Origin of the sequence: Marinobacter sp. (genome assembly GCF_052091845.1) — a bacterium.
In the GTDB taxonomy this organism is placed as follows: domain Bacteria; phylum Pseudomonadota; class Gammaproteobacteria; order Pseudomonadales; family Oleiphilaceae; genus Marinobacter.
Genome location: NZ_JBQDCO010000029.1, coordinates 1 through 46718 on the forward strand (window position 1 = coordinate 1; position 46718 = coordinate 46718).

The 46718-nt window shown below is 53.6% G+C and carries 50 protein-coding genes and 1 pseudogene; 26 read left to right on the forward strand and 25 right to left on the reverse strand.

Annotation, left to right across the window (positions count from 1 at the left end):
- The first annotated feature begins 198 nt into the window (after positions 1 to 198).
- Positions 199 to 1770, forward strand: a pseudogene (locus tag ACTHYN_RS10515) (transposase).
- Between the two features lie 187 nt (positions 1771 to 1957).
- Here the strand turns inward: ACTHYN_RS10515 and vapC are convergent.
- Positions 1958 to 2359, reverse strand: a complete 402-nt coding sequence (gene vapC, locus ACTHYN_RS10520) for a type II toxin-antitoxin system VapC family toxin (RefSeq protein ID WP_441812405.1) — start codon at positions 2357 to 2359, stop codon at positions 1958 to 1960.
- Positions 2356 to 2550, reverse strand: coding sequence for a type II toxin-antitoxin system VapB family antitoxin (locus tag ACTHYN_RS10525; RefSeq protein WP_441812406.1), 195 nt, complete (start codon positions 2548 to 2550; stop codon positions 2356 to 2358). The genes vapC and ACTHYN_RS10525 overlap by 4 nt, the downstream gene beginning before the upstream one ends.
- 219 nt (positions 2551 to 2769) lie before the next feature.
- Here ACTHYN_RS10525 and ACTHYN_RS10530 point away from each other — a divergent pair, with 219 nt between their 5' ends.
- Both ACTHYN_RS10530 and ACTHYN_RS10535 read left to right on the forward strand, forming a co-directional pair.
- Entirely contained in the window at positions 2770 to 3090 is a 321-nt protein-coding gene (locus tag ACTHYN_RS10530) for a hypothetical protein (protein ID WP_441812407.1), read from the forward strand.
- A 1-nt stretch (position 3091) separates the two neighbouring features.
- Complete coding sequence (locus tag ACTHYN_RS10535) at positions 3092 to 3589, forward strand: hypothetical protein (RefSeq protein WP_441812408.1); 498 nt, start codon at positions 3092 to 3094, stop codon at positions 3587 to 3589.
- 80 nt (positions 3590 to 3669) lie between these two features.
- On the opposite strand, the gene ACTHYN_RS10540 is transcribed toward ACTHYN_RS10535, so the two are convergent.
- The 4 genes from ACTHYN_RS10540 to ACTHYN_RS10555 form a co-directional block, all read right to left on the reverse strand.
- A complete protein-coding gene (locus ACTHYN_RS10540; protein ID WP_441812409.1) occupies positions 3670 to 3942 on the reverse strand; it encodes a Txe/YoeB family addiction module toxin in 273 nt (90 codons plus the stop codon).
- The gene (locus ACTHYN_RS10545) at positions 3923 to 4195 is read right to left on the reverse strand and encodes a type II toxin-antitoxin system Phd/YefM family antitoxin (RefSeq protein ID WP_441812410.1); all 273 of its coding nucleotides are present in this window, start codon (positions 4193 to 4195) and stop codon (positions 3923 to 3925) included. The genes ACTHYN_RS10540 and ACTHYN_RS10545 overlap by 20 nt, the downstream gene beginning before the upstream one ends.
- Positions 4196 to 4320: 125 nt before the next feature.
- Positions 4321 to 4638, reverse strand: coding sequence for a CcdB family protein (locus ACTHYN_RS10550; RefSeq protein WP_441812411.1), 318 nt, complete (start codon positions 4636 to 4638; stop codon positions 4321 to 4323).
- The gene (locus ACTHYN_RS10555) at positions 4638 to 4883 is read right to left on the reverse strand and encodes a type II toxin-antitoxin system CcdA family antitoxin (RefSeq protein ID WP_441812412.1); all 246 of its coding nucleotides are present in this window, start codon (positions 4881 to 4883) and stop codon (positions 4638 to 4640) included. The genes ACTHYN_RS10550 and ACTHYN_RS10555 overlap by 1 nt, the downstream gene beginning before the upstream one ends.
- Positions 4884 to 5218: 335 nt before the next feature.
- Here ACTHYN_RS10555 and ACTHYN_RS10560 point away from each other — a divergent pair, with 335 nt between their 5' ends.
- From ACTHYN_RS10560 to ACTHYN_RS10570, 3 genes are all read left to right on the forward strand, one after another.
- Entirely contained in the window at positions 5219 to 5827 is a 609-nt protein-coding gene (locus tag ACTHYN_RS10560; protein WP_441812413.1) for a GNAT family N-acetyltransferase, read from the forward strand.
- Positions 5828 to 5890: 63 nt separating this feature from the next.
- The gene (locus ACTHYN_RS10565; protein WP_441812414.1) at positions 5891 to 6538 is read left to right on the forward strand and encodes a glutathione S-transferase; all 648 of its coding nucleotides are present in this window, start codon (positions 5891 to 5893) and stop codon (positions 6536 to 6538) included.
- Positions 6539 to 6731: 193 nt separating this feature from the next.
- On the forward strand, positions 6732 to 7652 hold the full coding sequence (locus tag ACTHYN_RS10570) for a lysophospholipid acyltransferase family protein (RefSeq protein WP_441812415.1): 921 nt from the start codon (positions 6732 to 6734) through the stop codon (positions 7650 to 7652).
- Here ACTHYN_RS10570 and ACTHYN_RS10575 read toward each other — a convergent pair.
- Positions 7646 to 8044 carry a hypothetical protein gene (locus ACTHYN_RS10575; RefSeq protein ID WP_441812454.1) on the reverse strand — a complete coding sequence of 133 codons (399 nt, stop codon included), beginning with the start codon at positions 8042 to 8044 and terminating at the stop codon, positions 7646 to 7648. The genes ACTHYN_RS10570 and ACTHYN_RS10575 overlap by 7 nt on opposite strands.
- On the opposite strand from ACTHYN_RS10575, the gene ACTHYN_RS10580 reads away from it, so the two are divergent.
- Both ACTHYN_RS10580 and ACTHYN_RS10585 read left to right on the forward strand, forming a co-directional pair.
- A complete protein-coding gene (locus ACTHYN_RS10580) occupies positions 8028 to 8501 on the forward strand; it encodes an HdeD family acid-resistance protein (RefSeq protein ID WP_441812416.1) in 474 nt (157 codons plus the stop codon). The genes ACTHYN_RS10575 and ACTHYN_RS10580 overlap by 17 nt on opposite strands.
- A gap of 109 nt (positions 8502 to 8610) precedes the next feature.
- Positions 8611 to 9882, forward strand: coding sequence for a serine hydrolase domain-containing protein (locus ACTHYN_RS10585; RefSeq protein ID WP_441812417.1), 1272 nt, complete (start codon positions 8611 to 8613; stop codon positions 9880 to 9882).
- 116 nt (positions 9883 to 9998) lie between these two features.
- On the opposite strand, the gene ACTHYN_RS10590 is transcribed toward ACTHYN_RS10585, so the two are convergent.
- The 3 genes from ACTHYN_RS10590 to ACTHYN_RS10600 all read right to left on the reverse strand — a co-directional run bounded on the left by ACTHYN_RS10590 (position 9999) and on the right by ACTHYN_RS10600 (position 13300).
- Positions 9999 to 10448 (reverse strand): MgtC/SapB family protein, encoded by a 450-nt coding sequence (locus ACTHYN_RS10590; protein ID WP_441812418.1) that lies wholly within the window; start codon positions 10446 to 10448, stop codon positions 9999 to 10001.
- A gap of 48 nt (positions 10449 to 10496) precedes the next feature.
- Entirely contained in the window at positions 10497 to 11669 is a 1173-nt protein-coding gene (locus ACTHYN_RS10595; RefSeq protein ID WP_441812419.1) for an AI-2E family transporter, read from the reverse strand.
- A gap of 101 nt (positions 11670 to 11770) precedes the next feature.
- Positions 11771 to 13300 carry a ShlB/FhaC/HecB family hemolysin secretion/activation protein gene (locus ACTHYN_RS10600; protein ID WP_441812420.1) on the reverse strand — a complete coding sequence of 510 codons (1530 nt, stop codon included), beginning with the start codon at positions 13298 to 13300 and terminating at the stop codon, positions 11771 to 11773.
- A 126-nt stretch (positions 13301 to 13426) separates the two neighbouring features.
- On the opposite strand from ACTHYN_RS10600, the gene ACTHYN_RS10605 reads away from it, so the two are divergent.
- The 6 genes from ACTHYN_RS10605 (at position 13427) to ahpC (ending at position 20838) form a co-directional block, all read left to right on the forward strand.
- Positions 13427 to 14374 carry a FecR domain-containing protein gene (locus ACTHYN_RS10605; protein WP_441812421.1) on the forward strand — a complete coding sequence of 316 codons (948 nt, stop codon included), beginning with the start codon at positions 13427 to 13429 and terminating at the stop codon, positions 14372 to 14374.
- A gap of 5 nt (positions 14375 to 14379) precedes the next feature.
- On the forward strand, positions 14380 to 17154 hold the full coding sequence (locus ACTHYN_RS10610) for an EAL domain-containing protein (protein WP_441812422.1): 2775 nt from the start codon (positions 14380 to 14382) through the stop codon (positions 17152 to 17154).
- A 134-nt stretch (positions 17155 to 17288) separates the two neighbouring features.
- Positions 17289 to 18299 carry a DctP family TRAP transporter solute-binding subunit gene (locus ACTHYN_RS10615; RefSeq protein WP_441812423.1) on the forward strand — a complete coding sequence of 337 codons (1011 nt, stop codon included), beginning with the start codon at positions 17289 to 17291 and terminating at the stop codon, positions 18297 to 18299.
- Between the two features lie 61 nt (positions 18300 to 18360).
- On the forward strand, positions 18361 to 18855 hold the full coding sequence (locus ACTHYN_RS10620) for a TRAP transporter small permease (RefSeq protein WP_441812424.1): 495 nt from the start codon (positions 18361 to 18363) through the stop codon (positions 18853 to 18855).
- Positions 18845 to 20149 carry a TRAP transporter large permease gene (locus ACTHYN_RS10625; RefSeq protein WP_441812425.1) on the forward strand — a complete coding sequence of 435 codons (1305 nt, stop codon included), beginning with the start codon at positions 18845 to 18847 and terminating at the stop codon, positions 20147 to 20149. Before ACTHYN_RS10620 ends, ACTHYN_RS10625 begins: the two co-directional genes overlap by 11 nt.
- 125 nt (positions 20150 to 20274) lie before the next feature.
- Positions 20275 to 20838, forward strand: coding sequence for an alkyl hydroperoxide reductase subunit C (ahpC, locus tag ACTHYN_RS10630; protein WP_441812426.1), 564 nt, complete (start codon positions 20275 to 20277; stop codon positions 20836 to 20838).
- A gap of 81 nt (positions 20839 to 20919) precedes the next feature.
- Here ahpC and ACTHYN_RS10635 read toward each other — a convergent pair whose 3' ends face one another.
- The gene (locus ACTHYN_RS10635) at positions 20920 to 21651 is read right to left on the reverse strand and encodes a DUF3581 domain-containing protein (RefSeq protein WP_441812427.1); all 732 of its coding nucleotides are present in this window, start codon (positions 21649 to 21651) and stop codon (positions 20920 to 20922) included.
- A gap of 253 nt (positions 21652 to 21904) precedes the next feature.
- Between ACTHYN_RS10635 and ahpF the strand changes: the two genes are divergently transcribed.
- Positions 21905 to 23470: an alkyl hydroperoxide reductase subunit F gene (gene ahpF / locus ACTHYN_RS10640; protein WP_441812428.1), complete on the forward strand. Its 1566-nt coding sequence runs from the start codon at positions 21905 to 21907 to the stop codon at positions 23468 to 23470.
- A gap of 92 nt (positions 23471 to 23562) precedes the next feature.
- On the opposite strand, the gene ACTHYN_RS10645 is transcribed toward ahpF, so the two are convergent.
- Together ACTHYN_RS10645 and ACTHYN_RS10650 are read right to left on the reverse strand one after the other, a co-directional pair.
- Complete coding sequence (locus ACTHYN_RS10645) at positions 23563 to 24231, reverse strand: transglutaminase-like domain-containing protein (protein WP_441812429.1); 669 nt, start codon at positions 24229 to 24231, stop codon at positions 23563 to 23565.
- Positions 24232 to 24323: 92 nt separating this feature from the next.
- Positions 24324 to 25058 carry a TrmH family RNA methyltransferase gene (locus ACTHYN_RS10650; RefSeq protein WP_441812430.1) on the reverse strand — a complete coding sequence of 245 codons (735 nt, stop codon included), beginning with the start codon at positions 25056 to 25058 and terminating at the stop codon, positions 24324 to 24326.
- Between the two features lie 169 nt (positions 25059 to 25227).
- Here ACTHYN_RS10650 and rlmE point away from each other — a divergent pair, with 169 nt between their 5' ends.
- Positions 25228 to 25848, forward strand: a complete 621-nt coding sequence (gene rlmE / locus ACTHYN_RS10655; protein ID WP_441812431.1) for a 23S rRNA (uridine(2552)-2'-O)-methyltransferase RlmE — start codon at positions 25228 to 25230, stop codon at positions 25846 to 25848.
- A gap of 73 nt (positions 25849 to 25921) precedes the next feature.
- Here rlmE and ACTHYN_RS10660 read toward each other — a convergent pair whose 3' ends face one another.
- The 3 genes from ACTHYN_RS10660 to ACTHYN_RS10670 form a co-directional block, all read right to left on the reverse strand.
- The gene (locus ACTHYN_RS10660; RefSeq protein ID WP_441812432.1) at positions 25922 to 27079 is read right to left on the reverse strand and encodes an iron-containing alcohol dehydrogenase; all 1158 of its coding nucleotides are present in this window, start codon (positions 27077 to 27079) and stop codon (positions 25922 to 25924) included.
- Between the two features lie 104 nt (positions 27080 to 27183).
- Positions 27184 to 27765, reverse strand: a complete 582-nt coding sequence (locus tag ACTHYN_RS10665; RefSeq protein ID WP_441812433.1) for a TetR/AcrR family transcriptional regulator — start codon at positions 27763 to 27765, stop codon at positions 27184 to 27186.
- 46 nt (positions 27766 to 27811) lie between these two features.
- Positions 27812 to 28864 (reverse strand): histone deacetylase family protein, encoded by a 1053-nt coding sequence (locus ACTHYN_RS10670; RefSeq protein WP_441812434.1) that lies wholly within the window; start codon positions 28862 to 28864, stop codon positions 27812 to 27814.
- A gap of 156 nt (positions 28865 to 29020) precedes the next feature.
- On the opposite strand from ACTHYN_RS10670, the gene ACTHYN_RS10675 reads away from it, so the two are divergent.
- From ACTHYN_RS10675 to ACTHYN_RS10685, 3 genes are all read left to right on the forward strand, one after another.
- Positions 29021 to 29311: an encapsulin-associated ferritin-like protein gene (locus tag ACTHYN_RS10675; protein ID WP_441812435.1), complete on the forward strand. Its 291-nt coding sequence runs from the start codon at positions 29021 to 29023 to the stop codon at positions 29309 to 29311.
- A 15-nt stretch (positions 29312 to 29326) separates the two neighbouring features.
- Entirely contained in the window at positions 29327 to 30040 is a 714-nt protein-coding gene (locus ACTHYN_RS10680; protein WP_441812436.1) for an SGNH/GDSL hydrolase family protein, read from the forward strand.
- Positions 30041 to 30148: 108 nt separating this feature from the next.
- Positions 30149 to 31675: a flavin-containing monooxygenase gene (locus ACTHYN_RS10685; protein ID WP_441812437.1), complete on the forward strand. Its 1527-nt coding sequence runs from the start codon at positions 30149 to 30151 to the stop codon at positions 31673 to 31675.
- Between the two features lie 39 nt (positions 31676 to 31714).
- On the opposite strand, the gene ACTHYN_RS10690 is transcribed toward ACTHYN_RS10685, so the two are convergent.
- Positions 31715 to 32782, reverse strand: coding sequence for a transporter substrate-binding domain-containing protein (locus ACTHYN_RS10690; RefSeq protein WP_441812438.1), 1068 nt, complete (start codon positions 32780 to 32782; stop codon positions 31715 to 31717).
- A 249-nt stretch (positions 32783 to 33031) separates the two neighbouring features.
- Between ACTHYN_RS10690 and ACTHYN_RS10695 the strand changes: the two genes are divergently transcribed.
- The 3 genes from ACTHYN_RS10695 to ACTHYN_RS10705 all read left to right on the forward strand — a co-directional run bounded on the left by ACTHYN_RS10695 (position 33032) and on the right by ACTHYN_RS10705 (position 35308).
- On the forward strand, positions 33032 to 33427 hold the full coding sequence (locus tag ACTHYN_RS10695; RefSeq protein ID WP_441812439.1) for a DUF302 domain-containing protein: 396 nt from the start codon (positions 33032 to 33034) through the stop codon (positions 33425 to 33427).
- A 101-nt stretch (positions 33428 to 33528) separates the two neighbouring features.
- Positions 33529 to 33708, forward strand: coding sequence for a hypothetical protein (locus ACTHYN_RS10700; RefSeq protein ID WP_441812440.1), 180 nt, complete (start codon positions 33529 to 33531; stop codon positions 33706 to 33708).
- 268 nt (positions 33709 to 33976) lie between these two features.
- Positions 33977 to 35308, forward strand: a complete 1332-nt coding sequence (locus ACTHYN_RS10705) for a DEAD/DEAH box helicase (RefSeq protein ID WP_441812441.1) — start codon at positions 33977 to 33979, stop codon at positions 35306 to 35308.
- 118 nt (positions 35309 to 35426) lie between these two features.
- Here the strand turns inward: ACTHYN_RS10705 and ACTHYN_RS10710 are convergent, their stop codons facing one another.
- Together ACTHYN_RS10710 and ACTHYN_RS10715 are read right to left on the reverse strand one after the other, a co-directional pair.
- Positions 35427 to 36140, reverse strand: a complete 714-nt coding sequence (locus tag ACTHYN_RS10710) for an OmpW/AlkL family protein (RefSeq protein ID WP_441812442.1) — start codon at positions 36138 to 36140, stop codon at positions 35427 to 35429.
- Between the two features lie 157 nt (positions 36141 to 36297).
- A complete protein-coding gene (locus tag ACTHYN_RS10715; RefSeq protein ID WP_441812443.1) occupies positions 36298 to 36768 on the reverse strand; it encodes a winged helix-turn-helix transcriptional regulator in 471 nt (156 codons plus the stop codon).
- A gap of 96 nt (positions 36769 to 36864) precedes the next feature.
- On the opposite strand from ACTHYN_RS10715, the gene ACTHYN_RS10720 reads away from it, so the two are divergent.
- Complete coding sequence (locus ACTHYN_RS10720) at positions 36865 to 37977, forward strand: NADH:flavin oxidoreductase (RefSeq protein ID WP_441812444.1); 1113 nt, start codon at positions 36865 to 36867, stop codon at positions 37975 to 37977.
- Positions 37978 to 38065: 88 nt separating this feature from the next.
- Here ACTHYN_RS10720 and pntB read toward each other — a convergent pair whose 3' ends face one another.
- Complete coding sequence (pntB, locus tag ACTHYN_RS10725; protein WP_441812445.1) at positions 38066 to 39463, reverse strand: Re/Si-specific NAD(P)(+) transhydrogenase subunit beta; 1398 nt, start codon at positions 39461 to 39463, stop codon at positions 38066 to 38068.
- A 12-nt stretch (positions 39464 to 39475) separates the two neighbouring features.
- Positions 39476 to 41053 (reverse strand): Re/Si-specific NAD(P)(+) transhydrogenase subunit alpha, encoded by a 1578-nt coding sequence (locus ACTHYN_RS10730; RefSeq protein WP_441812446.1) that lies wholly within the window; start codon positions 41051 to 41053, stop codon positions 39476 to 39478.
- 156 nt (positions 41054 to 41209) lie between these two features.
- On the opposite strand from ACTHYN_RS10730, the gene ACTHYN_RS10735 reads away from it, so the two are divergent.
- The gene (locus tag ACTHYN_RS10735; protein WP_441812447.1) at positions 41210 to 41833 is read left to right on the forward strand and encodes a MarC family protein; all 624 of its coding nucleotides are present in this window, start codon (positions 41210 to 41212) and stop codon (positions 41831 to 41833) included.
- Between the two features lie 29 nt (positions 41834 to 41862).
- Positions 41863 to 42468, forward strand: coding sequence for a gamma-glutamylcyclotransferase (locus ACTHYN_RS10740; protein WP_441812448.1), 606 nt, complete (start codon positions 41863 to 41865; stop codon positions 42466 to 42468).
- Here ACTHYN_RS10740 and ACTHYN_RS10745 read toward each other — a convergent pair.
- Complete coding sequence (locus ACTHYN_RS10745; protein WP_441812449.1) at positions 42452 to 43369, reverse strand: DMT family transporter; 918 nt, start codon at positions 43367 to 43369, stop codon at positions 42452 to 42454. The genes ACTHYN_RS10740 and ACTHYN_RS10745 overlap by 17 nt on opposite strands.
- A gap of 123 nt (positions 43370 to 43492) precedes the next feature.
- Between ACTHYN_RS10745 and ACTHYN_RS10750 the strand changes: the two genes are divergently transcribed.
- Complete coding sequence (locus ACTHYN_RS10750; protein ID WP_441812450.1) at positions 43493 to 44446, forward strand: LysR family transcriptional regulator; 954 nt, start codon at positions 43493 to 43495, stop codon at positions 44444 to 44446.
- 2 nt (positions 44447 to 44448) lie between these two features.
- On the opposite strand, the gene ACTHYN_RS10755 is transcribed toward ACTHYN_RS10750, so the two are convergent.
- The 3 genes from ACTHYN_RS10755 to ACTHYN_RS10765 all read right to left on the reverse strand — a co-directional run.
- Positions 44449 to 45390 carry an ornithine cyclodeaminase family protein gene (locus ACTHYN_RS10755; RefSeq protein ID WP_441812451.1) on the reverse strand — a complete coding sequence of 314 codons (942 nt, stop codon included), beginning with the start codon at positions 45388 to 45390 and terminating at the stop codon, positions 44449 to 44451.
- Between the two features lie 5 nt (positions 45391 to 45395).
- The gene (locus ACTHYN_RS10760; RefSeq protein ID WP_441812452.1) at positions 45396 to 46316 is read right to left on the reverse strand and encodes a branched-chain amino acid ABC transporter permease; all 921 of its coding nucleotides are present in this window, start codon (positions 46314 to 46316) and stop codon (positions 45396 to 45398) included.
- 7 nt (positions 46317 to 46323) lie between these two features.
- On the reverse strand, positions 46324 to 46718 hold a 395-nt coding region (locus ACTHYN_RS10765), incomplete at its 5' end, for a branched-chain amino acid ABC transporter permease (protein WP_441812453.1).

Below are 46718 nucleotides of genomic sequence, written 5' to 3' on the forward strand. Positions count from 1 at the left end.
GGTCGCTTGAATGCCAATGAATCAAATACACATAACAAGTCGCTGTAGTTCGCGGCCGATGGCCGCCGGACGCCCTTTTCATTGCGGCTTCGCCTCCATTACAAGGGCGCCGCTAAGCTTAGCGTTGAGGCTGTAGAAAAACCCCGAAATCGCGCCTCGGTTTGATAGGATTGAGCAAACAGACAAGGAGCCGTCGGCATGCCCCGCTTCAAGCACTACAACTACGACCAGGATGCCATGGTCGTCATCAACTATCAGGAACAGCTCCAACCCGGCACCTTTGAACACGCCGTCCATTACCTGATCGAGCACAAGCTGGATCTGTCGGTATTCCACCCCAAATATTGCAACGACGACACAGGCCGCACGGCCTACGATCCGGCCATTCTTCTGAAGATCCTCCTGTTTGCCTACTCCAAGGGCATCACGTCCAGCCGCGAGATTCAGTGGTGGTGCGAAACCAACATCATCTTTAAAGCACTGTCCTGCGATACCGTCCCGCACTTCACCACCTTGGCCAAGTTCGTCAGTCAACACGCTGATGAAATTGAAGAGCTGTTCGAACAAATACTGTTGGTGTGCCATGAATAGGGCCTTCTGGGCAACGAACTGTTCGCCATCGATGGCTGCAAAATGTCGTCAGACGCCGCGAAGGAATGGTCTGGCACCTTTAAAGAACTGGGTGAGAAACGGGACAAGCTGAAACGGCTTATTCGCCATCACCTGCATGAACATCACGAACGGGATGAGGCCGAAACCGAAGCCGAGCTGGACCGAGATATTCGCCGCGCCAAAACCGTGCTCTCTCTGGATGAGTCCATGAAGAAAGTGGACCGTTTCCTAAAGACGAATAGCCCAAGGATGGGCCAGGGGGAACGACCCAAGGAAGTGAAAAGCAACATCACCGATAACGAAAGCGGCAAGATGACTACCAGTAAAGGCACTATCCAGGGCTATAACGGCGTGGCCACGGTGGACAAGAAGCGCCAGATCATTATCGATGCCCAAACCTTCGGTGAAGGTCAGGAACACCACACCTTGAAGCCGGTGCTGGAGACGGTTCAACAGCGCTATAAAAAGCTGGGCATCGCCGAAAACATCTATCAAACCGGCGCGATTGTCACCGCCGACACCGGCTTCGCTAACGAAGCCAATATGCAGTACCTGCATGAACAACAAATCAATGGCTACATTCCGGACAACCGTTTCCGCAGCCGTGATCCGAAGTTCGCAGACCAGAAAACCAAGTACGGTAGGCGCCAGCAAGACCTATCGAAGACCGGTTGGAAACAGGTGATTCCGGCCAGTGAGTTCCAGTTCGATCCCGTTGCGATGACGTGCATCTGTCCCGCTGGAGAATCCCTGCGTCACGAGGGCACCCGAACTGACCAAAACGGCGTACCCAGAGCGCACTTCCAGGGACGGTTATTGCAGTGCCGCCACTGCCCCAAAAAGCATCAATGCATGCAAAATCCTAGCTCGGCAGATCACCGCAAGGGCAAAGGAAGGCAGGTCTCCTACACCCTGGAGCTCAAGCGCGGCCCAACGTATACCGACTGGATGAAACACCGAGTAGATAGCCAACAAGGCAAAGCGATTTACGGTCATCGCATGTCGGTGGTTGAGCCCGTGTTCGGCAACATCGGCAGTAACAAACGCCTGAATCGCTTCAGTCTGCGGAGCAAGAAGAAGGTGCAGGGTCAGTGGCAGTTGTATTGCGTGGTACACAATATTGAGAAACTGGCGAATTACGGACAGTTAGCGGCATGATAGCTGCGCTATGATACAGCCATGAACAGCCCTCGGAGGGCTAGATGGGCAGCGTTTAGGGCTAAATATTACTAACGCTCCGGTGTTGCCGAGAAATAAGCAAACTTGCGCCAGTTGACCGCAAGGGATGACAAAACAAAAAAGCGGCTGTGGATCGGGCTCGGTGAAGGGTTTTTCTACAGGCTCGTTATGTTTCTCTCAGAGCAGGCTCAAGTCCAAGGTGATCAACAAAGGGGAGGAAGTCGCGATCCAAAAACAGCAGGGGCAGCTCTTTCTCTATGCAGAATGTCGCGATGATCACGTCGGCAGTTTTTCTGATCGTGATGCCTTTTTTTCGTAGCGCTCGATAGTTGTCGGCGCACTTAGCTGCCATTTCTTTGCCAAACATTTCATACTGATCCAGAGCAAGCAGGCTTTGCTTGGTTTGGCGATATTGTTTGTCGTTGCGGATGCCTTGGAGGATTTCCAAAAATATGAGGTCTCCAATAGCAACCGAACCCTGGACTATAGAAGCATCCAGCAGATCAGTTTGCGGGTTGTCGACTCCATTGAAATAGTCGATCCAGACGCTAGTGTCTACCAGGATCATCGGGCAGCTCGCATTTCGCCCAAATCGCCTTCCCACTTGATCTTGCCGCGCAACTTCCGAATTTCCTGCTGCTTGCTAAGCTGGACCAGAAGTTTCAGGCCTTGCTCGACGGCCTCTTTTTTGGTTTCGTAACCGGAGGCTTTGAGGGCTTCGGTCATTAACTGGTCGTCAATGACTATGTTAGTTCTCATGATGCACCTATGTGTATGGTATTCGACTTTTATACACAATCTAGCATCTCAAAGAGAACATAACAATCGGCTGCACAGCGACCGGTTTTCCGCCGCTCCGCGGCTCCAAACCGGCGCGTGAGCCGGGCGTTCCAAATTGCCATGACGCCGGAGAAAAAGTAGTATCTTATCGGAAAAACCGAGTCTGGATGACTCGACACATTGAAAAAGGAGGTTCAGATGAACTCAGAAGAAAGAGAGTACATTGCAGTAGTTATTAACTATTTCTGGGGTGATGGGCTAGCCGCTTCGCACTCTGTAAATGATGAAGCTGCCAAGGTAGTCTACTTCGCGCTACAAGAAGCACAGTCCTGTTCAGCATCAATGGATATGGTGCCTTCCCCTGCAACTGGCAAGCCCGGCCTTAAATATATCGCCAAACAATTAACTAAAATCGGGAAAGATATAGCTGTCGGCGATACATCTGTGTATGAGTCCTGTCGCGCAAGAGTTGCATCCTTGTATAAATCAAAAGTAAAACTTGCATTGATAGGTATATGAAATGAAAGTTTATTTTATTTTGTTGGTATTTTTGATTTCAGGGTGCGCTAGCGGCCAGTCTATCCACCTTAAATATGAGGGGGAATCGTACTATATTCCCAGTGGCGTTGAGGAGCTTGGAGCTACAGCTGACAGGGAAAATTTCCTAGTTTTTAAATATAGTCGAGAAAAAGGAAAAAGGTATTTGGCTTTTTCCAACTCTGAATCTATCGAGAAGGGTGATTGTAGTTATTCAGAATTTTTTAGTTCTGTAATACAAAAGGACGCTATCCATGGCTCTTGCGATAAGGATAAGCTGGAAATTTTTAGGGATGCGTTCAATTCTGGCTTAGGTACAGGACACTGGAGAATCAATGGTCTAGATCATTACTATTTCATTACCGAGCATACCGGAACTTTTGTATTCAGAGTGCTTTCCAGTGACGAAATCATAAAAGTTGATAGTGACTTTTTGGGTCCAGAAGAGCTGTACTCAATTTTTGAGTCTAGGGACCGTTAATTTGTAACAAGGCCAGTCACGGCGACGTCTACTGCATTGCGGCTTCGCCTCCATTCCGCAGCCGCGCATGCTGGCTGGCGTTAGCGTTGGTCGTAGTGCCCGCCAATGGCGAAAATATAAATGTACCTATCATCAAATCGGTATACGAGCCGATCTTTCTGTGAAATGCGCTTGGACCATAAACCTGACAGGTTATGTTTAAGCGGCTCTGGTTTGCCCATGCCAGTTGATGGGTCTTCAGAGCGAACCATTTCTTTCAGCAATTTGCGGAGAGCTTTGTGCAGATTTTTATCTTTTTCCCGCATTTTTTCATACGTTTCCCATGTGCTGCCCTCAAATACCAGTGATCTCATTCATTTGCTCATCATTAGGTGTGTATCCTTGGCCACGGCTGTGAGTATCAAGGGAAGCAGCAATTTGTTGCATCAGATCTCGGTTCTGAAGAACATACAGTGTTTCTTGTTCTCTTTCCCAGTCCTCAGCACTCATAACCACGAACGCTGCTCCAGCGCGACGTGTCACCTTAATGGGTTCGTGTCTGCTGACAACCTGCTCTACAAGGCTTTTCAGGTTGTCTCTGAATTTGTTTACACTGACGATATCCATGACTTCACCATTACGTACGGAAACTCCGTACAACTATATCTCAATAACCCTAACAAGGCCAAGCACAGCGACAGTTTTTTCGTTGCGGCTTCGCCTTCACTACAAAGCTGCGCGTGTGGGCAGCGTTAAATACCAGTGACTGCAAGATCCAGAGCTCCAACAATCTGATCCCTGAAATGCGATAGGGAGCCAATTGGATTTTTAAGCTGTTTTTCAGGCAATGCAGAAATTTGAGGTGTCAGCAACAGCAGTTCCTGGTCTGCAAAGGTTATCTCTGGTGTGAGGCCTTGCATGGCTTGGTCGCCAAACGCCGCGCGCTTACCCAGTGGGATGACAATACGAGTTACGAGATCTGTCAGAAGGGGGCTTTGGATATCCACTAAGTACGGATAATGTGCCCTGCTGGTTTTGCTGGGGTTTGGGTAAACGTCGAACTGAGCCATCAAAACTCCCGAAATTCGTCCCCGAAACAGCCATGCTGTTCAACGAACTCGTTGTAGCTTCTGATTGCCGTCCGATTTTCCTCTACCCATTGGTCAGCCTTGCGCTTTGCTAATTCTTCTTTCAATGCTCGCTCAAGGGTCGCAGACAAGTTAATGTTCAGAGCGCGTGTCTTTTTTAGCAAGTCGCTGTTAACGGACAAATTTGCGGCTTTTTTTGGTGCGGCTATGTTGTATAGATCGGTCATTTTAGCCTCCAGTTGCAGTAACACACTTAGCAATAGCGTATGCGCATGGTTGTGCGTACGCAAGTGCATTTAACAAGAGGTGTCGGGCGCGCCTACGCTGCGTTTCGGCACGTCGCAAAGCCAAGCGTTATATATCCAAGGATGGTTTTAAGGTGAAGTTATATAGTGTTCTACCCGGTGTATTCCCCCCAGATAATAACCGGAGATTTTTATGCCTTCGTACTCAAAGTAGAAGCCAGCACTCAGTTTCTTGAGTTCAGCAGCCGTGTGGTCTTTGACGCGCCCCTGGCCAGGGGCAATCACGATGTTCTAATTCCTGCAAGAGAACTGACACAGTGACTACGAAACGTTATGCTATTTATTGTCTGGGCCGAAGCGATCTGTTGGCAGCTGCAGAAATTTGCGCTCGTGCGATGAACAACAACCCGATTCACATTCAGGTATTCGGTGCTTCTCCCGCATTACGCGAACGCCGGCTCAGGCGTTTGTTTCGCGGACTCCTCGCGTATGTCCATCACAAAGGCGATCTCTACGGTGCCATGGTCGATGGAGACTTGATTGGCGTACTGGGTATGCTACCACCAAAAAAATGTAAACCGTCTCCGGGTGACTGGTTACGGTTGATGCCAACGTTATTAACATCGAATAGCCCTGTTGGTACATTCCGCCTGGCAATCTGGCTCAGTACCTGGGCCAGGATAGACCCATTGGCACCGCACTGGCACCTGGGGCCACTGGCGGTGAAACCCTCCTGGCAACATCGAAGCGTCGGCACTCAATTGATGGAGCATGCCTTAAATAAGGGTTCTGGCGAGAGCTTCTATCTGGAGACAGACAAGCTAATCAATGTGGGATTCTATGAAGGGTTCGGCTTTTCCGTTTTGGCAACGCCGTCGGTTCTGGCAACATCAAGCTGGGTAATGATGCGACCCGCCACCGAATAAAAATAATGACGAACCAGATAGGTAACCTCTTCAACAAAGAACAGGAGTAATAGTAGATAATCCATGACTTCCGCACTTCATTGTTTGTATTCTTTCCGTCGCTGTCCCTACGCTATGCGCGCCCGTCTCGGTCTGTTGTTTGCTGAGTTGCAGGTAGAGCTACGAGAGATAATTCTGAAAAACAAACCGGCTCAGATGCTAGCTATTAGCCCGAAAGGCACCGTGCCTGTGTTACAGCTTTTTGAAGGTGTTGTGATTGAAGAAAGTCGGGAGATTATGGTGTGGGCGCTTGAGCAGCAAGATCCGCAAAAGCTGTTGGATACAAAGGTTTTGCAGCAGGCTAACGCTCTGATCGAGCAAAACGACAACGAATTTAAACATTGGTTGGATCGCTATAAATACGCCGACCGTCATCCCGACATGAGCCAGGCAGAGTATCGGCAGCGGGGTGAGAGCTTTTTACAGGTTTTAGAAGAGCTGCTGGCTAAAAATCGATTCTTGCTGGGGTATAACGAAACTCTTGCAGATATCGGCATTATGCCGTTTGTCCGTCAGTTCGCCCATGTAGATCGCGATGTTTTTTACAAACTGCCATACCCGAAGCTACAACAGTGGCTAACACACTGGCTAGAGCACCCATTTTTTCTGCAAGCAATGACCAAGTTTCAGCCGTGGCAAGAGGGGGATGAATTGGTCGTTTTTCCTTCATAGTGTCTCCATGGGGTTTTGAAACTGAGCAATATGGCCGTGACTGAAAAAGTGGTTCGTCTCGGGCCCGCGGCCAACTGGGAGTCGCTTGGTTGAGGCTGCTAAAGAGTGGAGTTTCTATTTATTGATAATCTCATCTACACTGTTTGCTAAAATTGTGTCAGGCTCACTGACCTATTTAAGCAGGCAGTGATGTATGCGCCGACCGTCCAAAAACAAAAAAATACAGTTTTGGCGCCCACGTTTATGGCTCTCGTGGGCGGTAGTGTTTGCATTATATATACTGTCTTTTTTGCCTATGCCAGCCAAGCAGCGGCTAGGAAATCGACTCGGCACTTTTTTGAGCCGCAAACTCAAATCTCGTGCTCGCGTTGCTGACCGTAATATTCAAATTTGCCTCCCTGAACTGGATGAACATGCCCGCAAGCAGCTGGTGCTGGATAACTTCATCGCGTGTACTCGTGGTTTTCTGGAAAGCACCCATGCTTGGTGGCGCGATGTCTCGTCTTATTGCGAAGCGGCCGAGGTACACGGGTTGGAGCATCTCAGGGAAGCCCAAAACAAGGGCAAGGGCGTGCTGCTGATTGGCGGCCACTACAGCATTTTCGACTTCGCGTTACCTCTGGTTGCCTGCCACCTGAAGAAGCCCGGGTATGTGTACCGACCCAACAACAACCCGGTTATTGATCGCATGATCGAAAATGGCCGTCGTCGTCATTTTGGGATTCAGCCTTTCACCAAGCGCGGGCTGCGGCCGATGGTGTCTTTTTTGAAGAAGGGTGGAGAGGTCTGGTTTGCCTGTGATCAGGATTTTGGTAGCAAAACAGAATTGTTTGTGCCGTTTTTTGGCGTGGAAACCGGCTGCATCACCTCCCCGAGTTACATCGCAAAAATATCTGGCGCCTCGGTGATCTGTGTAAGCCACCTGCGGATGCCTGATGGAGGCTATCGTGTTGTTTTTTCACCGATACAAGAAGGTTTCGGGGTTGATAAACAGAAAGATAGCAAGGTATGGAATCAATACATTGAGGATACGGTTCGCGAACAGCCTGATCAGTATCTATGGCTGCATAAGCGCTTTAAATCCCGCCCCGAAGGAGCTGGTAAAATCTATTGAACAATCAGTCGAACGCTGATCTGATCACATCGCGATAGTTCCGGATGCGTTGCATCTAGTAAGTTGCCACGCCCGATGTTGTAGCTGGCCAGTGCCAGAAAAGTGCGGTCTGGCTCCGGAATGGTATCCGGCAATCGGCGATGGCGGTCTGCGTTGAGCGCTCTGAGGTCGACAAAATCGAACTCGCCAATATAGGCGTAGTAGCGGCTTTCAACGTAACCGATTGCATCATTGCCTTCGGTGCTGTTCATCCATTCACGGGTTGTGCCCGCCAACTCGTCAGAGTTTGCAGGTAGGTACCAACCAAGATTGTTGCCCTGGGTCAGGTTCATAGCTACTTCCAGATGCGGAAAATGCCGGCGCATTACCTGAACAATGTTGGAATCGGCCACGGTACAGTCAGTTTTCTGCCTTGCGACGTTTGACAACAAAATTTCTGTCGTTTTGCTAACAATAGGCGGTGTTTTTCAGGCTATTGAAGTACTTAAGTGCCGGGGCTGGAAAAGCATTCTGGCACACGTTTTGATCGCGTTGCTCTATGTAGTGGCTGGGGCCAGCATGATAACCGAGCCAGTCGCGGGCTCATTGGTGTTAACGGCATTTTTGGGTGGTATTTTCGTTGCGACCGGGCTTCTGCGGATTATGATGGGGCTCCACCTGAAAGGAACCGGCCTGCGCTGGGGCTGGATTGTGTTTGCGGGCCTTGTTTCGCTGGTGCTTGGCGCGATGATTTTCTTTCAGTGGCCGATGTCGGCATTATGGATTATTGGCCTTTTGGTCGCTATCGAAATGATTTTTCATGGTTGGGCTTATGTCATGATTGCGTTAGCTTTGAAAACAGCGCGGTAAGAACTTAATTTTTAACAGACTTCTGGTTCACCAGCTTCAAAGGGTACTTTTATCGTCTGCTAAACCACTTCATTTCGGATTTATGCTTTGTGCTTCTATATCGTTTGGTATGAGTACTTTTACAGCGAAAGCCGAAAGCCAATACCTGTCAGCGCAGGAAAGTGATCCGCTCAAAATGGGTTGGATGCAGGGCTTTCCGCCGCCAGATGACAAACTGCTGAACTTTGCCGACGGGTCTTTTTTTGAGTTTCCAGCGCTGCGCTGGAGTGTGGTGCATATGCGTGAACTGATGCCCACCGTGAACGTGCCCCGTGGTTCCGGAGCGCCAGATACGCTACCTGAAAATCTTGATGCGAATATTGATGGCATTACCTTCCGCCCGCTGAATGCCGATGAGGACATTACATGGGAAGACTCTCTGTGGCGGAACTACACCGACGGCATTGTTATTCTGCATCAGGGGCGTATTGTTTATGAACGATATATGGGCGCGCTTACACCGAACGCAAAGCATGCAGCTATGTCTGTCACCAAGTCGCTCACCGGCACCCTGGGTGCGGTTCTGGTGGCAGAAGGCAAACTCGATGAAGATAGCCTGGTAACCGAGTACATCCCCGAGCTTAAAGAGTCGGGCTATGGCGATGCTACAGTGCGCCAGGTGCTTGACATGACGACCTCGCTGCAGTTCAGTGAAGATTATGCCAATCCCAAGGCAGAAATCTGGATGTATTCGGGTGCCGGTAACCCACTGCCCAAACCTGAGGGCTACGAAGGGCCGGTTGGCTATTATGAAGCTCTGCAAACCATTGAAAAGGCGGGGCCCCACGGGGAGGCTTTCGGCTATAAAACCCCCAACGCAGATGTGGCAGGTTGGTTGATTGCCCGTGCTAGTGGCAAGTCGGTCGACCAGTTGCTGTCTGAGCGGGTGTGGAGCAAGATCGGCATGGAACAGGACAGCTACTATTCCATCGATGAGCGAGGCACGTTGTTCGCAGGCGGCGGCTTTAACGCTGCCCTTCGGGATATGGCCCGTTTTGGTGAACTGATTCGCAACAAGGGTCGCTGGCAGGGTACGCAGGTGTTGCCCGCAAAGGCGATTGAAGATATTGCGGGGGGTGGCAGCAAAGCTGCTTTTGCCAAGTCTGATCATACTGAGTTGTCCGGGTGGTCGTACCGGAATATGTGGTGGCACACGGGCAACGAACACGGAGCTTTTGCGGCCCGTGGCGTGCACGGGCAAACTATTTATATTGATCCAGAAGCAGAAATGGTTATCGTCCGCTTTGCATCACACCCGGTAGCAGCCAACAGTGCCAATGATCCAACGTCTTTGCCTGCCTATGAAGCTGTTGCTCAGTATCTGATAGAACAGAAAAAATAGCCTTAAACCAAAAAGGCCGTAAGTACTCAGGCACTTGCGGCCTTAAAGAGCTTTTCCCTGTAAGCGAAACAGGTCATTCGAAGAGTTGGCGCTCAAGCGTTAGCACGCACACTGTCTTACTTGATAACTTCATGTTCGAACCGACCGAGCACGACCATAATAATCAGCGCCATTGCTGTCACTATCCCCCCAAGAGCGAAAAGGCCGAGGCCGCAGGCTACGCCAATTGAGCCGGCTATCCAGATCGACGCGCCGGTGGTGATACCCTGAACAGTTCCACGGCTTTGGATAATGCTACCCGCGCCGAGAAAACCGATACCGCCAATAACGCCTTCCACAATGCGTGTCGGGTCTATGCGCGCTGAGGGATCCCCCTCGGCAGTGGCAAACAGAATATGCATGCCCATAATAATGAAGGCAGAAGCCCCCAGTGACACAAGCATATGAGAGCGCAGGCCAGCGGCTTTGCCTCTTAATTCCCGTTCCAGCCCCAGGATGATGGCAAAGCTGGCTGCCGCGAGTAGCCGGATAAACATTTCCAGTGCAGGAATTTCTGTCTCGGGCATGACGTGTCTCCTGTTTTCGTTATTGTTCTTTAGATTGTTGCAGCAGTTTTACTTACCCAGTAGCTCACCCACAGGGCGCAGGTTTACAACGTGATCACACAAGGATTTGACGATCATTAATATGGGGGTGGCAATGATCAAACCGACAGGGCCCCAAAGCCAGCCCCAGAACAGAAGCCCGACAAATATTGCCACCGGGTTGAGAGTTGAAACCTGGCTGGTTAGCCAGGGAGTCAGCAGATAGCCCTGAATGCTGGTAATCGCCAATGATGTGCCCGCGACAATAAGAGCTGTGTTTGCTTCGCCAAACTGAATAAAGGCGGCAATGCCGGTACCGATCAAAACCAGAAATGGCCCCAGGTAGGGCACCGCACTTGCAACCCCTGCAACCACACCCCAGAACAAGGCTTGCTCCACGCCCAGCGTTATGAATGCCAGCCAGGTCAGTATGCCCACAAACAGGCCACCAAGCAGCATCACGAACAAAAAGCGCCGAACCTGATGGTGAAACTCGTTCATAATTCGAGCTGCTTTGCGCATTCGCCCGAACGAGGGGCCGGAGATTTTAACGACCTTGCGCTTGTAAAGTGGCCCCACTGCCAGTATGAAAAACACCAGAAGCAAGACGGAGAATAACTGGGAAACAAGAACTAACAGGGTAGGCGCGCTTTTGAGTGCATAGTCCTGAACGTCTGTTGGCTTCTCGATCACCCGAACAGGCGTTATCCCCTGCTGCTCTGGCTGGGTGTCTTTTTTCCCTTCTGCGGCTGACTCCTCAATGTGTTTGGCCGCAGTCTGCGCTTTTTCCATGAGGCTTTCTTCTTGCTTCGGAGAGTTGGCCTCATTACGTTGAAATTTACTGACCGCTACAGGAACCTTATCGAGTATGGCGATGGCTTCCGTTTGTAAAGGAATACTCGCGCCTGCAATGGCGCCCACCAGTAAAAGCAGGACGATGGCCGCACCCAGGGGCCGGGGAATTTTGATGTGGTCAAGCGTCGAGACCAGAGGGTCCAGGGCGTAACTGATCAATACGGCAACCATTAATGGAAGCAGCACAGCTTGGGCCCAGTCAATAAAAAAGAGAGTGGCGATGCTTGAGAGTGTAATCAGCGACATGCTGCGAATGCTCACTGCTTCGATCAGTGGCGCTTTGGGCGCAGCGCTGTCATCTCTCGAGGTGTTGCTGGGTTCTCCGTGCCCGTTATTTTCCATGATCATTAAGTTTCTTTGCCGGCGCTATATGCTTATTAGTGTAGACCGTTTTGGCAGTGTTGGAACAAAAAAACAAAGCCGTAATATAGCGGTAATTTGAAGTGTGGTCAGAAATAGGCAGTCAGCCGCCCCGTCAGCCGGGGGCTTTTATGTCTGTACTCAGATTCTGCAGTTAATGGTTTCCCCAATTCAATATACCCCGAGACCGTTCGGGTAAGCATCCTTAGCCCAACGCCGGAGGCCGCCGCTGAAGCGCTGTCATCCGTTTGGTTTTCGCGGGCGCGTGCAATACCGTAATAGATGTACGGCACCCAGCGTGCCTCCGGAACCACTGTATTACTATTAAACCCGCGGCGTAGTTCGAGCTTTGTGCCAATTCCGGAATCGCCGCTGAACTCACCCGGCTCATAGGCGCGGGCATATCGGCTGCCACCCAGGGAAAAGCGCTGAGAGTAGGGCAGGTTGTCACCAGAGTATTGGCCCGCGATATCCAGTTTCAGGGAAAAGTCGGCGGGCAGCCAGTGCCAGAGCGTGTAGCGGGCGCCGACCAACTGAAACGCCAGGTCGATGGTATCGTTGGCCCGGGTTCCGCTGCGCCTTGCGCCCATGGCATCTATGCCCGTGCGACCGGAAAAGTCAAATCGGGAGGTGCTGTCCTTACCCTTTACATACGCCAGAGCACCCGCACTCGCCATGCGCAATTGTTCATCAATTTCGGTTTCGTCGCTTCGGTCCCGGGTATAGTCACGCAGGGTCACACTGCCATCAACCGCTAAGGAGAAAGTGCCCGAGTCTAACAGGTCATGGCGCCACTTAAGCCTTGACCATAGGCGTCGATATACCTTGCTCGGGCTGACTGCGTCATCCTGCGGCACAGCCCGGGACGAGCTGATATCTGCATAAAACGTATTGCGATCGGACATGTACAAAGAAAGCCCCGTGCCAATACTGCGGTAGCCCGCTGATTCGATGGTGTGTATGCCTGAAACGTAAACTTCCCGAAGGCCTGCTCCCGGGCCATAAACGCTTACGCTGGCGCCGACCATATGCTGCCCGAGGCGCTGGCCACCTTCGGCACTGTATGTGAGTTCTCCTCGAACCTGTGGGGCAATGGTAAAAATTAGCTGGTGGCGGCCGGGAGATGTTTCTTCAAGGCTTGCTTTCAGGCCTACTCCCACCGCTAGTTCAAGGGCTCGGGAAAAGCGCTCAACGTCTGTTTTTGAAATCGGCGACCGTTCCCGCAAAGGTTCTAATCGTTCACGTATGGATGCTCTTTCTTTGGCGCTCCCTCCGGTGATCTGAATGTCGTCAATCCGAGGCTCCTCAACGTGCACAACAAGAATATTTTTGTTGTTTGGGAGTGTTGCAATACTAACCCCCGGGGGGAGATAACCTTGGTTAATGTAGTAGTCTCGTGTTCGTGTACGCAACCGTGTTTTCTGCGCTGTATCCGAAGCTTTACCGAGGCTGCTGGCGTACAGAGAGAGCAACTGTTTGGCGCCAAAAGCAGACACGCCCTCGAAAACCACCGCACCTATCGCCCGCTCGGGTGCTGATGAGCAAACAGCGGGCAGAGTAAGCGTGAGTAATAAAATAAAACAATTCATTACGTTTATACGCACAGTGTTAATCGCCATTCAGTTTAACATGAGGCGAGGTTAGCGCTTTCGTACACTGGACGTTGTAAAAAATTGTTTTTAAACAGCAAAAAAAGGAAAAGGGTTTTCCGAAAAGTACAATTAATGAAGAATCGAGGATAAATAATGCACGTATCGCGTGGCTTTACTATCAACAGCGTTTATCGTTTTTTAATTGGCTTCTCTGCACTGTTGATGGCATCGACCTTGATAGCTGCAGAGCAGATTCGCGTTGAGGAGGTATCCGGTACGGTGCAGTTTCGTACCGGCACAGACAAGGCGTGGGAAATTGCCGAGAAAGGTATGTCTATATCAGCGCCTGTTCAGTTTCAAACCCTGGCCGGCAGTCACGGGTTGTTGGTGCAGGCAGGTTCTGAATTTGAACTAAAGAGTGATTCCCACGTCACTTTGCAGCCAAACTCCGCAGAACCTGATGGCCTGATTACCAGGGTCAAACAGTGGTTCGGTACGGTGTTTTATCGAATAGAGCGTCAGCCGGATCAGTTCAGCGTGGAGACGCCGTTTCTGGTGTCAACGGTAAAAGGTACTCGCTTCGTTATTGTGTCTACCCAGTCGTCCTCTATGGTGACTCTCACCGAGGGCTCCCTGGAAGTGCTCGATATTGCCAGTGGCAACACTCAGATGCTCGAGCCTGGCGATATTGCAGGTATAGGCGCGGAGCAAGCTGGCATTAAAACGTTCAAGCAGGCACCTAAAAAAGCGACTACCCAGGCAGGTTCGCAAGGCGGCAGTTTTCAGCCGGCGATGGATGAGACGCAAAGTGGATTTGAAAGTGCCTTGGAGGCAATGACAGAGGTCGCCTCCGAGCAGGCTGTTATCGCTTCCGATGAGGCAGGTGTCGATCAGGATTCGAACAGCGCAGCCGATGACGATGCCGCCGATAACGATATAGGGCCTGGCTCAGGTGGCGATGGCTCCACTGGCGGTCATGACAATGGTCATAATGGCCCCGGGCACGGGCACGGGCACGGGCACGGGCATGGGCATGGGCATGGCCATGATCACGACGATGATGATTATGACGATGATGATGACGATGACGATGATGACTAACGAGTATGTTTGCTAAAACAGATCGTTGTCTTAAATCAGGCCCGGCCAGTAAGGTTTTTATTTCTGCCTTGCTGGCCGTTGTCGTTTTTACACTCCTGCTCTGGTCTGGTTTGCTGGAGCGCCCGGAAACGGGGCTCCGTGACCGGATTATTGGCTTACTGGTAAAGCCCCAGCCCAGTAACCTGGTGATTCTTGAAATCGATTCTGAAAGTATTGAATCAATAGGGCAGTGGCCTTGGCCGAGAAGTGTATATGCAACTGCAATCCGCGCACTTGGCGAAGCCGATATTCGCTCCTTGATGATTGATGTTGATTTTAGTGCGGCATCAAGCCTTGGTGGCGACGCAGAACTGGAAGAAGCCATCCGTTCGGTGGCTGACACAATGCCAGTATTTCTCCCGGTTTTCGTTCAACGTCTTAGTCAAACAGATTCAGCTCTGATGATCCGGCGCCCTTTGCAGGGTCTGACAGAGAGCGTTGAGCTGGTCTCTGTTAATATGTACCCGGCAAATGATGGCCTGGTACGCTCTCTCTCTATTGGTTTTCGCTGGCAGGACAATTTTTACCGAGGCGCCTGGAATGCGCTGGCCGGGCAGGCGGACACAGGCACTTGGATTGACTACACTATTTCTCCGGATTCCTTTCACTACCTCAGTGTTACAGATCTTCTTGAGGGAAGGGTGCCGCAGCGACTCTTGCGTGGTCGTGACGTTATTATTGGCTCCACCGCTATTGAGCTAGGCGACAATTTAGCCACCCCTATCCATCATGTGCTTCCCGGAGCAGTTGTACAGGCTCTGGGAGCCCAAACTCTGCGTAATGGTGGTCTGTACGCCGCCTCCCCCTTTGCAGGGTTTGTAATTTTCGCGCTTTTTTGGCTTGGTGCCACTGTGGTTTTCAGTCGTTGCGGTTGGCATCGCGGCCTGCAGGTTTTGGGCCTGATTATTGCTGTCTGGCTGGGTGCGTTTATTCTGGTTTATTTCCAGGTTCATCTGATTCTTGATGTTTTCAAACCCCTTTTTTTGAGTGTACTGGTGTACATGGCCATCAACCTGGCCCGGCTAGATAGCGCTACCCTGGATCGACTCTGGCTGCAGGTTAGCCTCCGGGATAACGAAGCACTGCTTGATCGCATTGTGGCCACCACTAACGACTATATTCTGTGTGTGAACCGGGAGGGAGTGATAACCAAAGCCAACCAGTCAATACAAACCCTTTGCGACCGTTCCGCAAGTGATATGGAGAACTCACAGCTGAGCGACTACTTACCGGATGCCCGGCACGGTTTGGTGGGGATGCCAAGCACACCGTTTGATACTCATGTTGTTACGCGGGGCGGCCAGCACATACCGGTACAGGCTACGGTCAGCCGTGTGGCCACGTCTGTTGATGCTATCTTTACCGTGGTGCTCCGCGACTTGAGCGAGCGCGTTGCCAGGGAGCAGGAACTTGAATACCGCGCGACCTACGATGGCCTTACAGGTTTGCTCAACCGTTCTGCCTTTTTTGACCGGGTTGATGAAACTCTGGAGCGGCACCGGTTTGGCTGTCTTATCTGCCTGGACATTGATTACTTCAAAGAAGTAAACGACGCATACGGCCATACAGCGGGCGATCAACTACTCAAAACCATTGCACAGCGTATTGCGGTGTATGTGGGTAACCTTGGCCAATGTGCGCGCATTGGAGGCGACGGGTTTGCAGTTTGGCTGCCCGGCCTGCGTTTTTCGGCGGGGGGCAGTCAGTTCTGTGAACAGCTACTGGAAGACATCGAAAGCCCACTTACCTTGACGGTTACCGAAGATATTCCGTTGCAGATTTCCGCAACATCCGGCGCGTCGGAGTATGGCAGCTATGACAATACGGCCGATCAATCTCGCCAAAGCAGCCCGGCTACACAGGCTGAAACTCTGCTGCGTCAGGCAACCGATGCCATGCGCCTGGGCAAACAGGAGGGGGTCGCCCTCAGGTGCTACCGCGAGCGCGATAGTCAGGCCGCTATGCGTAGGCTTGAGCTGGTGCCAGCCATCCGCACACACATCAATAATAATGCTTTCCAACTGGTGTATCAGCCCAAACTGGAGCTCAGCACCCTGGCGCCAACAGGCTGCGAGGCTCTCCTGCGCTGGCCACAAAATGCCGGGGAGGTCGTCCCTGTGACTCAGCTTATTGAAGTGGCTGAAAACTCTCGCCAGATCGTGCCGCTGACGCGCTGGGTAGTAGAGACGATTCTTGCCCAGGAGGCTGAGTGGAAGAAAAAAGGCTGGCCGCGACACATGGCGCTGAATTTGTCAGCGCGGCTGTTTCAGGATCGTAACTTCATTGCCGGGCTCAAAGACCTGTTGGATTCAAGCAGCGGCTATTTCGTTATAGAGTGTGAAATAACAGAAACCGCGTTACTGGGCAATGAAGACCGGGCCCTGACACTGGTCAGCGAGTTGGTGGATAGCGGCGCCACGCTTGCCATTGATGATTTCGGCACCGGCTATTCTTCCCTGGCTTATCTCCAAAACCTGCGCGCTTCAGTACTTAAGATTGATCGATCGTTTGTGTCGAATATTCAGCAGTCGCCCGGTAATCAGGTGATTGTTCGCTCAACCATCAACATGGCTCATGAGTTGGGCATGACGGTAGTGGCAGAAGGCGTGGAAACGCTGGGAGATGAACAGTTTCTTCGGGTTCATGGTTGTGATCTGGCCCAGGGATACCTTTACGCCAAGCCGCTTGCGTTACCAGATTTTGGCCGTTGGCTGGCGTCCCGTGAGAGCTCAGGAGCCTAAAAGCTGAAGCCTGTCTGGCACACGACCGTTGTTTTGTTTTGCGTCGCGGCAACACCCCCTCCTATAATCCCCATTGCCACGGCGTGTGTTGCCTCGTCGTCGATTCTCCCTCACTAATAAAAAAGGAAGACAACATGTTGAAACCCCGCTCGTTGATCGCCGCGGCTGTGGCTGCGCTTCTGATTAGTTCTGCGGCTAACGCTCAATATAAAGATGAGTACACGGTATCTACCGTACTGCCGTCGGCATTCCCTTGGGGCCAGGCAGCAGATAAGTGGGTAGAACTGGTAGAAGAGCGCTCTGAAGGGCGAATAAACATGAAGATTTACAGCAACTCCCAGCTGGTTTCCGGCGATCAGACCAAAGAGTTTTCTGCCATGCGCTCAGGGCTGATTGATATGGCTGTGGGGTCGACCATCAACTGGTCGCCCCAGGTTCCGGAGTTGAACCTTTTCTCTCTGCCATTTCTGATGCCGGATAACGCGGCCATTGATGCAATTACCCAGGGTGAAGCGGGCAAGGCCGTGTTCAAAGCCATTAAAAAGCGTGGCGTGACACCCCTGGCCTGGGGCGAAAATGGTTTTCGTGAGTTGTCCAACTCCAAGCACGCAATCAGTGAGCCTGAGGACCTGGAAGGCCTGAAAGTTCGGGTTGTCGGCTCGCCGTTGTTCCAGGATACCTTCAGCGAATTGGGCGCTAACCCCACACAAATGAGTTGGGCCGATGCCAAACCAGCGCTGACCACGGGCGCGGTCGATGGCCAGGAAAACCCACTGTCGGTGTTTGATGTGGCACGCATTGACCAGGTGGGGCAGGAACATCTGACACTGTGGCATTACATGGCCGACCCGCTGGTGTTTGCGATCAGTAACCGTGTGTGGAGCCAGTTTAATGCAGAGGATCAGGCACTGCTGAAAAAGGCAGCTGTGGATGCAGGCAAGTGGGAGATTGAAAAGTCCCGTGCCGAGCTACCGGACACGCTGAAAGCCATCAAAGATCGTGGTGTAACAGTCACTGAATTAACCCAGGCGCAGCACGACGCGTTTGTGGAAGCGACTCAGTCTGTTTATGAGAAGTGGGCGCCACGCATTGGTGAAGATCTGGTTAAACAGGCTCAATCCGCCGTTGCCAACCGTAAGCAGTAACACTCTTCTGCCCCAGCACCCGCCGGTTCTGGCGGGTGCAGACGCCTGAACCGGAGTATTCATGTCCTCCCGACCCCCGAAGTCCCGGCCAGAAGCCTGGCTGGCCTCCCTGGCTTTGATCGCAATTTGTGTGATCAGCCTGGGCAACGTAATTGTGCGCTATACCACCGATGCCTCCTTTGCATTCACCGAAGAGCTTTCCGTGTTTTTGCTGGTGGTGCTTACTTTCGCGGGTGCGGCTGTGGCAGCCCGCAATAATCAGCATATCCGCATTGAATTGATCGAGCACTACCTGCCGGCGCCTGCTCTGAAAACTGTGTTTGTTTTACAGTGGTTGGTGGGTGTGGCGGTTTTGGGTGTGACTACCTGGTATGGCTGTGTGTTTGCGTGGCAAGAGTATAGTTGGGAGTCGCTATCGCCAGGGCTGGGATTACCAAACTGGATTTATGTCATGTGGCTGCCAGTGATGTCGGCGGCGATTATTATCCGGATGACTCAAAACCTTATCGACCGTTTGCGCGGTAAGGCTAGCGAGGAGGTCATCCGTGAATCCTGATCTGTTGATGATCGGCGGCTTTTTGCTGGCGTTGCTGCTGGGCGTGCCTGTGGCTATTGCTCTTGGATTCGGGGGGTTGGTGGGTATTCTCGCCGGCTTGTCGCCAGACATGCTTGCGACCTTTGGTACCAATACCTACAACAGTGTGGCGAAATATCCGCTAATCGCAATTCCACTGTTCATTCTCACCGGTCTTATTTTTGAACGCGCTGGCGTAGCGGCCAGTTTGGTGCGCTTTGCCCAGGCGATTATCGGGCCACGGCACGGCAGTTTAACGGTTGTAGCGGTTCTGGTATGCCTGATTATGGGCGGAATGAGTGGTTCGGGGCCAGCAGATGCGGCGGCCGTGGCCATGGTGATGCTGCCCAGTATGCGCAAGGCTGGTTACCCGCAGCCTTTTTCTGCCGCGTTGATTGCGGCCTCGTCGTCTACTGCTATTTTGATTCCGCCTTCCATCGCGCTGATACTGTATTCCATTGTGGTGCCAGGTGTAGATTTGCGGGCGTTGTTCGCCGCAGGTTTGTTCCCCGGCATTCTGGCGGGCTTGTCTTTGTTGGTGCCAGCGCTGTATCTGGCTCGCAAGTATGGCTGGGAGAGCCCGGAAACCTCGGAACGTCCGCCGTTCTGGCCCAGCTTCAAGGCCGCATTGCCGGCATTGTTTGCGCCAATCATTATTCTGGGTGGCCTGCGCTCCGGGCTTTTCACCCCTACCGAGGCTGCTGTGGTGGCCGTGGCCTATGGTGTGATCGTGGGCTGCCTGGTGTACCGCAACCTGACGCTGCGCAGTCTGTTCGAGCTGATGACGGATGCAGCGGTGACCTCGGGCGTCGTCATGCTGATTATTGCGCTGGCGGGTATTTTCGCCTGGGCGGGCACCACACTTGGCACGTTCCAGCACCTGGCTAATGCGCTGTTGTCTCTGTCTGACAATGGTTGGGTGCTGCTGGGCCTGGTGATGGTGCTGGTGTTAATTGCCGGCATGCTGCTGGATGCGATTTCGATTTATCTGATTCTCATCCCCATTGTATTGCCGTTGATGAACCATTTCGGCTGGAATCCGGTATGGTTTGGCATTTTGCTGGCCATAAATATTGCCATCGGCCAGTTTACACCGCCGGTGGCGGTCAACCTGATGGTTACAACACGTATTGCTAATATTCGCCTGGAGCATACCATTGGCTGGGCGCTGGTTTTCATTGCCGCGATGAGTGTCAGCCTGCTTTTGGTTATGCTGATACCGGGAATCGCGCTTTGGCTTCCGGAACAGCTCGGCTATGTTGTAGGGCCGTGGTAGGTAAATGCTCAATAGGTATCAGCTATCGTGAGGTTGGATATAATCAATTTTCCCGAAGCTGGCCTTTTGGCTAGAGTATTACCCGTAGATTCATCAACACGCAAACGAACCAACAGGAGTTTTCCATGGGCGTGATCAATAGTGAAATTAAACCGTTTAACGCAACTGCCTTCAAGCAAGGTGAGTTTGTCGATATTTCTGAAGCCGACGTAAAAGGTAAGTGGTCGATCTTTTTCTTCTACCCTGCAGACTTTACGTTTGTTTGCCCGACCGAATTGGGTGATGTTGCAGATCACTACGAAGAGCTGCAGAAGATGGACGTGGAAGTGTTCTCTGTGTCTACCGACACGCACTTCACCCACAAGGCGTGGCACGATAGCTCCGAGACCATTGGCAAGATCAGCTATTTCATGGTTGGCGACCAGAACGGCAGCATTACCAACAACTTTGGTGTGATGCGCGAAGGCCAGGGCCTTGCAGACCGTGCTACCTTCCTGATCGATCCGGATGGCATCATTCAGGCGATGGAAATCACCGCCGAAGGCATTGGCCGTGATGCAGACGATCTGATGCGTAAGGTGAAAGCCGCTCAGTACGTGCGCAAGCACCCAGGCGAAGTATGCCCGGCCAAGTGGAAAGAAGGCGAAGAGACACTGTCTCCTTCACTGGATCTGGTGGGCAAGATCTAAGACGTCTTTGGTAACAGGCCCGCAGAGGGCCTGTCACGATCAAAAAACCCCGGATTTCCGGGGTTTTTTTGTGTTCGTGGTTTACGACTCTGCGGTACCGGCTCCGTATTGCGAGCCGCGGGCCTTGAGGCGATAGAACTCTTCAATTACGCCAGCCATGGCGTCTGGGCAATAAGGTCTCAGCCCACCCAGTACCAAATGTTTTGCCACTTCGCCCACGGCTTTGCCGTCAGAAATCAGGCGGTAATCCAGCGTGACATTACCGCGCTTGCCCGTTGCTTCCAGGTCGGCACTATGTAAATCCATCTCCGGCGAGGCTGCATCCAGCCTGTCGAGGGTCACACTCATGCTCGCATACATCACCATGGGGCGATCCGGGTTGAACATCACACCCTTGGATTCCATTAATGGCTTCAGGGTGTGGGGGAAGTTCTTGCCAGAGGCGGCCACGTAGCAGCGGATAAATTCTTCAACAACCTGCTTATCGTGGGTTCTCTCGCCACTGCGGGTAACCTCAAGGTACACCTTGCCATTTTGGTCGCACACTTCGATGGTTTCATCACCGCTTTCGCGAAACTCCAGAGGTACGCCGTCACCCAGCAGGGCGCGGAACTGGAAGGTCATATGCCGGGAAAGCCCGAAGCGCGACACCACGACGGCAAAAAGCAGATCACCGGGAACACAGAAGCGCCGGGCATCCGGATCGTGAATCGGGTTGAAATCGCCGGCCACCTCCTTGGCGAACTGGCTGGCCTGGGATGCGGAAATATGCACGCATCCGTTCTGGATAGTATGAAAGCGGTCTGGAAACATGTGCTGCTTGTCCTGAGTGCAAAGGGAAACGCCACAGCGTCTTGCCCCATGGTACCGGTGTCAGGAGTGTATGGGTATGCGCTATTTGGCCATTTACCGGGCACGTTGATAGCAGTTCCCTATCAATCGGTTTGCTGCAATTAATTTGAGCATTTTGTTGCCAGCCCGTATCGTTAATCCATAGTCAAATCAACGATCATTCCGGATTGAAGATTCAAAGATCCGTTTAAAGAACCTGAAGGGGAAACGAAACATGTTGGATGCCAATATCAAGCAGCAACTTCAAGCCTACATGGAAAAGCTACAGCAGCCGATTGAGCTGGTTGCCGCCTATGACGATGGCGATAAATCCAGGGAGCTGAGAGAGCTTCTGGAAGAGCTCGAGCCGATGTCTGACAAAATCAGCTTGCGCACGGAAGAGTCTGAGGATGTACGTCGTCCGTCTTTCGCCATAAATCGCGTGGGTAGTGACATGGGCGTTCGCTTCGCGGGCATTCCCATGGGTCACGAGTTTACCTCGCTGGTGCTGGCCCTTCTGCAAGTAGGCGGCCACCCATCGAAGGCGTCGCAGGATGTCATCGAGCAGATCCAGCAGCTGGAGGGTGATTTCGAGTTTGAAACCTATTTTTCCCTGTCATGCCAGAACTGCCCGGACGTGGTTCAGGCCCTGAACCTGATGAGCGTTCTCAACCCCGGGGTGCGTCACACGGCCATTGATGGCGCGTTATTTCAGGACGAAGTGGAAAAACGCGAAGTGATGGCGGTACCCAGCGTTTACCTGAACGGTGAGTCCTGGGGCCAGGGCCGAATGACTCTGGAAGAGATTGTTGCCCGGCTGGATACAAAGTCAGATGAGAAAGAAGCCGAAAAGATCAACCAGAAAGACACCTTTGAGGTGTTGGTGATTGGCGGTGGCCCGGCAGGCTCCGCAGCGGCTATTTATGCGGCGCGTAAGGGTATCTCCACGGGTATCGCCGCCGAGCGTTTTGGTGGCCAGGTGGCGGACACCATGGGTATCGAAAACCTGATTTCCGTGCCCTACACCGAAGGCCCGAAGCTGGTTGCTGCCATGGAGCAACACGTTAAGGAATACGATGTAGATATCATGAACATGCAGATAGCCGAAAAGCTGATTCCGGCGACCAATCGCGGCATGCCACACGAGATTCGCCTGGCCAATGGCGCCTCCCTGAAGGCCCGCTCAGTGGTGTTGTCTACCGGTGCTCGTTGGCGCCCGCTGGGTGTTCCGGGGGAAGCCGAATACCGCAACAAGGGCGTGGCTTACTGCCCGCACTGTGACGGTCCGCTGTTTAAAGGCAAGCATGTGGCAGTGATTGGTGGCGGTAACTCCGGCGTGGAAGCGGCTATTGATCTGGCGGGTATTGTGGGCCACGTAACCCTGATTGAGTTTGGTGCCGAAATGCGGGCCGACGATGTTCTGCAAAAAAAGCTGCGCAGCCTGAACAACGTGGACATTATCACCTCGGGCCAGACCACCGAGATCCTTGGGGAAAATGGCCGGGTGAGCGGGCTGAATTATACCGACCGCAACACTGGCGAGAGTCACCACGTGGCTCTGGAGGGCGTATTCGTGCAGATCGGTCTATTGCCTAACACCGAATGGTTGAAAGGGGATATTGAGCTGAGCCAGCATGGTGAAATTATCGTTAACGACCGCGCAGAGACCTCTATTCCTGGTGTGTTTGCCGCCGGGGATGCCACTACGGTGCCTTACAAGCAGATTGTGATCTCCATGGGCGAGGGTTCGAAAGCGGCCCTCAGTGCGTTTGATTACTTGATTCGCAGCTCGGTGGAGTAAAGGCACTGGCAAGGCAATAAAAAACCGGGGTGCAAGCCCCGGCTGTATTCTGAACGCGGCATTTGCTCTACAGGCGAATGCCTTTTTTCGTATCAGCCTTGGGAAACATCTTGCGTCAGGCTTCCGTCAATGAATTCGGGCTCGCCTTGTTCTGAAAACAGGTGTGGGTAGGCGGCTTTTACGCCAGTAACAATAAATTCGTGGGGCACGTCGTCGAAAACGCCGTGATCGTTTACGTACTCCATGTGTGCTTCCCCGGACTCGGTATATTCCTGAAAAATGGAATCGCTTTCGCCATCAAATGCCAGCGGTTCCACCTTCATTAGCTCACATAGCTGTTTATCAAAGGCGGGGGTGGCCTTCACCCAGCGGTCGTTCAGATAGAGTTCGATAAACCCGTGCATGCGAAAAATGTCTGAACGCAGCCACTCAATCAGTTTTGGGCTTGAGAGGTGGTTGCGCACATCGGCGAGGCCCAAGCGGCTGGGAATGCCGATAGACCTTGCTGCAGCACCCAGTAAAACCGCTTTGGGGATGCAATAGCTCTCGCCGGTTTTAAGGGCATAGCTGGCACTGAAGGTTTCCGGTTCTGGGCGAAATACGTAGGGGTTGTAGCTCACCTCATCTCGAGCTGCGAGATACAGAGCTTTTGTTTGCTCCACCGGATTATCCGCCACGCCTTCAAGCCGGGCGGCTATCCAGGCCTTCAGTTCGGGCTGGTTGTAATCAAAAAAAGCAGTAGGCTCAAGGTAGCGTTTCATTGTTGTTGTGCATCCGGTAAAGGCTTGGGTTTTCGAGCATGTCTGATTAGCAAGCTACAGGCAATGACGAAAACCACCAAAATAAATGTGAACTATACGCTTCGCATCAACTCGTACGCGCACATATTAACCGCTGAGGCCAGGTTGAGAGATTCAATCTCGTCTTTGCCGGGAATGGTATAGGGCCTGGCAGCTAACTGTGTTAGCGCTTCTTGCGGTACGCCCCGGGCTTCGTTGCCGAACACATAGCAATCGTGCTGGCGGAATGGCTCAGCTGTCAGCGAGTGGCCGTTCAGGTCGAGACAGGCAATTGAATTGAATCGGCTGGCCAAGTCGGTGAGAGGCACGTCGGTTTCCAGCGGCACGTGAAAAATAGCGCCCATGCTGGCACGCACCACTTTCGGGTTGTAGGGATCAACACTGCCGGGGCTTAGCAGGCATCGAAAACCGCCAAACCAGGCCAGAGTGCGCAAAACAGTTCCGAGGTTACCCGGGTCTTGAACTTCGTGCAGGTAAATGGCTTTTTCGCCCTCGACTGCAACAGCCCTGGCGCCGTTCGCAGGCATCGGCACAACCGCCAAAATGCCTTGAGGCGCGCGGGTATCAGCCAGCTGGGCCATCTGGCGATCGTTAATCACATGGGTTCGAAACTGGCCTTGCCAGTTTGCGTAGGCCTCGGTTACGTACAACTCTGCAGATTGCAGCTCTGGCTGGCGGCCAGCGGCCTTTTGTAATTCCAGAATCAGGTGTTCGCCTTCCACAAGGTAGTGCCCCAGCGCTTGGCGGTACTTTTTCTGGTGCAGCTTTTTGATGTCATCCAGTTTCATGGCGTGATTCGCGTTGACTGTCGGGGTTGCGGGGCAATTGTACGTGCGACCGGGGCGGTTGTCAGGATTTTGCCGGGAGAGAGCGGGCCACGTACAATGGCCGATCAACGCCTTCCGTTTTTATGTTCTTTTTGATCCGTTTTAATTTGGTCTACTTTAAAGAGTCCCTATGGCACGTTCCAAAAGCAGTGGCCGCTGGCTGGATGAGCACGTAAACGATCCCTTCGTGAAGCAGGCGCAGGTAGACGGTTATCGCTCCCGGGCCAGTTATAAACTTCTTGAAATCAACAAGAAGGACAGGCTGATTCACCCCAACATGGTGGTGATGGATCTGGGCTCGGCGCCGGGTGGCTGGTCGCAGGTAGCGGCAAATCTGGTAGGCCACAAGGGCAGGGTGCTGGCCTCCGATATTTTGCCTATGGATGCCATTGCCGGCGTAGAGTTTGTTCAGGGCGATTTCACTGAAGATGCGGCGTTTGATGCCATTATGGAAACACTGGGCGATAGCTGTGTAGATGTAGTGGTTTCTGATATGGCTCCGAATATCAGTGGGGTAACGGTGGCCGATCAGGCATCTTCTATGTACTTGGTGGAACTGGCGCTGGATATGGCCAGCCAGGTGCTCAAGCCCAAAGGCAGCTTTGTGGCCAAGGTGTTTCAGGGTGAAGGCTACGATGAGTATCTGAAAGCCGCCCGAGCCGTGTTCGACAAAGTGGTGGTGCGCAAGCCGGATTCGTCCCGCGCTCGCTCCCGGGAAGTGTACATTGTTGGCAAGGGTTTCAAGGGCTGATCCCCATGCCGTTTCTGCAAAAAAAAGGGGCACCTGCAAATTCCAGGGCCCCGCAAAAGGACAGGGTTTTGGCTTACAGGCTTGCTTGAAGCACCCGGCGGCACATATCCGGTGTGACATCGCCGTGCTCGCCAAGAGCTACCATGCCGTGGCTTTCCAGGCTCTTGATCAGTGGTTCTATATGCTCTTCGCCAAGATTGTAGTCGCTAAGGTGGGTCTTAACGCCGAGCGATTCGAAGAACGCCTGGGTTTTGGCAATGGCGGCTTCGGTTTTTTCCTCAGCACTGCCCTCACGGATATTCCAGACACGTTCGGCATATTGAACCAGCTTGTCGAGTTTGGCGGCTTTGCGCTCGCGCAACATGGATGGCAATACAATCGCCAGGGTCTGGGCATGGTCAAGGTTGTGCAGAGCGGTTAATTCGTGGCCCAGCATATGGGTTGCCCAATCCTGGGGCACGCCGCTGCCAATCAGGCCGTTCAGCGCCAGAGTGGCTGTCCACATCAGACTGGCCCGCACCTGGTAGTTATCGGGTTCGGCCAGGGCCTGTTCGCCGATTTCGGTGAGTGTCAGTAGCAAACCTTCAGCAAACCGGTCCTGAACCGGTGCTTGGGCCGGGTAAGTCAGGTATTGTTCAATTACGTGTACGAATGCGTCTGCAACCCCATTGCCTACCTGGCGTAGTGGCAGGGTGAACGTCTTTGTGGGATCCAGCACCGAGAACTGCGGAAACACCAAATCACTGTGGAAAGGCAGCTTCGCCTGCAGCGATTTACGGGTGACCACGGCGCCCTTATTCATTTCCGAGCCTGTGGCTGGCAGGGTCAACACGGAACCAAAGGGCAGGGCGCGCTCAATGTTGTTGCCGCTTTTGAGCAGAATGTCCCACTCGTCGCCTTCGAAAACGGCGGCAGCAGCGACAAACTTGGTGCCATCAATAACCGATCCGCCGCCTACGGCGAGCAGAAAGTCGGCGTTCTGCTCACGCACTTGGACAACTGCTTTCATCAGTGTTTCAAAACTTGGGTTTGGCTCGATGCCGCCAAATTCTGTCACCTGGCGGTTCCCAAGAGCCGATTTAACCTCCTCCAGCGTACCGGTTCGGCGAGCGCTCTCACCACCGAAAAGCACGAGCACCTTGGCATCGCGGGGCACCAACTGGTCGAGCTCGGAAATTTTACCGTCTCCAAAGGCAATGCGGGTTGGGTTGTAAAAGTTGAAGTTGTTCATGTGTACTCCCTGATGCTGCGTTAGTAAATTATGAAATAGACCGGTCGTCTATATTTTGGGCGAAAAAATGAGACCTCGCGAGCCTGTGTTTATAAGCGGTTTGCTCAGGATTTAAGCAGTTGCCGGGTAATCACCATGGCGTGTGCCATGTGCTGGCTATCTCTGCGAAGTTTGGTCAGCAGGCTTGCACCCAGCCAAAGCTGGTAGAGGCCGGCGGCCAGTTGTTGGGCGTTTTGATCGGGCAATGACCCTTCAGCAATGGCGGCTTCAAGGCATTCGGTGATGCCGCCAATAATCCGCTCTGTGCCGTCTCTGAGAGTCAGGCGCATAGCCTCGGAAAGATCGGCTACTTCGGCGCTCAGCTTTACCACCAGGCAATCTTTAAGGCCCGCCGGGCCGCAGTACTGATGCTGCCATTGAATCCAATAGCTCATTAGTCGACCCAGCGCTGACTGGCTTGTATCGCTGAGGCGTGCGTCCAGATTTTCCATGTAACCGACAAAATAGTCCTCCAGCACCGCCTGCCCAAAGCTCTCTTTGGATTTGAAGTAGTGGTAGAAGGAACCTTTCGGTACACCCGCCTGTTGGAGAATGGCGCTCAGCCCCACAGAGCTGAAACCACGTACCGCGAGAATGTCGCGCCCCGTTTCCAGAAGATGTTGATGAGTGTCTTGATGTCGATTCATGGCGAAATTATAATGACCATTAGACCGGTCGTCTAGTAGTCATTTATTAGTTATTAACCCGTACTTCCGGTTTTTCACTCTCGAAGCCCTTCAGCACGTTCACAACGTTTACGCCAATGGCATCCACATCGTAACCGCCTTCCATCGTAAATACTGTAGGTAGCCCGAGTTGTTCAATGCGTTTGCCCATCGACAGGTAATCCGCCGATTTCAGCTTGAAGAACGAGATTGGGTCCTCCTCAAACGTATCCACGCCCAACGCAATAACCAGTGCGTTGGGCTGATACGCTGCAATTTGCTCGCACGCGGTTTCCAGGCCCCGACTCCAAATGCTGTAGGGTGTTCCCGGGGGATAAACGAGGTTGAGATTGAAGCCTTTGCCGTCACCCTCTCCGGTTTCATCCTCAAAGCCCAGGAAGTGAGGAAATACCAGGTCTGGATCACCATGCAGGCTGATGGTCAGTACATCGTTGCGATCGTAGAAAATGGCCTGGGTGCCGTTGCCATGGTGAAAATCCACATCCAGAATTGCCACCCGCTGATATCCCTGATCGCGAAAGGCTTGCGCCGCAATGGCCGCGTTATTGAAGAAGCAGTAGCCACCGAACAGATCGGCGTGGGCATGATGGCCGGGTGGTCGGCACAGGGCAAAGGCCGCACGTTCACCGTTGGCCACCAGTTTCTGGGCGGTTAGTGCCACGTTGGCCGAAGCACAGGCTGCCTCCCAAGTGCCCTCAGATATGGAACTTTCTGCCGCAAAACTGTAATAGCCAAGGCGGCCGTCTATATCTTTGGGTACTCGTGGCCGCATGCCACGGCCACACCACACGGCGGGGATGGCTTCGCCCGGCTTGCCTTCAGCCACCCAGTCGGACCAGCAGTGTTCCAGAAACGCTACGTAATCTGCTTTATGTACCCGCTTTACTGGCTCCAGGCCAAACTCTTCGGGTTTAAGCACTTCGCCCAGGGTTTGGGCTTTCACGCGAGCCAGAATGGTCTCTGCCCGTGACGGCTTTTCATGGGGTTCGATCAACACGCCACCATCCAACTCGGTCTTAACGGAGCGACGGCTGTGCAGGGGTGAAAAAACGGTTTTCATGGGGCATTATCCGGGTCAGCTGGACTCTCGACTCTGACACAGCCCTTGCAGCGGCTCAAATGAAACCCGGTGTTTAAGCGGCGCAATTTAAGCTATCGTCAAAGCGTACCAGAAGGTAAAAATACCTTATTAATATATCCAATAAAGGGTTTTTATATGGCGAACGACAGTTATCACGAACCCGTTGGCGAACTGACCGACGCAACCCGCGAGATGCATCGCGCGGTAAGCTCCCTGATGGAAGAGTTTGAAGCGGTAGACTGGTACAACCAGCGAGTGGATGCCTGCAAGGACTCTGAACTGAAAGCGATTCTTGAGCACAACCGTGACGAGGAAAAAGAGCACGCAGCCATGGTGCTGGAGTGGATTCGTCGCAAAGACCCGGTCATGGATAAACACCTGCGGGAATTTCTGTTTACCGAAGGGCCTATTGGTCATCACGACTAATCGAGCGTAAAGGCTATGTTGTACCCATTGTCGACGCTTGCGCTGGCTCCTGTTCTTATGGGCCAGGGGCACTATGTGCGCCGGGTAACCCCACGCTTGCCAGAACCTGAAGGCGAGCGGCAGGGCAGCGTTGGCGAAGGGCCGGAACTGCGGCTACTTATTCTTGGTGATTCCGCTGCGGCTGGTGTGGGAGTGAGTAATCAGCAGGATGCGCTGGCGGGCCAACTTGTTCGTGAACTGGCCACAGATCATTGCGTGCACTGGAGCTTGCTGGCAGAAACCGGTCGCACGGTCGCCGATGTTCTAGCCGCGATCAATGCAGCGCCAGAAGAGCACTACGATGTAGTACTGGTCTCTGTTGGCGTTAACGATGTCACAGGTCGCACCAGCTCCAGGCAGTGGCTTGCTTTTCTGAATGAACTTTCAGATCGCTTGATAAACGCAATAGGCGCCAAGCGCGTTCTGTTTACCGCTATTCCGCCGATGCATCTTTTTCCTGCGCTGCCGCAACCCTTGCGCTGGTATCTGGGCATGCGTGCCAGGCAGCTGAACGAGTTGATGGAAGGCCTCTGTAATAGCCGGGCGTCCAGAGGAAAGAGCCTTGAGTATCTCAGCGTGTCCTTTCCCTTGGAGCCCGGGTTTATGGCCTCAGATGGCTTTCACCCGGGCCAGGATGCCTACCGGGTTTGGGCGGCACATTCTGCAGCCGCCATTCGCAGGCTGGCCTAAAATCAGCGCATTTAGACCCTACAGGCCAATCATCCCGGATACCCCGTTGCGCTATCGTAACTCTCAAATCATTACCAGAATAACGACAATGGAATTGAGAGGCCGGCTATGAGCGAACAGCATTTTGACCTATTGATCATCGGCGCCGGTGTATCCGGCATTGGTATGGCCTGCCATTTGAAGCGTGAGTGTCCCGGCAAAACATTTGCCATTCTGGAGCGGCGCCAGTCGCTAGGCGGCACATGGGATTTATTCCGTTACCCGGGCATCCGCTCAGATTCCGATATGTTTACCTTCGGCTATAACTTCCGCCCGTGGACGGGTGGCAAGGTGTTGGCAGATGGCGCCTCCATTAAGAATTATGTACATGAAACCGCGAAGGAAAACGACGTTGAACGGCATATTCAGTATGGCCTTGCGGTAAAAACAGCAGACTGGTGCAGTGTGGATAAGTGCTGGAAGCTGATGGCCGAGAATGAGGAAACCGGTAAAACAGAAATCTACACCTCAAGCTTTCTGATAGGTTGCACTGGCTACTACAACTACGATCAGGGCTATAAGCCGGATTTTCCCGGCGAAGCGGATTTCAAAGGCCAGGTTGTTCACCCCCAGCACTGGCCAGAAGATCTGGATTACACGGGTAAGAAGGTAGTGGTGATCGGCAGTGGCGCGACAGCGATTACGCTAGTGCCTACCATGGCGGAGAAAGCCGGCCATGTAACCATGCTGCAACGGTCACCTACGTATCTGATGCCTTTGCCGTCCACAGATAAGGTGACCCTCGGCCTGCAAAAAGTGCTCCCTGCAAAGCTTGCTTACCGGATAATCCGTGCCCGTAATATCTCGATTTCCCGGTTTTTGTATCAGCGCTCTCGCAAAAGCCCGAAAGCCATGCGCTGCTTGTTCTTGGGCATTATCAAACGCCAAGTGGGTGGTCAAACCGATATGCGTCACTTCACGCCAGACTACGATCCTTGGGATCAACGCCTGTGCGTAGTGAAAGACGGTGATTTGTTTGAAGCCCTGAGAGCCGGCACTGCGTCTATCGCAACCGATTATATAGAGCGGTTTACCAATACCGGCATCCGCCTGAAGTCCGGGGAGCAACTGGATGCGGATATTATTATTCCAGCTACCGGCTTGGATATTCAGATGCTCGGGGGAATCAAACCAAAACTAGACGGCCAGGAAGTGGTTCTGAAAGACAAGATGGTTTACAAGAATGTGATGGTGGAGGGCTTACCCAACGCGGGCATGATCTTCGGATATACCAATATTTCCTGGACCCTGAAAGCGGATACCGCCAGCGAATACATGTGTCGCCTAATCAATCACATGGATCGGCATGGGATGCGTGTGGCGGTCGCCAGGGATACTGAAAACAGCCTGGGTGAAGATACTGTGCTTGGTTCGCTAAATGCCGGCTACATTAAACGTGCTGCAGATCGTCTGCCGCGCCAGGGCACCCACGGGCCCTGGAAGTCGTCCCAGAATTATCTGGAAGACGTAAAAATTCTGCGTTTTGATCCGATTGAAGACGGTTACATTGAGTTTGATGGTAAGAAAACCAAAGCCCAAGACCAACAGTCTCGTGGCTTTTTAAGGCCTCTGCGTTCGGCGTTGTTTGGCGTTTGAGTACTGCTGGGGCACAGCAATTGCTGTGCCCCAGCATACTTATTCTTTGCCCAGGTAGGCCGCCCGGGTACCTGCCCAGCTATCAGCTTCTGTTACCCTTAACACTTCTTGTGAGATTTCTGCCCTAAGCGGACTGCCGTCTGGCAGAGCCAGCGCGTACAACTGTTTTGCAAACACACCGGGAAGAATCGTCAGCTTCTTTGGGCCCAGTTGCAGATTTCGATACTGCATTAACGCACGGTCGTACACGATGGCGTCGGTTTCGCCGCTGACGACCGATTCCATCGCAGCAGTCAGATCCGGGTAGGTTTGATAACGAATGTGCTCGTCTTCCAGGTAGCGCTGGCTTGCTGTATTGGAAATGGTTGCAACCACCTTGCCGGGCAGGTCGCCGGTACCTTGAATGCCGGTGCGCAGGTTGCTTACGGTCAAAGACGAAGTAATAGCAGCGGTAAAGCTAGCGACCATAATCAATCCAGCAAACATCCAGACTAAGCCAATTAGCCGGCCGGCAAGCGATACCGGCGCTTTATCGCCGTAACCAACGGTGGTCATAGTTACCGCCGCCCACCAGAAGCTGGAGCCAATACCCTGGGCCGCGGAACCGCCAAATTGCTCTGGGTTGCGGCGTCGTTCAACCAGCCATAGCAAAAAGCCGACAACCAACAGTGATGCAGCCAATGCAAGCACAGCACTGAGGAACTGCCAGCTAATGAAGGCCTTCAGGCTGCTAAGCAGGCCCCGCTCAGGTATCGGCGGCACGGCAATAGACAGGCCTGTCTGATAGAAGGGGTGGCTGAAATCAAACCTGGCTTCCCGGTCGGCCGTCATGGTTAGCGCTCCAAAGGCGACATCTATTTCATCGTTTTCAACGGCTTCGAGTAGCTCATTGAAGCTCATGGGAACCCATTCAAATTCTCGCTCCATGCCGGATGCAATATCTTCCCAAAGATCAATGCTGATGCCTTCCCAGCGGCCATCATCGGTTTCCATTACAAAGGGTGGGACGGTGGATATGCCGACTTTCAGAGGTGGCTCCTGAGCATATGTCTGGTTGGAAATACTCAGCGAGAGAAGAAAAATACAGGTCAGAGTTCGTATAAGCATGGCTTTTTGCAGCCTTGTCGGCAGGGCTGCGCTCCTTGTTGGCGGTTTTGGTTAATAGCTTAAGCGTATGATTCATACGTAATGGCACGTAGATGGATCAAAGCAAATGCCCGATTAGTGGTTTGGTTCCTTCGCACGGCCTAAGTGGTCTATTATCAGGCTCACATTTCACAAAAAAGAACGCGACCCATGAACATTTTCAGGATTGTTGTCTTACCCTTTATTTTATTACTTTGTTCAGGCGTTGTTATGGCTGCCGATGGATTAATCGCGGTTAAAAGTAATCATAGCGTAGCGGCTACGGCGGATAAACTTGAAGCTGTCTTGAACGAAAAGGGTATGAAAGTCATGAACCGGATCAATCATGCGACGGGATCTGAATCGGCAGGAATGGAGCTGCGGCCAACTGAGCTGGTGATTTTTGGCAACCCCGAGGTAGGCACACCTCTGATGCAATGTGCCCAGAGCGTTGCGGTGGACCTGCCCCAGAAAGCACTGATTTGGGAAGATGAAGAAGGCCAAGTTTGGTTTGGCTATAATAATCCAGAGTATCTGAAGGCCAGGCATGCGATTGAAGGCTGTGATGCCGGGCTGGAAAAAGTAAGCGGTGCTTTAGCGGGTTTTGCCAAGGCGGCAACCCACTGACAGATAAAATAAGGAAGCTACGGGTATCATCATAATTGCGGATATCCGGCAGAGCGCAGAACCCTTAAGGTTTCCGGCCCTGTCGTTTAGGAAATGCACCCTTGCAGTTGATACGTTCTGCTCTTGCTTATATTGCCCTCATTGCCGCTATTCTGGCGCTTCTTCCCGGTATGGCCGGGCTTGGTGCCAGTGCGGTAAGCTTGGCTGTGATTCTGGGGTGGCAGGACATGCGGCGTGTGCCCAAAGCCGTATTTATAGTGGCCGGATTGGCGCTGGTTTAAAGCACCTGCAGATGCTGGCTCTGACGACAAATCCTTATAGCTAATTGCGAAAACCTCTGTTAGTGTGCGCCCATCCTGCCTCTAAGGACTCTGCATTTACCGGCATACACAGCCGCGTTGCGAACCATCCATACGACCTGTCAGAGGACGTCACCCCGATACCGGCGCGTGACTGTAGTCGTCTTTTATACCATGAATTTTCATGGCTTCTGCCCGCATTCGCCAGACAGGTGTTCGTGGAGGCAGCACAATCAAGAGTTGATCTTATATGAGTTTTTCTTCACTCGGTTTATCCGAGCAGCTGGTCCGTGCAACCACCGACCAGGGTTACGAAACCCCGTCTCCTATTCAGCTACAGGCTATTCCTGCCGTACTTTCCGGCAAGGATGTCATGGCGGCAGCCCAGACGGGCACAGGTAAAACCGCGGGCTTCACACTGCCTTTGTTGCAGCGCCTGGCTGAGAAGCCGCGCACAGGCAAGGGCCCCCGCGTGCTGATTTTGGCGCCAACACGGGAGCTGGCTGCGCAGGTTCACGACAGCGTTAACCTTTACAGTAAATATGTTCCCACCAAGGCCGCTGTGGTTTTTGGTGGTGTGAAAATTAACCCGCAGATGATGAAGCTGCGCAAAGGCCTGGACGTACTGGTTGCCACCCCCGGCCGTCTGATGGATTTGTATCAGCAGAATGCTGTGAAATTCAACGAGGTTGAAATCCTGGTGCTGGACGAAGCCGACCGCATGCTGGATATGGGTTTTATCCGCGATATCAAAAAGATTCTCGCGCTGTTGCCAGCCAAGCGGCAGAACCTGCTGTTTTCCGCGACCTTCTCCGGTGAGATTCGCTCCCTGGCCAAAGGCCTGCTGAACAACCCGGTGCAGATTGATGTGGCCGTTAGAAACACCACAGCCGAAACCGTAAAACAGTCCGTGTACAAAGTGGATCAGAGCCAGAAAACCGCTCTGCTGAGCAAGCTGGTGCGGGATAATAGCTGGGAGCAGGTGTTGGTCTTTACCCGTACCAAGCACGGGGCTAATCGTTTGACCCAGAAGCTGGAGCGGGACGGAATCACGGCAGCGGCGATTCACGGCAACAAGTCTCAGGGCGCACGTACGCGGGCGCTGGCGAACTTCAAGCAGGGCGAGGTACGGGTTCTGGTGGCTACGGATATCGCTGCCCGCGGGCTGGATATCAAGCAGTTGCCGCAAGTGGTCAATTTTGAGTTGCCCAATGTGCCGGAAGACTATGTGCACCGTATTGGTCGCACCGGTCGTGCTGGCGAGAGTGGCCATGCGCTGTCGCTGGTGAGTGCGGATGAGGGCAAGCAACTGGCCGGGATTGAAAAGCTGATCAAAAAGCAGTTGCCGCGCAAGGAAGTGGAAGGCTTTGAGCCGAAGAATAACTTACCGGCAAAGCCCAAAGCCAAAGCGGATCCGAGCAAGGCCCGTAATCGCAGTGGTGGTAATCCGGGCGGGAATGGTCGGCCTGTTGGCAAGCCCCGCAGCTTCGGCGACAAGCCAGGAGGGCGTAGTGGCGGCCGTAACCAGAATGGTAATGGCCAGCGTGGGCGTTCAGGCCAGAGTCGAAGCCAGAGCGCGTGATCCTGAGCCGGTATATTGTCTGCTTAGAGTAAAAGCAAAAACGGAGCCATGCAGGCTCCGTTTTTCTTTGCCGGTTTCAAACGCCAACCGGCTCTGTTAATGCAGTGACATTCAGTTATCAGAACTTGTAGGTAAAACCGACCATGTAGACCATGGGGTCGATTTCGACTTCGAACTCGTCAGTCTGTGTTAGGTAGTTCCCCGCGTCATCGTAGACTTTGACCTTGGCATCAGTATTGATGTCCGCCCACCAGATCGCAGCGTTCAGACCAAAGTTTTCGCTCAACATGTAGTCAATGCCAGCCTCAAAGGCAACACCGACACTGTCGTCCAGCTCAAGCTCACTGGATCCAGCACCAATGGCACCGTTCAGATCTGCTGTTGTCTTTTCTTCAAAGAAGGTCGTGTAGTTTACGCCCACGCCCACGAAAGGCTGCAGTGCAGACGAGCTGCGCATGGGGAAATACTGCAGTGTCAACGTCGGTGGCAGGTGCCTGGTTTCGCCCAGTTTTAAATCGCCTGGAAGATCACCGCCCCCGTTAATATTGTGTTTGAAAGGTGTCGCGCCGAGCACTCCGATACCGATGTTGCTGGTGAACATGTAAGTGGCACGGAGACCGAGCTGAGTATTAGCGTCGACAGAAACTTTCGCGTCTACCGCGGGGCCCAAAAGCGGTGCTCCACCTACTGTTATTGAATCACTGGAATCATCCGGTGCCACATGCACGGCACCGGCGCGTAGAATAAAATCACCAGCTTCGAATGCCTGGGCAGCGGGAGCTACGGCCATAATGGCGGCTGCCATAATGCTGAGTTTGAAAGAACGGGACATAACCATCTCCTTAACCTGAATCATTGTTGCGCTCAGATTAATGGCTCCAGAGATGGGAAACTTGATATAACGCAATAATTCCGAACTGGTAGCGCGGGTTGAAGCACCAGTTTGATGCAACTCAAAAAATACGCAGGGAACGTATATGTGCTGGTTGTCAGGCGGAGTTTTTTGGGGTGCCGGTTGATAGCGCGCCGGGTACAAACACATCCCGCACGCTGATGGGGTCACCATCTGCGTTCTGTACGTGAACCTCTTGGATAGCCTGCCCTGTAGCCCGATCACGCAAATCCAGCGGGGCGTCGTTTGGTGCGGGGTTCCATTTGTCTCCCCACTGGCGTAAAGCAACAACCACCGGGAACAGGTCCCGGCCTTTCTCAGTAAGACGGTATTCGAAGCGCGAGCCGTGTTCACCCACCTCCACTTTTTTCAGTACGCCGTTATCTACCAGCCGTGCTAACCGATCACACAGGATATTCTTGGCGATACCCAACCCCTGCTGAAAATCTACAAAACGCTGGGTGCCGTACATGGCGTGCAGCACAATCAGTAGCGACCACCAGTCACCCACCTGGTTCAGGGCGCGGGCGACGGAGCAGTTGGAATCATCAAAACGTTTTCTGGCCATGTGCGTAAGTGTACATAATGGGGTTGCATCTTAAAACCATATTAAATAAAGTTGCGCCACTCAATTAAGTTGCTTTAAGAGACCAAATTAGGAGAGATGACCATGAATCTGGGCCCCATGTTTCAACCGTTCGATGTGCACAACCTCACCCTTCGCAACCGTGTGGCCATGGCGCCCATGACCCGTAACTTCTCACCTGCAGGCGTGCCCGGTGACAATGTCGTGGATTATTACCGGCGCCGCGCAGAGGCGGGTGTGGGCCTTATCATTACCGAAGGCACTACGGTGAATCATACTGCTGCCAATGGTTATCCCAATGTGCCTGCGTTTCATGGTATCGAGGCGCTGGAAGGCTGGAAAAACGTGGCGGATGCCGTGCACGAAGCTGGCGGTGCTGTCTTTCCGCAGCTTTGGCACGTAGGTGCGGTACGCAAGAAGGGCATAGAGCCGGATACGTCGGTTCCCGGTTACAGCCCGTCTGGCCTGTTTGCGCCCGGCAAGCCCAATGGCAAGGCAATGAGCAAAGAAGATATCGATGACGTGGTTACCGCCTTTGCCGATGCTGCCCAGGACGCCAAAGCCCTTGGGTTTGATGGTATTGAGATTCACGGAGCCCACGGTTACCTGCTTGACCAGTTCTTGTGGGAGGGCACCAATCAGCGTGAAGACGAATACGGCGGCAGCATGGAAAACCGCCTGCGCTTTGTGGTTGAGATTGTAGAAGCTGTTCGTCACAGGGTTGGCCCCGAGTTCCCTATTATGCTGCGCTTCTCCCAGTGGAAGCAGCAGGATTACAGCGCAAAACTGGTGAATAGCCCGGAAGAACTCGAGCAGTTCCTCAAGCCGCTGGTTGAAGCTGGTGTGGATATCTTTCACGCTTCAACCCGCCGTTTCTGGGAGCCGGAGTTTGAAGGCTCCAATCTTAACCTGGCAGGCTGGACTCAAAAGCTGTCTGGCAAGCCCACCATGTCGGTTGGCAGTGTTGGCCTGACCGAAGATTTTATCAGCGGCACCATGGCCAGCAAACAGGAGTCGGTGGAGCAGTCTGGTATTGATGAGCTGGTTGAGCGTATGAACAACCACGAATTTGAACTGATTGCCGTTGGCCGCGCACTGCTGCAGGACCCGCAATGGCTTACCAAAGTGAAGGAGGGCCGGATCAGCGAGGTTGATGATTTTGCCCGCAAATCTCTTACAAAACTGTACTGAGACCGGGTGAGCATTTCCTCCCTGTAACAGCACAGCCCCCATCACCTTGCGTATGATGGGGGCTGTGTTTTTTGGGTGGTGGTGCGCTTCAATCCCGCAAGCCGCTCACCAGCTTGTCGATGCTGTCCTTGGCATCGCCAAACAGCATTCGGGAGTTGTCCTTGAAGAACAGCGGGTTTTCGACGCCGGAGTAACCGGTGGCCATGCCGCGCTTCAGAATCACCACCTGCCGGGATTTCCACACTTCCAGCACCGGCATGCCGGCAATGGGGCTGCCCGGATCTTCGGCCGCCGCCGGGTTGACGGTGTCGTTGGCGCCAATCACCAGCACCACATCGGTTTCGGGGAAATCGCCGTTGATTTCGTCCATTTCCAGTACGATGTCGTAAGGCACATGGGCTTCTGCCAGCAGCACGTTCATGTGGCCGGGCAAGCGGCCGGCGACCGGGTGGATGCCAAAACGCACAGTCACCCCGCGGTCTCGCAGCAGCTTGGTCATGTCACTGACGCCATTCTGCGCCTGGGCTACAGCCATGCCGTAACCGGGCACAATAATCACCGAATCGGCGTTGCGCAGTTCCTCGCACACTTCGTCAGCACTGGTTTCCAGGGCTACCTGGCCATCATCACCAGCGGCGGCAGAACTGCTGCTGGTCTGGCCAAAGCCACCCAGGATCACGCTGATGAACGAGCGGTTCATAGCCTTGCACATGATGTAACTGAGGATGGCACCGCTGCTGCCCACCAGGGCGCCGGTGACAATCAGCAGATCGTTGCCCAGCATGAAGCCAATGGAGGCGGCGGCCCAGCCCGAGTAGCTGTTGAGCATGGACACCACCACCGGCATGTCGGCGCCGCCAATGGCCATGATCAGGTGAATACCGAGCACAGAGGCAATCACCGTCATCAGTACCAGGGCCAGCAGGCCCAGGGCCAGGCTATCGGTACTCAGGAACCAGCAACCCAGCACCACCGATACCGCAATGGCGGCCAGGTTCATCAGATGCCGGCCGGGCAGGGTCAGCGCCTTGCTGTCGATGCGGCCATCCAGTTTGCCGCAGGCCACCAGCGAGCCGGTAAAGGTGACGGCACCGATAAAGATACCCACAAAGACTTCCACCAGTTTGATGGTGTGTTCGGCCCCCGAGGTGGCAGCCAGCGGCTCTATGTAGCCGGAGAAACCAACCAGAACCGCTGCCATACCAACAAAACTGTGCAGTAGCGCCACCAGTTGCGGCATCTGGGTCATTTCCACACGATTGGCAATGGCGATACCAATGCCCGCCCCTGCCAGCACGGCGATGATGATGGCGACAATACCGCTGTCGCTGACACTGGCCACGGTGGCCAGCAGTGCGATGAAAATACCGACAACCCCGTAAAGGTTGCCCCTGCGTGCAGATTCCTGGTGGCTAAGGCCTCCGAGGCTGAGAATAAATAATATGCTGGCGACCACGTAGGCCACCGTAACGAGTCCGGTACTCATGGTGGTCACCCCTTATTTGCGAAACATTTTGAGCATACGGTGAGTAACCCGAAAGCCACCCCCCACGTTGATGCTGGCGATCAGCACCGCTACAAACGCCAGAATCCCGACCACCACGCTTTGCGCCTGGGCGAGATGCAAAATGGCACCAATCACAATGATGCCGCTAATGGCATTGGTTACGCTCATCAAGGGGGTGTGCAGGGATGCGGTTACATTCCAAACCACCTGCCAGCCAATAAAACAGGCCAGCACGAACACCGTGAAGTGGCGCAGGAAGCTCTCCGGCGCATGGGCACCCACACCGTACAGGGCGGCTACCGTGACAATCAGCAGGGCCGCTTTGCCAATCAGGCTGCGGCGTTCCGATTCCTTGCGCGCCGCCGCTTTCTGTTCTGCGGAAGGCTCTTCTGTGCCCGGCGCCGGTTTGGGGCTGACCGGGGTTTCGGGCTGGGGGGGTGGCCAGGTCACTTCCTGCTGGTGCACCACGGTCAGGCCGCGGATCACGTCGTCTTCCATGTTCACCCGGGGCTGGCCATCCTTCTCCGGGGTCAACTCGGTCATCAGGTGGAACAGGTTGGTGGCGTACAGGTCACTGGCCACCTTGGCCATGCGGCTGGGCAGATCCGTGTAGCCAATCAGCGTGACCTCATGCTGGTGGGCAATCTTGCCGGGCTCGGTGAGCTCGCAGTTGCCGCCGCGCTCGGAGGCCAGATCGACAATCACACTGCCGGGTTTCATGGATTTCACCATCTCGGCGGTGATCAGCTTGGGGGCCGGCTTGCCGGGAATCAGCGCGGTGGTGATGATGATATCCACCTCCTTCGCCTGTTCCGCGAACAGCGCCATTTCCGCCTTGATGAACTCGTCGCTCATCTGTTTGGCATAGCCGCCGGTGCCGCTGCCTTCCTCTTCCTCGAAGTCCAGCTGCAGGAACTCGGCGCCCATGCTCTCGATCTGCTCCTTCACCTCCAGCCGGGTATCGAAGGCCCGCACTATGGCGCCCAGGCTGTTGGCCGCACCCACGGCGGCCAGGCCAGCAACACCGGCACCAATCACCATCACCTTGGCTGGCGGTACCTTGCCGGCGGCGGTGACCTGGCCGGTAAAAAAGCGGCCGAAATGGTTGGCCGCTTCCACCACGGCACGGTAGCCGGCGATGTTGGCCATGGCGCTGAGCGCGTCCATCTTCTGCGCCCGGCTGATGCGCGGCAGGCTGTCGATGGCGAATGTGGTTATTTTGCGGTCAGCTAACTGTTTTAAAAGCTCCGCGTTCTGGGCCGGCCATATATAGCTGGCAAGAAGCGCTCCCTCCTTCATCAGTTCAGCTTCATGCTTGCCCAGTGTAGGGTTCTGCATAGGGGCACGAACTTTCAGAATGAAATCAGCCTCGCTCCATAACGAGCCGGTGTCTGCAACGATCGTTGCGCCCACGGCTTCGTAGGCTTCGTCGCGATAGTGCGCCGCTTCGCCTGCGCCTGTCTCAACTGTGACGTCGTAGCCGAGATTAATCAGTTTGTGTACTGAAGGCGGTGTGGCTGCAACCCTTCGTTCATCTGTAAATATCTCTTTCGGAATACCAATCTTCACGATGGGAGGTCTCTTTGGTTAGACTAAAGGATGTAGTTAAAACTACCTATATGCCCGCGAAAATTCAATATTTTTGCATCATAGGTTCTGTTGCGTACGGCAAAAAACCGGATTAAGAGCTAAGCTTTGTTGCTTATCACAGACTGGAATTTTTCGATGTTTGAGATGTTTTTCAGCACATACATTAGCAGTACAATCCGCTTTCTGTTCCTGCTGGCACCTTTCTTTGCGGTGTCCATGTTTATTGCCTTGACTCGCGGGTTGCCGGCTGCTGAAAAAGCCTCAATTATTCGCCGGGCCTGCGTCGCCGCTTCCGTTATGGGCGTCATATTATTTTTTGGCGGCCCGCTGCTTTTCAGTGCGATTGGTATTACGCTGAATTCTTTTCGCATAGGTGCTGGCACGCTGCTGTTCCTCACGGCTATCAGCCTGGTCACCAGTGGCACCCGCAACCATGCCACCGGCTTGCCTGACGAAGAGCGTGACGATATAGCAGTCGTACCACTGGCAGTACCGGTTATGATAGGCCCTGCCACCATTGGTGCCATTCTGGTATACGGTGCGGAACTCAAACAGGTACCAGAAGTGGCTGGCGGCCTGTTTGGTTTGCTTTCGGGCCTGTTCATTTTAGCCGTGCTGCTGCGCTTATCCGGCTACCTGGAAAAAGCCCTGGGCAAAACCGGCCTGAATATCCTTTCTAAAATCAGTGGCCTTGTTCTCTCTGCCATGGCAGCAGAAATTGTCCTGACTGGTATTACGGGCTTTATCGCCAATATCTGATGGCCAGCACATGACTTTAAGGAGCCGCGATGTCCACCGACACCACAGAGCACAACCGCAACCGACAGGATTTCTCCGGCATCGATTCGATCTGGTTGTTTGGCTATGGCTCGCTGATTTACAAGGTGGACTTCCCGTTCCTGGAACAGCGCCCCGCGTCTATTCAGGGCTGGGCACGTAGATTCTGGCAGGGGTCACATGATCACCGGGGTACTCCGGAAGCGCCGGGCAGGGTAGCGACCCTGATCGAACAACCGGGGTCCGAATGCAAGGGCATGGCGTTTCGGGTATCACCGAATGTATTCGAGCATTTGGATGTGCGGGAGAAGAACGGGTATCTGCGGTTTTCCACGACCATGACGTTTGAAAATGGCGGCCAAGCGGAAGGGTTGGTTTATATTGCTACTGAGGACAATGAGGCGTTTCTTGGCCACGCCACTGAAGCTGTTATCGCCCGTCAGATTGCCACAGCGGCAGGCCCAAGCGGCCCGAACACTGAATATCTCTTCAGATTGGCAGAGTCATTACGAGCACTGGGCGACGAATGCACCCACACGTTCTCTATCGAAGCGTTCCTGAAAGCGGACTCTCAGGCTGGATACGCAGCCCCCGGCTGCGTCAAGTCTCCGCCATAGCTTCCTTTTTTTCCTGCCTTGTGGCGGGGTTAAACCCCCTGGGCGGCGATTTCCGACGTTGGTTCAGGCCGATCAACACCAACGGCACCACAACCATCATGCTGCCCAACAGGAACCACCAGTCTGGCACCTCGTTAAACCAGATCCAGCCGATACCTACTGCCCATATCAAGCCCGTGTATTCGGCGCTGGTCACCAGGTTTGCATCAACCTGACGGTAGGCCAACAAAACCGTGATGTTGTAGCCCAGAATGAATAATGCTGACGCGGTTGCCGTAAAAAGAATGTCCGGGTGCCAGGAGGCCCCCTGTTGCCATTCCCAAACTGCCAGCAATCCAGATGCGGGAATTACCAGCAAGTAGTTAAGAAACAACTTGTGCACCGTAGTCTGGCCCTCGGGCAGCTTGCGCACCATCAACGCATTGATGGCCAGGGTAATCGCCGAGCCCAGCGCTGCTATAGCCGCCCAGTTGAACTCCACCGGGCGCAGGATAACGATGATGCCGGCAAAGCCGCTGAACACGGCAAATAAGCTCAAAGGCGACAGGGACTCCCGGAAGATAATCACCGAAAACACCATCACCAGAACCGGTGCCGCATAAAATACCGCGTTGGCTGTGGCCAGAGGCAGGTTGCTCAGGGCCACAATCATGCATAGCAGACCCGCCAGATGAACGTGAGCGCGTATGGCGTGCACCTTGACGCCGGCAAACAGGTTTGTGCGATCGATTTTCCGGGCCAGGGGCAACAGAAACACAAGTGTGATCAGGCAACGCAGAAACGCGAACTGGAGAATGGGCGCGCCCGGTTCCATCAATTTGATAAAAACGTCGGATATCAACGCCATGGCGTTGCCGAGCACAAGCAGAAGAATGGCGCTGTTTACGGTTTTGCCTGACATGTTTTCTTACCTGGTATTCGGGGTTGCACAGAACGCACACAAAGAAGGTGGCAGCGTTAGTCTACTTGCGCTTTAATATCCGATAAAATGATGTTTATTGATAAGGTATTAGATAAATAGATAATGAAGCTTCCGCCTCTTAGAGCCCTGCCCGTATTTGAAGCCGTTGCCCGCCTCAACAGTTTTTCTCTGGCCGCCCAGGAATTGTCGGTAAGCCAGAGTGCCGTGAGCCATCAGATCAAACAGCTGGAAACCTACCTGGGTGAAAAACTGTTCTGGCGCAGCGGACGAACCCTTACTCTAACCGACGAAGGCCGGCACTACCTGGATGCGATCAGTACAGCCTTGCTGCAAATTGAGCGGGCTAGTGAACAATTGCTGGGGCACGAGGAATCCCGATTGCGGTTGTCGCTGTTCAGCTCTTTCGCCGTGCGCTGGCTGGTGCCGCGATTGCCGGATTTGCAGAGATTGCACCCGCAAGTAGAGCTGGCGCTGGAAATGACTAGCGAGAACCCGGTGCTGTCCGACCGCGTAGCAGACTGTTTTATCACTATCCATCGGGACTCGCCGGCTTACAGTTACGAGCTGCTGTATGTCGAGCGGCTTTTCCCTGTGTGCAGTCAGGGCTACTGGCAACGTATCAGTCATGAGTTGGAGCGGGAAGGAGGCGCAACAGGGGGTTACGAAAGCGCTATGAGTACAGCCGAAATAACCAGATTCCCCTTGCTGTCTACCCACAGTATTTATGACAAGGCTGCCGGCGATTGGGAGGCCTGGTATCACACGATAGGAGAATCCATCCCCTCTGGCGCCCGCGTACAACATTTCAGCCACATGTTGCTGGCGCTTGAGGCTGCGCGTTTTCACCAGGGCATCGCACTAACCAATGACTACATGCTCAGCACCCGCGAGGATTCGGAAGAGTTTGTGCGGTTGCCTTGCCATTCGCTGGTGACCGGCGACAAATTCTACTTTGCCTGGAAAACCAGCCGCCGGCGGGAGCCTGGCATCCAGATATTACGGCATTGGCTGGTCAGCCAGGCGATTGCGGGAGGACTTCGGGGGAAAACGGTCTGACTCTATGCTTTGTCTTCCCGGGCTTCCCATACTTCGATAGCCGCCGCGAGGTCCTCCAGAGATGCCCCCACGGATTTGAAAACCGTGATCGCCTCGTCACTGGAGCGGCCAGGCTTTGTGCCTGTCAGCAATTCTGCCAGCTCTGCCCGTAAATCGGATTCCTGGAGTGCTCCCTCGTCCATGGCCTGCAGCAAGTCGCCGGCCTCGCCTTTGGCACCGGCGTAGGTATCCACGAATACTTCGCTTCGAGTAAGGCAACGGCCATCGGTTTCCCGCATGCTGGGACGAAACGCGCCGACGAGATCCAGGTGGCTGCCGGGTTGTAGCCATTTCCCCTGAATGAGTGGCTCCGTCGATAACGTTGCACAGCTTATGATATCTGCCTCTGCAACGGCGGTTTCCAAATCTGTCACCGATTCACAATCAAAACGGTCACGAAAACGTTCTGCCAGCGCTGCTGACTTTTCCGGATTACGCCCCCAGATCCGGACCTTATTTATAGGGCGCACGGTGGCATGGGCTTCGATTAGCATAGGCGCCAATTTACCTGTTCCGACTACCAACAGGGATGAAGCACTTTGCCGCGACAGCTCTCGAGCTGCCAGAGCAGACGCGGCTGCCGTGCGCCAGCTGGTAAGCGCGCCGCCGTCGATGCACGCCAGGGGTGTGCCGTGCTGGCCTTCGCACAAAATATAGAGGCCGGAAATGGCTGGTAGCCCGGCGTTGGCATTTTGTGGAAATACGTTGACCATTTTCATACCGATATACCCTGCCTGTTCCCAGGCAGGCATGATCAGCATGGTGGCCTCGCCATCCTTACGGTGCATGGCGTGGTGGTGCCTTGGTGGTGCTTCTACTCCCTGGCGGAATGTATTGGCGAGACGCTCGATCAGTGCCGGCCACGCCAGTGTGCCGGAAACCTCTTGTGCAGAAATAACACGCATAATACTTAGTCCTTTTTCCGGCTGACCAGTCGCTGAACTTCGCCCACTATGCCACGCCTGAACACCATCACACAGACGACAAAGATAGTGCCAAGAATGACCTGCACCCAGGAGCCAAAGGCCGACAATTCATGACTGAGGGCGCCAACGGTGATGGCGCCAATAACCGGGCCAAAAACCGTGCCCAGCCCGCCTACCAGAGTCATTAAAATCACTTCGCCAGAGGTTTGCCAGTGAGCGTTGGTAAGTGCCGCAAACTGGAACACGATGGCCTTGGTGGCGCCGGCCAGTCCGGCCAGAGTGGCAGAAATCACAAAGGCGAGCAGTTTGAAACGTTCTACGTCGTACCCCAGGGACAGGGCGCGGGGTTCGTTCTCTCGAATGGCTTGAAGCACTTCGCCAAAGGGTGAGTGAATGGTGCGGTGGATAATGCCAAACCCGATCAGGAAAATGGCGAACACAAAGTAGTACATGGTGAGTGGGTGGTTGAGATCAATAAACCCTAACAGCTCGCCCCGGGGAATGCCTTGCAACCCATTCTCACCGCCGGTAAACGGCATTTGCAGCGCCAGAAAATAGATAATCTGTGCCAGTGCGAGAGTGACCATGGCGAAATAAATGCCTTGCCGACGAATCGCCAGAAAACCAAAGATCGCGCCGAGAATCAGCGTGAACCCGGTTCCGGCCAATATACCCAACAGTGGTGGGAAGCCCCATTCCTTGGTGACAAACCCGGTGATATAGGCTGCCCCGCCAAAAAAGGCGGCATGGCCAAACGACAACAGCCCGGCATAGCCCAGCAGCAGGTTGAACGCGCAGGCGAACAGCGCAAAACACAGCAGATCCATCACAAACACCGGGTAGGCGAAAAACGGTGCCGTCAGACCGAGAATGAGCATCAGAATAAACAGGATACGGTTGGTCATGAGTGGCTCACCTCTCCTTACCGAACAGTCCCGCCGGGCGGAACAGCAGTACCAACACCATCAAAAAGAAAATCACGGTGCTGGCGGCGGGTGGATAGAATACTTTGGTGAGACCTTCAATAAGACCCAGCGCAAGACCGGAGAGAATGGCGCCCATAATCGAGCCCATACCGCCGATCACCACCACAGCGAACACTACAATAATCAAATCAGCCCCCATCAATGGGCTAACCGAGTAAATGGGCGCGGCCAGCACCCCCGCCAAACCCGCAAGGCCAGCGCCGAAGGCGAACGTGAGGGTGACCATTAACGGAACGTTGAGGCCAAAGGCCTGAGTGAGATCCGGATTTTCAACGCCGGCTCTTAGCCGCGAACCCAGCTTGGTGTGTTCAATGAAGAACC

What these genes read in the sequence shown, in the direction of transcription:
- vapC (WP_441812405.1), bottom strand. Translation starts at nt 2,359, where the DNA reads ATGATCCTGGTAGACACTAGCGTCTGGATCGACTATTTCAATGGAGTC.
- ACTHYN_RS10525 (WP_441812406.1), bottom strand. Translation starts at nt 2,550, where the DNA reads ATGAGAACTAACATAGTCATTGACGACCAGTTAATGACCGAAGCCCTC.
- ACTHYN_RS10530 (WP_441812407.1), top strand. Translation starts at nt 2,770, where the DNA reads ATGAACTCAGAAGAAAGAGAGTACATTGCAGTAGTTATTAACTATTTC.
- ACTHYN_RS10535 (WP_441812408.1), top strand. Translation starts at nt 3,092, where the DNA reads ATGAAAGTTTATTTTATTTTGTTGGTATTTTTGATTTCAGGGTGCGCT.
- ACTHYN_RS10540 (WP_441812409.1), bottom strand. Translation starts at nt 3,942, where the DNA reads ATGAGATCACTGGTATTTGAGGGCAGCACATGGGAAACGTATGAAAAA.
- ACTHYN_RS10545 (WP_441812410.1), bottom strand. Translation starts at nt 4,195, where the DNA reads ATGGATATCGTCAGTGTAAACAAATTCAGAGACAACCTGAAAAGCCTT.
- ACTHYN_RS10550 (WP_441812411.1), bottom strand. Translation starts at nt 4,638, where the DNA reads ATGGCTCAGTTCGACGTTTACCCAAACCCCAGCAAAACCAGCAGGGCA.
- ACTHYN_RS10555 (WP_441812412.1), bottom strand. Translation starts at nt 4,883, where the DNA reads ATGACCGATCTATACAACATAGCCGCACCAAAAAAAGCCGCAAATTTG.
- ACTHYN_RS10565 (WP_441812414.1), top strand. Translation starts at nt 5,891, where the DNA reads ATGACTTCCGCACTTCATTGTTTGTATTCTTTCCGTCGCTGTCCCTAC.
- ACTHYN_RS10570 (WP_441812415.1), top strand. Translation starts at nt 6,732, where the DNA reads ATGCGCCGACCGTCCAAAAACAAAAAAATACAGTTTTGGCGCCCACGT.
- ACTHYN_RS10580 (WP_441812416.1), top strand. Translation starts at nt 8,028, where the DNA reads ATGTTGGAATCGGCCACGGTACAGTCAGTTTTCTGCCTTGCGACGTTT.
- ACTHYN_RS10585 (WP_441812417.1), top strand. Translation starts at nt 8,611, where the DNA reads ATGAGTACTTTTACAGCGAAAGCCGAAAGCCAATACCTGTCAGCGCAG.
- ACTHYN_RS10590 (WP_441812418.1), bottom strand. Translation starts at nt 10,448, where the DNA reads ATGCCCGAGACAGAAATTCCTGCACTGGAAATGTTTATCCGGCTACTC.
- ACTHYN_RS10595 (WP_441812419.1), bottom strand. Translation starts at nt 11,669, where the DNA reads ATGATCATGGAAAATAACGGGCACGGAGAACCCAGCAACACCTCGAGA.
- ACTHYN_RS10600 (WP_441812420.1), bottom strand. Translation starts at nt 13,300, where the DNA reads ATGGCGATTAACACTGTGCGTATAAACGTAATGAATTGTTTTATTTTA.
- ACTHYN_RS10605 (WP_441812421.1), top strand. Translation starts at nt 13,427, where the DNA reads ATGCACGTATCGCGTGGCTTTACTATCAACAGCGTTTATCGTTTTTTA.
- ACTHYN_RS10610 (WP_441812422.1), top strand. Translation starts at nt 14,380, where the DNA reads ATGTTTGCTAAAACAGATCGTTGTCTTAAATCAGGCCCGGCCAGTAAG.
- ACTHYN_RS10615 (WP_441812423.1), top strand. Translation starts at nt 17,289, where the DNA reads ATGTTGAAACCCCGCTCGTTGATCGCCGCGGCTGTGGCTGCGCTTCTG.
- ACTHYN_RS10620 (WP_441812424.1), top strand. Translation starts at nt 18,361, where the DNA reads ATGTCCTCCCGACCCCCGAAGTCCCGGCCAGAAGCCTGGCTGGCCTCC.
- ahpC (WP_441812426.1), top strand. Translation starts at nt 20,275, where the DNA reads ATGGGCGTGATCAATAGTGAAATTAAACCGTTTAACGCAACTGCCTTC.
- ACTHYN_RS10635 (WP_441812427.1), bottom strand. Translation starts at nt 21,651, where the DNA reads ATGTTTCCAGACCGCTTTCATACTATCCAGAACGGATGCGTGCATATT.
- ahpF (WP_441812428.1), top strand. Translation starts at nt 21,905, where the DNA reads ATGTTGGATGCCAATATCAAGCAGCAACTTCAAGCCTACATGGAAAAG.
- ACTHYN_RS10645 (WP_441812429.1), bottom strand. Translation starts at nt 24,231, where the DNA reads ATGAAACGCTACCTTGAGCCTACTGCTTTTTTTGATTACAACCAGCCC.
- ACTHYN_RS10650 (WP_441812430.1), bottom strand. Translation starts at nt 25,058, where the DNA reads ATGAAACTGGATGACATCAAAAAGCTGCACCAGAAAAAGTACCGCCAA.
- rlmE (WP_441812431.1), top strand. Translation starts at nt 25,228, where the DNA reads ATGGCACGTTCCAAAAGCAGTGGCCGCTGGCTGGATGAGCACGTAAAC.
- ACTHYN_RS10660 (WP_441812432.1), bottom strand. Translation starts at nt 27,079, where the DNA reads ATGAACAACTTCAACTTTTACAACCCAACCCGCATTGCCTTTGGAGAC.
- ACTHYN_RS10665 (WP_441812433.1), bottom strand. Translation starts at nt 27,765, where the DNA reads ATGAATCGACATCAAGACACTCATCAACATCTTCTGGAAACGGGGCGC.
- ACTHYN_RS10670 (WP_441812434.1), bottom strand. Translation starts at nt 28,864, where the DNA reads ATGAAAACCGTTTTTTCACCCCTGCACAGCCGTCGCTCCGTTAAGACC.
- ACTHYN_RS10675 (WP_441812435.1), top strand. Translation starts at nt 29,021, where the DNA reads ATGGCGAACGACAGTTATCACGAACCCGTTGGCGAACTGACCGACGCA.
- ACTHYN_RS10680 (WP_441812436.1), top strand. Translation starts at nt 29,327, where the DNA reads ATGTTGTACCCATTGTCGACGCTTGCGCTGGCTCCTGTTCTTATGGGC.
- ACTHYN_RS10685 (WP_441812437.1), top strand. Translation starts at nt 30,149, where the DNA reads ATGAGCGAACAGCATTTTGACCTATTGATCATCGGCGCCGGTGTATCC.
- ACTHYN_RS10690 (WP_441812438.1), bottom strand. Translation starts at nt 32,782, where the DNA reads ATGCTTATACGAACTCTGACCTGTATTTTTCTTCTCTCGCTGAGTATT.
- ACTHYN_RS10695 (WP_441812439.1), top strand. Translation starts at nt 33,032, where the DNA reads ATGGCTGCCGATGGATTAATCGCGGTTAAAAGTAATCATAGCGTAGCG.
- ACTHYN_RS10705 (WP_441812441.1), top strand. Translation starts at nt 33,977, where the DNA reads ATGAGTTTTTCTTCACTCGGTTTATCCGAGCAGCTGGTCCGTGCAACC.
- ACTHYN_RS10710 (WP_441812442.1), bottom strand. Translation starts at nt 36,140, where the DNA reads ATGTCCCGTTCTTTCAAACTCAGCATTATGGCAGCCGCCATTATGGCC.
- ACTHYN_RS10715 (WP_441812443.1), bottom strand. Translation starts at nt 36,768, where the DNA reads ATGGCCAGAAAACGTTTTGATGATTCCAACTGCTCCGTCGCCCGCGCC.
- ACTHYN_RS10720 (WP_441812444.1), top strand. Translation starts at nt 36,865, where the DNA reads ATGACCATGAATCTGGGCCCCATGTTTCAACCGTTCGATGTGCACAAC.
- pntB (WP_441812445.1), bottom strand. Translation starts at nt 39,463, where the DNA reads ATGAGTACCGGACTCGTTACGGTGGCCTACGTGGTCGCCAGCATATTA.
- ACTHYN_RS10735 (WP_441812447.1), top strand. Translation starts at nt 41,210, where the DNA reads ATGTTTGAGATGTTTTTCAGCACATACATTAGCAGTACAATCCGCTTT.
- ACTHYN_RS10740 (WP_441812448.1), top strand. Translation starts at nt 41,863, where the DNA reads ATGTCCACCGACACCACAGAGCACAACCGCAACCGACAGGATTTCTCC.
- ACTHYN_RS10745 (WP_441812449.1), bottom strand. Translation starts at nt 43,369, where the DNA reads ATGTCAGGCAAAACCGTAAACAGCGCCATTCTTCTGCTTGTGCTCGGC.
- ACTHYN_RS10750 (WP_441812450.1), top strand. Translation starts at nt 43,493, where the DNA reads ATGAAGCTTCCGCCTCTTAGAGCCCTGCCCGTATTTGAAGCCGTTGCC.
- ACTHYN_RS10755 (WP_441812451.1), bottom strand. Translation starts at nt 45,390, where the DNA reads ATGCGTGTTATTTCTGCACAAGAGGTTTCCGGCACACTGGCGTGGCCG.
- ACTHYN_RS10760 (WP_441812452.1), bottom strand. Translation starts at nt 46,316, where the DNA reads ATGACCAACCGTATCCTGTTTATTCTGATGCTCATTCTCGGTCTGACG.